Source organism: uncultured Sanguibacteroides sp., assembly GCF_900543425.1.
Classification (GTDB): Bacteria; Bacteroidota; Bacteroidia; order Bacteroidales; family Marinifilaceae; genus Gabonibacter.
In genome coordinates this window covers 1-57,671 of sequence record NZ_UQRQ01000017.1, presented here as the reverse complement: position 1 = coordinate 57,671, position 57,671 = coordinate 1, and the positions used below count along the sequence as shown (strand labels likewise).

Sequence of the window (57,671 nt, the reverse complement as noted above, 5' to 3'; positions counted from 1 at the left end):
GAGATCCCCGGGGTGCCGGCGTCGCTGATAAGGGCTATATCTTCTCCCCGTAGGATTCGTTCTGCTATTCTTTTTACTTGTTGGTGTTCATTGAATTTGTGGTGCGAGAGTAACGGTGTGTTGATATCATAGTGTTTTAGAAGTTTTGCAGAAGTCCGCGTATCTTCCGCCAGAATGACGGAAACCTCTTTTAAAAGTCTTAAAGCTCTTAGCGTGATATCTTCAAGATTACCCACGGGAGTCGGGATCAAGTAAAGTTTGGCCATATGAATATTTGTAAAATTAACTTCAATCGATTGGAAAACAAAAGTAAGGTATTTATTTGAAAAGCGATTGCATAGAGGCTAAAATGTATTGATTGGAAATCTCGAGCAGGAGGTTATTTAGATGGATTTTAAGGTCTGTATCCGTATAAAATGCTGGTATTTATAATTTTATGTTCTATTTTTCGTGAAAATTGGTTGGGGGTGGAAAAATATGCAAGGATTTTTTTGGTAGGAATGAAAATTGCCGTATATTTGCATCCGCTAAAGGCAAACGATGGTCCGTTCGTCTAGGGGCTAGGACGCAAGATTCTCATTCTTGTAACACGGGTTCGATTCCCGTACGGACTACTAGGGCAAAAAGCAAAATATTTAACGATGGTCCGTTCGTCTAGGGGTTAGGACGCAAGATTTTCATTCTTGTAACACGGGTTCGATTCCCGTACGGACTACATAGTTTTTAGGATTATTACGATGGTCCGTTCGTCTAGGGGCTAGGACGCAAGATTTTCATTCTTGTAACACGGGTTCGATTCCCGTACGGACTACGAAAGTTGAATTAAATTTATTTGAAGAGATGGCAAATCATCAATCATCAGAAAAAAGAATAAGGCAGACACAGAAAAGAAGATTGCACAATCGTTATTATGCAAAAACTGCGAGAAATGCTGTTAGAAAATTGCGTGCATTGAATGAAAAAGAAACTGCTCTGGATTTGTTTCCGAAGGTTGTAGCTATGTTGGATAAATTAGCGAAGAAAAATATTATCCACAAAAATAAAGCTGCAAACTTGAAATCCAAGTTGGCTTTGCACGTGAACAAACTATAATCTTTTCTTGTGTTTTAAGATATTGAGGTAACGGATTTCCCGTTACCTTCATTTCTTTATTTGTCTGATCTTGAGATTTTTGTCTCAGGATTTTTTTTATTTCTTAAAATGGATTAACTTACCATATCTAAAAATGATCGGATATGGCTGGTAAGTATATTCCAATATCTTCTTGGGCAGGAGATGATAAACCTCGGGAAAAACTTTTGTTTAAAGGGGTTTCGGCTCTTTCGACGAATGAACTGCTGGCGATTTTACTTCGTTCCGGCAGTGACGGGGAATCAGCTTTGGATTTGGCGCGTAGAATCCTTTCGGACCATAATAATGATTTAAATGCTATCGCCCGGCTTGGTATTCGTGATTTTATGAATGTTTATAAAGGGGTAGGAGTTGCTAAGGCGGCTTCCGTCATTGCTGCTTTTGAGCTTGGCCGCAGGAGAGGGCTTTCCGGAAAATCTGATACGATGACACTTGTTTCCAGCCGGGATATTTACGAGTTGCTCCAACCTCGTATAGGTGATTTGGATCATGAGGAGTTCTGGGTTATTTTCCTGAATACAGGTTGTAAAGTGAAATCCTGTGAACGATTGTTTTCCGGAGGGATGGAAGGAGCCCTTGTCGATATGCGAATACTTTTCCGGAAAGCCTTGGAGATAAAAGCTCGTTCTTTTGTTATTGCTCATAACCACCCGAGCGGGAATCTCGAACCGAGTAATCAGGATATCGAGTTAACCCGGAAGATTCGAAAAGCAGGAGATACGTTAGATATTATCCTATTGGATCATCTGGTCATTTGTAATCATGGTTTTTATAGTTTTGCGGATCACGGTATTTTGTAAATAAAAGGCTAAAAATGGAAGTTTTGGTAAGATTATTGTATAATTAAGGATGAAAAAGAGAGCGGTATTTATTTGTCTGTCAATGAGCAAATCTCTACCTTTGTGGCTGACATTTGTGCCATGTTGGCATTTTGCGGTATTGTCAATGTGGCATACCCTATTATTGGCAAAGATTTTGTTTACTATAAAAATTGCAGGAGTAGAACTTAAAAAATTATATAGATATGTCAGAAGAGAAGAAAAGAAAACAGGAAGAGGAGTTGACCGAAGCTCAGCATGTATCAGAATCAAAAAGTGAAGGACATGAAGAATCTTCAAAGAAGAAGGATAAATCTTGTAAGAAAGAGGAGAGTCAACTGGAGGAGATGGGACAGAAATTGATGGAGATGAATGATAAATATCTTCGCTTGTCTGCGGAGTTCGATAATTATCGTAAGAGAACTTTAAAGGAAAGAGTAGAATTAACGAAAACGGCTGGAGAGCAGGTTTTAACAGGGATATTGCCTGTGGTTGATAATTTCGAGAGGGCTTTGGCAAGTATGGAGAAGGCTAAAGATGTTGTTGCTTTAAAAGAGGGGGTTGATTTGATTTATGCTAATTTTAAAGACTTTCTGATGCGAAACGGCGTGAAGGTGATTGAGACGGAAAATGTAGATTTCAATACGGATTTGCATGAAGCTGTGACCACTATTCCCGCTCCGACGGAGGAACAAAAAGGCAAGGTTATCGATTGTATAGAAAAGGGATATACGTTGAACGATAAAGTGATTCGTTTTGCAAAGGTTGTTGTTGGAGAATAATTGATTTTAGATTGTAAATTGTAAATTTATAATGATTTACGGTGTGTGCTAAATCTAAAATTTAAATCTAAAATTTAAAATGGAAAAGAGAGATTATTATGAAGTGTTGGGGGTATCTAAAAATGCAGATGCTGCTGAGATAAAAAAGGCATATAGAAAATTAGCATTATTGTACCATCCGGATAAAAACCCCGGGGATAAAGAGGCCGAGGAGAAATTTAAGGAAGCTGCGGAGGCCTATGACGTGTTGAGCAACGAGGAGAAGAGACGTCGATACGATCAATTCGGTCATGCAGGAATGGGAGGTGGAGCAGGAGGTTTCGGGGGCGGAATGAGTATGGATGATATATTCTCTCATTTCGGAGATATTTTCGGCAGTTTCGGTGGCTTCGGAGGTTTCGGAGGCGGGGGAAGAAGTGCTCGTCGGGTAAATCGAGGAACCAATTTGCGGGTGCGGGTAAAGATGAACCTAAAAGAGATTGCTACCGGTATAGAGAAAAAGATTAAGGTAAAGAAGTATGTGACTTGTGAGCACTGTAAAGGGACCGGGGCGAAAAATGGCACCTCTTTTTCAACTTGTAGTACTTGCGGGGGAAGTGGACAGGTAACACGGGTACAGAATACTATTTTGGGAGCGATGCAGACAACTTCAACTTGTCCGACGTGTCAGGGAGAAGGAAAAATTATTAACGATAAATGTACTTATTGTAATGGCGAAGGAGTACAGATGTCGGAAGAAGTAATTGCAATCAACATTCCAGCGGGTGTGGCAGACGGTATGCAGTTGTCTTTGGGAGGTAGAGGAAATGCTGCCCGTAGAGGAGGTGTAAACGGAGATTTGATTGTGATGATAGAGGAGGAAGAGCATCCGGATTTATTACGTGACGGTAATGACTTGTTGTATAATGTGTTTGTCGGTTATCCGGAAGTTGTATTAGGAGAAACGGTGGAAATCCCGACGATTGATGGCAAGGTGAAGGTGAAAATAGAACCGGGAACCCAGCCAGGTAAAATTTTACGTTTACGGGGTAAAGGATTACCCGATGTTAACGGATATGGTAAAGGCGATCTGTTAGCTAAAGTAAATGTTTGGATCCCGAAAAATTTGTCGAAAGAAGATAAAAAATTGGTGGAGAAGATGAAAGAAGGAGAGAGTTTTCATCCGGGAGCCGGCGATAAGAAAAGCTTCTTTTCCAAAGTGAAAGATTTTTTTGAATAGCATATAGGAATATGATTACACTCACTCAATTGGAATATATTGTTGCCGTTGATGAATACAGGCATTTCGCTACGGCTGCAGATAAATGTTTCGTAACTCAGCCGACGTTGAGTATGCAAATAAAGAAGTTAGAGGAAGATTTGGGTGTAATTATATTTGACAGAAGTCGTCAACCGGTTGTCCCGACAGATATCGGAAAGAAATTGATAGATCAGGCGAGGGAAGTTTTGGTGGCAAATCAGCGAATCAGGGAGATTATCAATGAGGAGAAAGAGGAGGTTTCAGGTTCATTGAAAATAGGAATAATCCCAACCTTAGCTCCCTATTTGTTGCCTATTTTTATTGGTAATTATGTTCGTAAATATCCTGCGGTAAAGGTGGAGGTGGAAGAATTGGTTTCCGAAGAGATTATTTATCGATTGAAACGTGATACGTTGGATGCGGGAATTTTTGTAACTCCTTACGGGGATGAAAAAATCATTGAATGTCCCGTGTTTTATGAAGAGATGATGATTTATGCTCATCCTGAACATGAATTGTTAAAGAAAGAGGTCGTAGAGGTAAAGGATATAGCTACTCCTGAGATATGGATGTTGGGGAATGGTCATTGTTTTAGGGATCAAGTGATTAATTTATGTGAAATGAATGCTGTTCAGCATAAGGATTTGCCTTTTGAATTTGAAAGCAATTCGTTGGAAACTTTAATGAAGATTGTAGATCAGGAGGGAGGATTTACCTTAATTCCGGAATTGGCAACTCGTGATATGAGCGAGAAGAAAAGGAGACAGGTAAGATCTTTTTCTTCGCATCTTCCGTTAAGAGAAGTGAGTGTTATTTATTCAAGACATTACGCGAAACAAAAGTTGATCGATTTACTTTGTGAAAATATAAAACAGGCTGTTCCTGCGACTATGTTGAAAAAAGGTCGTGGAGAGGTTGTTGAATGGAGAAAAATAAATAGTTGAGAAAGGATGAGTATAATAGAGAAAAGTTTTGAAGATGCTCGGCAGGTATTAACTGATTTTATAGCAGATAAGAAAAATATATATCAGGTTGAAAAAGCTGGGGAGATTCTTGTTGAAGCCATACAAGAGGGGAAAAAAGCGATAAGTTGTGGAAATGGAGGCTCTCTCTGTGATGCGATGCATTTTGCTGAAGAATTAACCGGTCGTTTTCGCGAAAATCGAAGAGCATTGCCGGCAATAGCTATTGCAGATCCTTCTCATTTGACATGTGTTGCCAATGACTTCGGATTTGAATATGTTTTTTCTCGCTACGTGGAAGCTCATGGTGTGAAGGGAGATGTGTTGTTGGCGATAAGTACTTCAGGGAATTCGTTGAATATAATTAAAGCTATTGAAGCTGCCAGGGAGAAAGAGATGAAGGTTATCGGATTGACAGGAAAAGATGGGGGAAAAATGAGGGATATGTGCGATGTGAATATTTGTATCCCCTGGAATGGATATTCGGATCGAATACAGGAAATTCATATTAAAATTATTCATATTTTAATTGAGTTTATCGAGAGCAAACTTTTTTCATAAAAAGAATACACAAACAATAAAGGCTAAGGAGACTAATCTTAGCTTGTAAAAATTCAATTATAAAAGTTATGGGAAATAAAATTAATGATCCGATTGCCCGATTGATGGGTTTGAGGTATAAGTCACATCCGTGGCACGGTTTGGATATCGGAGAGGAATCTCCTGCGGTCGTAACGGCTTTTATCGAGATGGTTCCTACGGATACGGTAAAGTACGAGTTAGATAAAGTAAGCGGTTATATAAAGATAGACCGCCCTCAAAAATACTCTAATGTCGTTCCGGCTTTGTACGGTTTTTTACCTCAGACTTATTGTGGCGGTTTGGTAGCGGAATATTGTATGATGCAGTCACAGCGGACCGGGATTCATGGTGACTCGGACCCGTTGGATATTTGCGTGTTGACAGAGAAAACGATTTCGCATGGAGATATTATTGCCGATGTTCGTCCTTTAGGAGGATTTCGTATGTTAGATGGAAATGAAGCAGACGATAAAATTATAGCCGTGTTGAAGCATGATGCTACTTATAGCGTATATAATGATATCGCGGATTTGCCACATATTGTAGTTGATCGCTTGAGGCATTATTTTTTAACGTATAAGGATCTTCCGGGTGAAGAGAGGCATACAGAGATTATTGATGTCTATGGGAAGGAAGAAGCCTATGAAGTGATTCGCCGTAGTGTTGAAGACTATAAAAATCATTTTCAAGGTCTGGAAGATATCCTAAGTAGAGTGTAGTAATTGTAGATTGATAATTGTAAATTAAAGGATTAAGTGATTGGAGGATTCTGTGATTAAAAAAACATTTCCTAATCTGCAATTTGCAATGTAATGCTTTTAGTTTCCCCACCCTTCGCGGTCGAGGCTTCTGTACTGAATGGCTTCGGCAATGTGCTGGGGCGTGATAAGGTCACAGTGATCCAAATCGGCGATCGTGCGGGATAATTTAATAATACGATCATAAGCTCGGGCGGAAAGTCCGAATTTTTGCATAGCGGTTTTTAATAAGGCTATGCATTTTTCATTTAGCAAGCAATATTCTTTTAATAGTGGGGATGTCATTTGGGCGTTACAATATATACCGGGATATTTTTTGAAACGGAGGTTTTGAATCTTTCTGGCTTCAACGACTCGTTTTCGAATCAGGGTACTGGGTTCACTTTCTGTCCGGCTGGCAATTTTTTCCAATTCGACGGGTATTACTTCTATATGCATATCGATACGGTCGAGTAAAGGGCCGGATATTTTAGAAAGGTATTTCTGTACGCTTCCGGGAGGGCAGGTACAGTTTTTTGCCGGATGATTATAAAAGCCGCAAGGACAGGGATTCATAGAAGCAATCAACATAATGTTTGCAGGATACTCCACGCTGAATTTTGCCCGGCTAATAGATATCGTACGGTCTTCAAGCGGTTGACGTAAGACCTCTAATACGGCTCGTTTAAATTCTGGTAATTCATCTAAAAAAAGGACCCCGTTATGGGCAAGTGATATCTCTCCCGGCTGTGGCCAGCTTCCACCTCCTACCAGAGCGACATCGGATATGGTGTGATGGGGAGACCTGAAAGGACGATGAATAATAAGTGATGTGTTGTGTTGTATTTTCCCGGCGACGGAGTGTATTTTGGTTGTTTCGAGAGACTCTTCGGCTGTCATGGGAGGGAGAATGGATGATAATCTACGGGCTAACATTGTTTTTCCGGAACCGGGAGAACCGATCATGATCAGATTATGACCTCCGGCTGCGGCGATTTCTAAAGCTCTTTTTACATTTTCTTGTCCTTTTACATCTTTAAAATCCTGCATTTCATTATCGAAATAATTGCTCTCTTCCGCGAATTGATAAGAAAACGGCGGGTAATCTTTTTCTTTTTTCAGGAATGCAATTACCTCTTTCAGATGATGAAATCCGTACACATCAAGACCTTTTATTACGGCAGCTTCATTGGCGTTTTGGATGGGGAGTATGATCCCGTTGAAATTTTCTTGCTTTGCGTTAATTGCAATGGGAAGTACTCCTTTTACAGGTTGTAGGCTTCCGTCTAGGGAAAGTTCTCCCATGATGACATAGTTTTTTAATTCTTCATGTGGTATTTGTTCGTTTGCGGCTAAGATTCCCAAAGCTAAAGGAAGATCGTATAATGATCCTTCTTTTTTCACATCTGCCGGGGCAAGGTTAATGATTACTCTTTTGCCCGGAATTTTAAGCCCGATTTCTCTCAGGGCGGAATCAATACGCTGTTGACTTTCCTTAACAGCGTTATCGGGTAATCCCACGATGATGAATTTGGCCCCCCAAAGAATATTTACTTCAATTGTGATGGTGATGGCGTTAATTCCGTAGACGGCACCCCCAAAAGTCTTTACTAACATGAATGAAAATTTTGATTACAGATATACCGATCTGTAAGTTAAGACCTTTTTATATAAAAACAATACATTTTTTGAATAAAATGGAATATGAATTCAGTAATTGATGTTTAATTTTCAATTTACAATTAATAATTGTCAGCTGTCTTTAATTCAACTTTCTCCCCGTTGAAAACGGCATAGCTAAAATGAGAAATCCAATCTCCTGTATTGATATAATGACTATTTTCGTTCAATGGCAAGTCGATGGGAATATGACGATGTCCGAAAATGAAGTAGTCAAAATGCCGTTGCTGTAAAATTCGTTTACAATAAAGAACGATCTCTTCTTTGTCTTCTCCTAAATATTCCAGCGCTTCTATTTTACCGTTGTCTTTTAAACGGGAATGGGAAGACCAGGCATGAGCTAATTTGATACCCCAATCGGGATGTATAAGACGAAAACATTTTTGTAGGAAACGGTTATGGAAGGCTCTTTTAAGGAATAGATAACCTTTATCTTTAGGATTTAATCCGTCTCCATGCCCGATCATAAAACTTTTACCGTTGATTCGGGTTTCTTCTATGGCGGTGTGTAAGATTACGCCACACTCTTTGCTTAGATAATCAAAAGCCCATATGTCATGATTGCCGGTAAAAAAATGTACTTTTATACCGTTATCCGTGTAGCGGGCTAATTCTGCCAAAAAACGGACGTGTCCTTTAGGAACGGAGCGTTTGTATTCAAACCAGAAATCAAACATATCACCAAGCAGATAGAGTTCGGCACATTCCGGTCTGATCTCTTCCAGGAATGAAACAAGTTTTTTCTCTCTCTCCCTATTGTTGTCTAAGAGTTTAGCTCCCAGATGGGCGTCGGAAAGGAAATAAACCTTTTTATTCTGCATGGTGATTTGTTTGTTTATTTTTTCAATAGATCATTCAGTCGGTCTTCCAATCGGCTTCCCCATAAATTTTTTCCGACAATCTCCATATTTTGGTCAATGATATAATTGGCCGGTATTGTTTGGACATTCCATGTTGCGGCAATCCGGCTTTGCAATGCATATTCATCCCGTACGCATTTCCAGTCAATCTTGTTTTTCTTCACAATGTCTTCCCATAAAAATTTATTTTTATCCAGACAGACCTGGTAAATTTCCACCCCTCTATTTTTAAATTTCTGATATACCTTTTTAAGATCGTTGATATAAGTTTGACTCTGTTGTGCGGTTAATACTCCGAACTCAAGAACGACAAATTTGCTTTTAACGGGAAGTAAGGACAATGAATCTCCTTTAGCATCGGGCAATTTTATATCGGGTAATGATTTTTCCGAGCTATTGATCGCTTCGGCCAATTGTTGGTTACGTATGGTTTGTCCGATTTGTTTCAAATGATTCATGATCGCCTTGGTATATTGTGATTCCGGGTAAAGAGCACTTAAAGAAGAGGCGACAACCTTGAAATAATGTAGGTCGTTGATTTCGTCTAATACGAATAGATTGTTATTTATTTTTTGATAAAGGGCATAATAAGCAGCCAAAGAGGTCGCATGTTTAATGATAAAGTCTCGTGTGAAGTTAACTTGTTTGGTCAAGGCTTCGCTCCATGCTTTAGAGTACTCTTCCCGTTGACCATCGTAATTCTTGTCCTCGGGGAGGGCCCGGTATGCCTTTTGTAGCGAATCTGTCAACGTTATTGTCCGTTGAAGTTGAAAATTCAATAATTTGATCCATAACGAATTTTCTGAACCATCGACCCAATAATTGTTTTGAATGTCTTTTAAGGTTCCGCTAACTTCAATTTTTTCGTCCGGACTGGCAATAATTGTTACTTGTTCGTTATTTGGAAATTTCAACGCGTAAAATGAAGGATAAGTGGTGTTGAGTTTAAAATTAAAATGTCCTTGCTTATTCAATTTGGTTGAATCTATGATCTTTTTGCCGGCTACGTCAATCTGTTCCAGATATACTTTTGTCCCGTTAGTAGCCTCTTTAATAGCTCCTGTTATCTCCACGTTAGATTTTTTCCCGCAAGAAACGATAAGGAGAATAAACAATCCTGATAATAATAAGTTTCTCATAGTTGACTGGAATGATATGAATAATCCATTTGTACATGTTTGGCGTTCGAAAGTAATACTTTTTTCTGTTATTTAAATATAAATAAGTGGATATGATGGAAAAAAGAGTTAATAATTTTTTAACTGCTTTTTCTTGCATCTTATTTTTGGAGAAAAAGAATTATTTTTGCTTCGATGAAAAAATATAGGATAAACATACCGGCATTATTACTTTTGTTTACATTTCTCCTTGCTACGGTCGGGATAAATGTAATTAAAATACAATGTTTCGGTTGTCGGATGGCCTATGTAGAAGTACAAATATTTCCGAATGAAGACATTTCCTTATGTGAAAATGACTGTTGTTCTTCTTCTTGTAAGAATCCTCAAAAAAGTGCTTGTGAACAAGAAAATGCCGAACATGATTTTTATAAGCTATCCGGAGATTGGGCTGTCTCACATATGGAATTTCAATGCTTGGATGCACAGGATTGGAAAGACGAGGTGTGTTTTGTTCCTCCAATAACAGGTATTGTTTCCTGTTCTTCCGATATTGATCTTTCTTTCCTTAACGACTTCCGGCCTCCGGAGTTACTGTGTATTTTTCGCTGTTGATTTTAATCTGTTTCCCTACAAAGGAAAGATGAACGAGATTTATCCTTTGTTTTTGGTGTGTTTGTAATGAGGTGATATGCCTTTCAGGTGAGGTATATTTATTGGAAAATGCAAGTGAAAAATAATAGATGAAATATATATTGATTGTGTTATTGATGCTGGGAGCTTTTATGGCCCGGGCAGAGATAATTAAGGGCCGGGTTATGGAAGAGACGGCCGATGGTTTGAAACCTATACCGGGAGCTAATGTATATTGGTTGGGGACTTCAAAAGGTGTAATAACAGACGTAAAGGGTGAGTTTAAAATTAAATGGGATGTTAGTGGGAAATTGGTTGCCAGTTTTATCGGATTTCAATCCGATACGGTAGAAGTAAAATCTACGGATAAGTTTGTAGAGTTCGTGTTGATCGAGGGACAACAATTAGATGAAGTAAATGTCGTTTCCAGAAAGAGGTCTACCGTTATGAGTACGAATCGTCCCGTGATAGAACAGGTCATTACCGGTACTGAACTTTTAAAAGCTGCTTGCTGTAATTTAGGCGAAAGTTTTGAAACGAATGCTTCTGTGGATGTTTCGTATGCTGATGCTGTGACCGGGGCTAAGCAGATCCAATTATTAGGATTGACGGGAAAATACATTCAATTAATGACGGAAAACTTTCCTAATTTTCGGGGACTTTCTTCTTTGTATGGATTGGGTTATATACCGGGTCCTTGGATGGAGGCAATCTCTATTTCAAAGGGAACGGGATCGGTTGTGAACGGATATGAATCGATCGCCGGACAAATTAGTGTTGATTACAAAAAACCGCAAAATAGTGAAAAACTGTACTTGAATGCCTATTACAGTGATGATGGTATGTTCGAATTTAATTCTAATTTCGGAATTAAATTTAATGATCGCTGGAGTACGATGTTTTTGATACATGGCGACTGGTTGGATAAGGTACATGATGGAAATAAGGATGGTTTTTCGGATATGCCGGAAAAGACTCAGTACAATATCATGAATCGCTGGGCTTATAAGGATGATAAGTGGTTTTTTCAATTCGGGGGGAAATTTTTGGATGAGAAACGGAAAGGAGGAGAGAGTAATCACAACTCGGGCCATATGGGTTCGGACCCATTGTATCGAATCGGAATAGACACGAGACGCTATGAGGGTTTCTTGAAATGGGGTTACCTTATGCCGCAGTACGAATACACGAGTATGGCCCTTATGGTAAATTATACGGATCATGATCAGGATTCGTATTACGGACTCAAAAGATATGATGCCCGTCAGAGGAATCTTTACTTGAATTATATCTTTCAGTCTATATTCGGTTCCAATCCGGATCAGCAGTACTCGACAGGAGTGAACTTCAATTACGACGATTATGACGAAGATTTTCAGGATCGTTACTTTACGGGTGATATTGCTATGGTTACGAATCCGGCTAATTTTGAACGTCAAGAGAAAGTTGTGGGTGCTTTTTTTCAATATACCGGAATGTTTTTTGATAAAAAATTTACCCTTATGGCCGGCTTAAGGTACGATCATCATAATTTGTACGGGAATTTTATAACTCCCCGGCTTCATCTCATGTTTAGGCCGGACGAAATGACCCATTTGAAGCTTACAGCCGGAAGAGGATTACGTATGTCTAATATTTTGGCAGAGAATAGCTATCTATTGGCGTCTTCGGCGGGTATCTATGTTAATGGAAAAATATTGGCTGAAAACCCGGGTGAATTAGATCATTTAAAAATGGAAGATGCTTGGAATGCAGGTGTAAATCTGAACCGTAAATTCTATTTGTTTGATCGGATATTATCGATTTCTGCTGATTATTATCATACCAGGTTTACGGATCAAGTGGTAGTTGATAACGAAACGGCTTTTGATCGGGTAAATTTTTATAATTTAGAGGGAAAATCTTACTCCAATAGTTATCAAATCGAGATGCAATATGAGGTAATTCCTCGTTTGGACCTTTTAGCCGCTTATCGTTATAACGATGTTAAAACAACGTTTCATGGAGGAAAGACAGAAATGCTTCCTTTGGTCAGCCGTTATAAAGGGTTGTTGAATTTATCCTATCATACTAATATGAGAAAATGGCAGTTTGATTTTACGACTCAATTTAACGGGGGAGGAAGGATGCCTCGCCAGACAGGAATCCATGAGGAGTATCAAACGGGGAGTAGTTTTAGAGCTTTTCAGTTAATGAATGCACAGATAAGTAAGTTTTTCCGTCGCTGGAGTGTATACGGGGGATGTGAAAATATTGGCGATTTTAAACAAAAACACCCGGTGATAGCCTCGGACGATCCTTGGGGAAAATATTTCGATTCCTCGAAAATCTGGGGACCTGTTCATGGGCGTAAATTTTATATCGGAATACGCTTTGCCTTGGATAGGGAATCATAAACAATAATCCCGAATTTAAAAATAGAATACATATATTTGAAATGCTCCATATTAAACAATTAAAAAACATTTGATCATGAAAACAATAAAAATGATTTGTACGTTAGTGATGTTTCTAACCGTAGGGTTGACAGTAAATGCTCAGACCAAAAAAGATACGACTGTGATTTTTAAAACGGATATTCATTGTCCTAAATGTAAAGCAAAGGTAGAAAAGAATATTCCTTTTGAGAAAGGGGTAAAGGATCTTAAAGTTAATCTGAAAGATTCTACTATTTTATTGACATTCAGAATGGATAAGAATACCGTAAAAGAGTTAAGTGCAGCTCTTGCGAAGTGTGATGTAAAGATTCTGGGGATGTGCTCTAAGGACGGAAAACTATTAAAATGTAAGGATTGTAAGTTGAATAGTTGTAAAAAAGAAAAGCAAGATTGTACAGGAGACTGTGATAATTCGTGTGATCAAAAATGTGAAACGTCGGATTGTAAAGAAGGTAAGAATTGCTCTAAGGCGGGAACGAAGGAGGATTGTTGCAAGGATAAAAAGTGAAGAAAATACGGAGACGAGCTTGAATTTTCTCAAGCTCGTCTCCGTATTTTCAATTCTCTAAGATAAATTGGGTTATTCGATCTGCTTGTTTTGAAATGTCTTGCAGTAACTTTATCTGAACCTTTGCGCGTTGGAGATTTTGGTCCGCGTAAGATACGGGGTAATAAAGATCTCCTTGAAGATAGTCGGTTAAAAAGCGAGTAGCTTGTAGATAAGTCATTAGCTTACAAGAAAAACCGATTGTTTCTTTCTCTTTGCGGGTTAGTAGATGTTTGGTTTTTTCCATGAATCCGGTGCAGAAAGCTTTGAAATATTCCATGTTAAAATGGACTTGCTTCAGGTTTGTTGCTTCTTCTCCGGCCGTGTTGCAACAAGATCTTACGGCATCTCCGAAATCGTAATGTACGATACCTGGCATAACGGTATCCAGATCGATCATGCACAAGGGGTGATTATTCCCATCGAATAAAAGATTATTTACTTTGGTGTCGTTATGGGTAACTCGTAAAGGAAAATGATTATCGTCCTTCATTTTTTGAAATTCAAGCATCTCTGCGTCTAAGGAAAAGAGATATTCTACCAACTCCCGGCTCTTTTCTTTTTTCTCGTCTTCTGCTTTCGAAAGGGCATTCTGTAACTCTTTTTGCCTATAGACGACATTATGAAAACCGGGGATGGTTTCGATTAAAAGCGAGGCATCAAAATCGGATATGCGGTTTTCAAATTCTCCTAATCCTATGCCGAATTCATATGCCATAGAAATTGAGGTGATTACCTCATAGTTTTTTGATCCTTTGATGAATAGTGCAAGAGTCCAATAATTACCGTCGTAATCTTTATAATACGGTTTTCCTTTATTCGTGTAAAAGTAAGTGATGTACTTTCTGGTAATATCGTTAATCTTGTGTTTGATCAGGCGGTTGCGAATATGGCCGCAAACCAGCTCTTTATTACGGACCAGTTTCGGTATATCCGTGAAAATATTCCCGTTGATGCGTTGGAGAATATATTCTGCCTCCTCATCTACTTTCACCAGATAAGTATCGTTGATATGTCCTGAACCGTATGGGGTAGCGGAAATAAATCGTCCGCTACTCTTAAAGGCTTCGTATATCCGTTTAATTCTGTCCATTGTCCGTTAAATCCCCGTTTTTGATGTTGTTTATTTGTTTATGTCTGTATATACGCCTTCCGTTTCAAAACGGTTTAATGCTTGATTAACAAATTCGGTATCTTCTTTATAGGTTACGCCAAACCATTTGGCGTCTGTTTTTAGGATTTTCACTTTTATTTTTTTCTGGTTGAGAAGCGTATCTACCACTTTAGGGATATATATTTCTGCTTTTGGGTTTGTTCTGTTTTGATGATAAAATTCAATGAATTGTTTTTCAATTTCTTCAAATAACATAGGCGTGAATCCCCAGAAATTCATGGAAACAATATCATCGCCTTGCAATATCCTTTCTGTCGCAAGGTCTTTGATCCCGTTATTATCCCTGATGATTTTTGTACATTCTGTGATACTTGTCATAAAATAGTCTTTGTCGAAAGTACAAATTCCTCTTGAAACGGAACCGTTTTCGGATAAGGTGGAATCTAAGCGATATCCGGCAAGACTGAAACAGGTATCATCCGGATTGTAAGCGGTGAATTTATGCATTTTTTGAAAAGCATCCCGACCGTAAAAATCGTCTGCGTTAATGGCAATAAAAGGTTCTTGAATCGCCTCTTTGGCAGACCATATGGCATGGGCCGTTCCCCATGGTTTTTCACGTTCTACGGGAGGAAGGTTAGCGGGCAAACGATCCATTTCCTGAAAACAGTAATAGGTCTCCGCGTGATTTTCCGCGTATTTTCCTACCGCTTCCCTAAATTCTTTTTCAAAACTCTTTCGGATGATAAAAACGACTTTATCAAATCCTGCATGAAGGGCATCGTAAATGGAATAGTGGAGTAGTGTCTTGTGATGTGGTCCGAGTAATGCCAACTGTTTTAAACTTCCGAATCTGGATCCCATTCCGGCTGCCATGATAAGCAGGGTTGTTTTGTTTTTTCTTGTTTCCATATATTTTAATATATAAACTAAACTTCTATTCATACAAAACTAATAAAAACTTTACAATTGAATAATGAAACGTCGATTTTGTTTTATATTGAAAATATTCTATCTTGCTGCACATAAATCAGAGGTGTACATGTTTTGGGATGTCAATATCGAAAAACTTAAAAGGGATGATCATGCTTATTCTGAATATGTCTTCAAAGCGTATTCAAAAGGGTTGTATGTATTTGCTTATCACATGTTGGAAAATAAAGTGGTGGCAGAAAGTATCGTACAAGGTTTTTTTGTGAAATTATGGCTTAATAGGCATGATATCTGTCAGGGGGCTTCTTTTCGTTCCTATTGTTATACTTCATTTATCACGCGTCATTAAATGTATTACGAACCAAGAATCGGTATGCGGAATTGTCCGAAAATATAATTGGTTCTATTGATATTCAATTTGAAATGGAACGGGCAGATTTACGTTTTAAACTAAAACAAGCGATTGCAACTTTACCTGAAAGATGTAGAGAAATTTTTATCGAGATATGTGTTGAAGGAAATTCCTATGCAGATACTGCTGAGAAATACAATTTGTCTGTAAATGCCATAAAAGCACAAATTAGTAGAGCTTATAAGATATTGCGGGAAAAGCTTTCTCATGATGAACAATTAATATTGCTTTTATGGTGCATGCAGCAAAATAGCTTTCGATATAATTCAGGTTCCGAAAGGTAAATCTTTACTATTCGGATTAATATCGTTTATTACCTGATTTATTTCCTACGATGTATTTGTGGTCATGAATCAACATGTTATTTTCTTGCAAAAAAATGAAGGTCGGATAACACGTTTTCTGATCTTGTGTTTTACTGGTAAATTAAGGGAAATTATCCGGAGGAAAACGTTGCATTCGAGTTTATTGCAAGAGGTACTATGGAGACTTCCAATGGTAGGTTTTGAAGAGTGGTTCGATTAATCTGAGGATAATCGTCAACAATTTGAATTTGAAATAACTCGATTGTCAAGGGAGATTCATTCGGAGAAAGACTTGAATGTTAAATCCTTATGGAATGGCTCCTCCTGTGATTGTAGATTCTATATAGACTATAAGGAGTAGCTCCCAACTTTAATATACCCTCGAAAGTTAGGTAAAAAACTTTCGGGTTTTTGTTATGAAATGCTTTTGAGGATACGGTTTAATTCTTTGTCTGTTATTTTTTGTGTGAATAAAAGAGAGAATACGCTTATTCGGGGCATTTTACCCATTTTACGGCATCGACGGCAAGGATGTCAGCGGCCTCTTTCGCTTTGTCGTTTAAAATAACGGTTGTTTCTCCCGGGGTAAATCTGAATTTACCTAAAGAGTTCCATCCGATTTGGAATATCTCTTTGTCGATATCATCTTTCCCGTCTGCGTGAGATACGGTATAATACTGGAAACAAGGCTTAGGCTGTCCTGTTTCCATGTTATATTTGAGCATGACCGGGTAGAATACAAAAACCTCGTAAGTACCTGCTTGTGGGATATTGGCTTTCCATTCCACTTTTTCTTCACTGAAACCTACTAATTTGAAACGGGCTTGTTTTATAAATTGACCGTAATACTCGTTGGCATACCTTATTTCCCATTGTTTCCCGAATCCTTGTTCGTTTCGTTGATTGTTCTTTTCATTTTTAAAAAGCCGTTGAATTATTCCCTGGGATTTAGGGTTAATAATCCGGAAGCCGGGGTCTACGTCGTCGACGATAATCTCATCGGGAGACGGGGTAAAACGGGCAGGGTCTACGTCGAATATTCCTTCCTCTATTGTTTTTCCCTGTTTACGGGGAAGAGTGTATAACGAAATGTTTTGGCTGGTCGGGAGGTTAAGAGCCATTCCGGTTTGCAGTAAAAATTGAATAGGAGATGCCGTGGCCGGTAATCTGATTTCATTATAGCTTCCTGCTTTTATTAAGAAAATATAAGGCGTGCGTTTGGGATTATTACGTTTCCCATCGCTTCTGACATGGTATTCAGATAGATAGAGCGATATGGCACCATCTGCATCAGAATAGTTATGAACGGGCAAGCAGACCTGATAACGGGTAAACTCCTTATCCGGGATCTCATAGATCTCAGGAGCGCCGAAGTTGAAGCGGGCAAGTTGTTTGGCGTGATACCATTGTTCTATAATCGGGGATATACTGAAATTATACGTTCTCTCAAATTCTTTTTCAAATGCTTCAAGGTCCGTATGCCGGAAATAGTTGTTTTGGGAATACTTTCCTAAAAACCGTTCAAAATCATGTGAAGGAATTAAGGCATTGACAATGTCTTTAAAGGCATCGCTCTTTAGACGTATAATGGAATTTAAAGTGATTTCGTCTATGGCCGGATCATTTATTGCTTGTTGCAGGCTGTGATTGGCAAGATATTGTAGTGCACGGTAATCTTTATCATTTATATTCGACACGCTACCGGTAGTGCGTTTGTAGAGCATGTTTTTAAAAGTGGCATTAGCGATAGGATAGCGATCCGAGTGAATATCGATGGAGAAATTAAGATACATGGGGAAGATGCACCAGGGATTGATTTTTTCGACATGATTGTCTTTACGGAACAGATAAGAGAAAAGCCAGTTTCCCTGTAATACGGAGGATTCATTCCAGCCAAAGGCAAAACATGCGGTTTGAAATAATAAATTTTCAACTTGTTCGTCGATATTCCCTTCGAATGCGGTCATTAATGATTCTATATTTTTGTATTTGTGTCTTTCGCAGGTGAAATTAAAAGAGGGAAACGATATCCCTTTTTCCGGAATAAAAATTGTTCCCGGTTGTATGAATTCACTGTTTTCTTTCCATAACCTCGAGTGAGATCTGAATGTTACGGGAACCTCTATTACATTTAATTGGGTAAAAGGAAATTTTTGTCCCACGATATAACTCGAGATCATGTTTAGTTGGTTTTGAATAGCTTCGGCCATTTTTTGCTCCGGTAAATTTAACCGGAGGGAAGGGAATACATTATCTCTAAAATAGTATAGTGAGACTTGTAACGTTGAATCGACCCGAATGTTTTTTTGTTCATATTTTCCGATACACAAGCTGAGGGAGGGTAGAGGCTGGGAATTTTTAAATGTTGTAGTATCTTCATGGATCGTTCGGATCCCTTCTGAAATGGCTAATTGATTTGCCGACGTGATAACGTGTAACGTATAGTTCGTGAAATTTTTAGGAACATTGAATAGGGAACCCGGGTTAACAGTAGGGGTAGTTATCGGATACCAGAGGACTTCCGGAGTAAGTAAGGTAAAATCTTTTCCCGTGAAAGCGTACTTGTTTCCGTAATTGAACAGATTATTGGAATTATGGGGAGAGTAATATTCATCGGGACCTAACTCCGGATAACAAATATCTTCATCGATTTTTCCCATGTATGTAATTTGAAATATTTTTGAGGTCTGGGGAGATAACGATTGTGTGACCCGGATCACCTGGTGATCTCGTTCGAACGGAACGGGAGAGCCTGCTTCATCGGTTAAGCGGGTTACTTCAAGCCCGGGATTCAAATAAAAAATAAGAGGGGAAATAGACTCTGCATGGTCATTGAATACCGTGATGCTGGAATGGACCGATAGGATATTGTTTTCCTGTAAAAAGGTAATTTCTTGAGCAGATAAGGATACCTTAGGGGTTGAAGCATATTTTTTATAGACTTCCGTGTAAGTTTGTCTGATACTGTTTTTTTTCGAATAAATCGTATGATAGCCTGTAAGACAAATAATAGCCAATAGAATAAAAGTGATTGCTGTTATTTTGTATCGGATAAGGTTACCGTTGGGTAAACGCTTGTACAATGATATGGCGAAAATAATGAATCCGCTACCGAGCAGAAAAATACCTGCTCTTTGGATAAGGTAGAGGGGTAAACCGGCATGTCCCGTAATGTCGGAAAACGCATTGGGAAGGGAATTGCCCATAAAATCGAAAATCCCGTATAAAAACCGGGCAGAGTAAAAAGAGCCGAAGATGTAGAAACCGAGAAGTACACATAACGCCAGGGCGTATTGATTTAAACTGTAGTTGACGATGACACAAATTCCTAAAATAAAGACAAGGAACGGAAGAAGTAAGGTTACGAAATAAAATAGATAGATGAAAGGATTAAATGGAGACTCACTTAAAAACAGATTGATAAAAGCCACCAGTAAGAGCGTGATGAGATCGAGTGAAACAATCGTTTTGAATAGGCCTAATAATTTTCCGACAATGTATTCTCCGTTACTGATAGGGCGAACGAGGAATACGTCGTGAGTATCTATCATCCGTTTTTTATTCGTAAAAGATTCCATGCTGGAAATAACGATAATACCTTGTGCAAGATTAAGCAAGTAACAGCAAAGAAATGGAAAAGAGCAGGACAATACGATCATATTCCATTGGAAGTTGTAAGTCAAAGAACTTTGCGAGATCACTTGTATTGCCAAAATAGCAACTACGGCTAAAGAAGAGAACATTTTGAATACCCAACTTCTTCTTAGTATTTTGGCTTCATAGACAGCGACAGAAAAAATTTGACGTAAACACATACCCCGATTGTTTTTAATACATCTCGAAAAGTAGATAATAATTTTTATATTTCAGCTCTTTTTGATTGAAAAAAATTATTTTATTATTCATTTTCAGGAGAATCCGTATTGTCGAGTGTCAATCGTATTTGGGATTCATCGGTAGGAAATGCTTCGACGGAACGTAGTTGTCGCTGTATGGCACGGGTACGTTTTCCCATGACCTCCTCCAGTTGATTATTGGCTGTTTGAATACTTTTTTGCGCTTTTTCAAGCATGCCTCCGAATTTATCGAATTCGTTTTTGACACTTCCGAGGATACGCCAGACTTCACTGCTTCTTTTTTGGATGGCTAACGTGCGGAATCCCATTTGAAGGCTATTGAGGATGGCTGCAAAGGTCGTTGGACCTGTGACGATTACCTGATAGTTTCGTTGGAGTTGCTCCAGTAAAGAGGCACGACGGACGACCTCGCTGTATATGCTTTCAAAAGGTAGAAACATAATGCCGAAATCCGTTGTGTACGGAGGATCAAGATATTTATCATGAATATCTTTAGCCATATTCTTGATGGTTTGTTCTATGTTCTTGGATGCCGTATCGATTCGTTGCGGGTCTGCCGATTCGTAAGCATCCAACAACTGTTCATAAGCATCTTTGGGAAACTTGGCATCGATGGGTAAAAAAATACATTCTTTGGATTCTTCTTTACCCGGAAGTTTTATGGCAAATTCGACAATGGCGTCCGAGTTCCTTTTGGTTTTTACATTGGCCGTGTATTGTTCCGGAGCCAAGAGTTGTTCCAATAGCATTTCCAATTGGATCTCGCCGATAGACCCTCTCATTTTTACATTGCTCAATACGCGTTTTAATCCGCCTACGTCATGAGCTAATGTTTGCATTTCTCCTAATCCTTTTTGTACATGTTCCAGTTGTTTGCTGACTAACTCGAAAGATTGACCTAATCTTTCATGTAATGTTTTTTGTAGTTTCTCGTCTACAGTCTGTCGCATATCCTCGAGTTTCTTTTCTGTGGATTGTACCAGATTTTGTTGACGAGTGGTTAACTCTTCCATTTTTTCTTTCAGCAAATGTTGGAAGAGTTCCATATGGTCGGAGAAATTTTTTTGAAACGAATGGATAACCTGAGTATTTTGGTCGGAAAGATTTTTTAGAATATCCCGATGCTCTGTTCTGAAATCCATGAGATTCCGGGAGAGCTCCTCCCTGTTCTGTCCGGATCTGGCAATTTCGCTTTCTCTGGAATAACGAATCTCGTCCTGAATATTCTTTTCCAATCGGAAGAGCTGTTGTTGAAGTTGCTCTAATTGTTTTTTTGTCCCTCTATCTTTATAACGAAAAATAAGGATGAGGTTGAGAGCTAATATGATAATAGAGAGGGTTAAAATAAGAATTTCCATATTTTTGATAATTGTTTGTCAAAAATATGGAAATAAAAAGGGATGATAAAAATTTCCGGGAGTTATTTTAAAATAGCGGCCGGAAATCTCAGAGGTCTGCAAGTTCCCGCTCTACGTCTTTGGATTTGTGGGGGACAAAAATGAGAGCTTGTGTATCGTATCCTCTTTTTTGTGCCCGTTTTAATAAATCGTTTAATTTTTTCTTGGGGAGTTTTGGTGATCGGCTTACGATCCACAAATGATCGATCTCGGAGCTCCCTATCAGAGCGGCACTATAATCTTTTTCTACTTCCAGGATATAATAGTTTGTACTGAAGATTAGAAAAAAAGTAACTTTTAAAATTCCCGGTTTATCTTTATCCGGGATATGTACCTTCCCTACGATTTCTCGCTTCTCTCCGTTCAGACTATCCCGGTATCCGCATCCGATAACCTCGATGTCTCCATTGGATTTAATAATGTATTCCGTCGTAACCCCTACCATGCCCCGCTCGAACGGATGGTCGAAACGGGCGATCTCATACCACAGTCCGGCATATTTATCTATGTCCAGACTGTCCACTGCAGTGTTGTCCACTTTCCCCTCGGTTTGCCCGATGACTTCTGTGATGCTGATTCCCGCAAGCAGCATCAGAAATAATAATGACTTCATGACGTAAGTATTGAAAATTAGATGTTTACTCTAATTTCTACGAACGTCAGAGGCAAAATGTTATCATTTTTTATTGGCTAATTGACCGCAAGCGGCGTCAATATCTTTTCCTTTGCTATGCCGTAGATTGACGACGATATTTTTACTTTCGAGAAAGCGAATAAAGGAGTCTCTGTTCTCTGCCGGACTATGTTGGTATTTTGCTCCTTCGACTTGATTGTATTCGATAATATTGATTTTAATCGGGAATTGTCGGCAGAAAGAGGCGAGTGCTTTTGCTGCTTCCAGGCTATCGTTGACCCCTTTCAAAAGAAGATATTCAAATGTCGGACGGGTTCCGGTTTTTTCCACGAAATATTTAATGGCCTCGGCCAGTTGCGGAAGAGGATATGCTTTATTGATCGGCATGATTTGATTTCTGGTCGAATTAATGGCAGAGTGTAAAGAGATGGCCAGGTTAAAACGAACCTGATCGTCTGCCAGTCTTTTTATTCCTTCCGGGATACCGGCAGTCGAAAGGGTGATTCGATAGGGAGACATGGCTAACCCCTCTTCGGCTGTTATTTTTTGGATGGCTTCCATTACATTGTCATAGTTTAGGAGGGGTTCTCCCATACCCATAAATACGATGTTGGAGAAGATCAATCCCCGTTCTTCTGCCATCCTTTTTACGGCTACTACCTGGTCAAAAATTTCTTCCGGTTGTAGGTCCCGGATAAAACCTAATCCTCCCGTGGCACAAAAACTACATTTTAATTTGCATCCTGCCTGAGACGAAATACAGGCTGTGGCTTTATCCCGTGAGGGAATAAGTACAGATTCGATCAGTTGGCCGTCATCCAGCGTGAAACCTAATTTAGTCGTTCCATCGTTACTTTTTTGGATGTGGGTTAATGCTGCGGTTTTGATAACAAAATATTTGTCCAATAATTCCCTTGTATTTTTGGACAAGTTGGTCATATCCTCGAATCGGGTTACGCCTCGTTGCCAGAGCCATTGCCAGATTTGTTTCGTGCGAAACGCTTTTTCTCCTTGTTGTTCGAGAAAATCGGAGATCTCTTTTCCGCTACATTTCCTGATATTTCGTTTTTCTGCCATAATCGTTTTTCTGTGATGACAAAGATAGAAAGAAAACGATTTCTTTTGGAATCGCATCTTATTTTTCTGTTTGTCGGCTGTTTTTAATAAAAGGATTGCTTGCTTCTACTCGTTCGATTTTTAACAACAAGTTAAATAAAAGTGAATATGCTGGCTCTAATTGATTTTATTGTATATTTGCCGACGTTTGCTTAAAAGTATGGTAAATAGGATTTGTGTACGTGTAAATTGAAAATTGAATTATATAAAATGAATGTTTAAATGAAGCAGATGAGAAAAATTTTTATTATTGTTTTTGCTTTGCTTTCAGCGTCTATAGCTCGGGCGGATGAAGGTATGTGGTTGTTATCCTTGTTAAACAAGAATATCGACACAATGCAAGCCATGGGTTGTAAACTATCGGCTGAAGATATTTATTCAATAAATCAAGCGTGTTTAAAAGATGCAGTCGTGGGATTAGGACGGGAAGGTCGTCCTTTCAGTCATTTCTGTTCCGGTGAGATTATCTCTCCGAAAGGTTTGGTAATGACCAATCACCATTGTGGTTTCGGGGCGATACAGTCTCATTCTACGATAGAACATGATTATCTTTCCAATGGTTTCTGGGCATATAGTTTAAAAGAAGAATTAGCTAATCCGGGAATAACCGCTTCTATTCTTCAATGGATGGAAGACGTGACGGATCAGGTAAATGCCGTGTTGAATGATGATATGACGGAATCGGAGAGAGCTGTCGCAATTGATAGCGTATCTAAATTGATCGTGGAGAAAGTAACCAAGGGTACGAATTTGAGTGCTCAGGTACAGGATATGTTTGAAGGCAACCAATTCTTTTTGTTGGTATATAAGATTTATAGAGATGTTCGTTTGGTAGGAGCTCCTCCCCAAAGTATGGGTAAATTCGGCGGAGATACCGATAACTGGATGTGGCCTCGCCATACGGCGGATTTCTCCTTATTCCGTATTTATACGGGTCCTGACGGAGAGCCTGCTTCTTTCTCTGAAAAGAATATTCCGTTAAAACCCAAACATCATTTCCCGGTTTCGGCTAAAGGGATTCAAGATGGAGATTTTGCTATGACGATGGGATTTCCAGGATCTACGGATCGTTTCTTAACCTCATTCGGGTTGAAAGAGACGATGGATGTAACCAATGATATCCGCTATAAGGTACGTACGGAAAAACTTCGGGTGATGAAAGAAGGAATGGATGCTTCTCCTAAAACCCGTATTCAATATGCTTCTAAGTATGCCAGTTGTGCTAATTATTGGAAATATTCTCATGAGCAGAATATAGCATTGAAGAAGTTGAACACGATGGCCAATAAGCTTGAAATTGAAAATGAATTTACTGCTTGGGTCAATGCGGATGCTGCACGTAAAGCTAAATATGGAAATGCCTTGAGTCTGATCAAAAAGGGGTACGAAGATATGGCTGATTATTCCGTAGCTCTTGCTTATTTACAAGAAGCTTTGGGAGGACCGGAACTTCATATGTTTGCTTTCCGTACGAGCAATTTGCTCGAGAAGTTGTCCAAAAAAGATACTCTTTCCAATGATAAAAAAGAGAAGATAAAGGAAGCTTTGAAGAAATATGCTAAGGACTTTTACAAAGATTTTAATGCAGAGATAGATAAAAATTTAGTAGCTACTTTGTTTAAGATGTATAGTGAATCGGTGGGAGAAGAGATGTATCCGGAGATTATTCAATTTGTGAATAAGAAATATAAAGGTGACTATGAAAAATTCGCTCAGGATATGTTCAATAAATCGATCTACGCGAGTGAAGAGACCTTTACTGCGTTTTTAGAAAAGCCGGATATGAAGAAATTGGAGAAAGATCTGGCCCTTAAAGCTGGAAAATCGTTCTTTGAATTCTATATCGGCATGAGTGCCCGGACAAGTGAAATGAATCAAAATATAGCTAAGGGTAATCGCTTGTTTGTAAATGGGTTGATGAAAATGAACCCGGATAAGGTATGGGCTCCGAATGCCAATTCCACGATCCGATTGTCTTATGGTAAGGTCGGGAGTTATAAACCGAGAGATGCTGTGTTCTATGATTATTACACGACTTTGACGGGAGTAATGGAGAAGGAAGGACCTAAAGGCGGAGAATTTGAAGTACCGCAGCAATTGAAAGATTTGTATGCCGCTAAAAATTTCACTCCTTACGGAACAGATAATGTTGTAGCCTGCTTTATTACAAACAATGATATTACCGGAGGAAACTCCGGGTCTCCGGTGATCAATGCTAACGGAGAGTTAATCGGCGCTGCATTTGACGGGAATTCCGAAGCGATGTCCGGAGATATCGATTTTGAAGAGAATTTGCAACGTTGTATCAACGTGGATACTCGTTATGTCCTGTTCATCATCGATAAGATGGCCAAGGCTAAGAACCTGATCGACGAAATGACGATCGTATATTGATAGAGAAGTTTTTATATTTGTAAAGAGTCGGCTGTAAACCTGCCGACTCTTTATTTATGTTATATATCTTTATCAGGAGAGTCATGTGGTTTTGCCGGAAGATTATGCTTTTTTCGACCGAGGCGTTCTTGTAAGGATTGCATCATGTAATAAAAGTTAGGCATAAACAGAGTACCGACCAAAGAGCTCATCAGCATACCGGCGAAGACGGCAATACCGAGGGAGATACGACTGGCCGCACCGGCTCCGCTGGAAACGACCAAAGGAAAAGTACCGAGGATAAAAGCGAAAGAGGTCATTAAAATCGGGCGTAGCCGGACTCTTCCTCCTTCCAAGGCAGCTTCATAGATAGACTTTCCTTCGTTATGATAATCCCGGGCAAATTCGACAATCAAGATGGCATTTTTGGCCGTGAGTGCAATTAACAGGATAATACCGATTTGCGTGTATACACTAATAGGTAAATTCATAACCATAACGCCGATCACGACACCTAAAAGAGCAATGGGTAATCCCATAATTACGGCAAACGGAGTGGTCCAGCTCTCGTATTGAGCGGCTAAGATCAGGAACACGACGATAATGGCCAAGGCGAAAATAAGAGAGGTGGTGGATCCGGCACTCTCTTCCTGATAAGCCAAGGCTGTCCATTCGTGACCAAAGGAGGTTCCTAATTTTTCCTGCATGAGTTGGGTCATGATGTTTAATGCCTGACCGGAACTGTAGCCGGGTGCGGCTTCTCCGGAAATCATGGCTGCCACGTAAGTATTGTATTTGGGTAGTAATTCGGCTCCAAGTTGTTGTTTTATAGTTGTAAATGCCGAAAGGGGGACCATATTGCCATCGGCATTCTGTACGTTCAAATAAAGGACATCTTGGATTAACCGGCGACTGTCGGGAGCACCTTCCAGTTTAACCTGATAAGTGCGTCCGTATTTAACGAAATTATTCACGTAAACAGAACCTAAATAACTGGATAGGGCATTGAATATGTTTCCGATGGGGATTTGCATAAGTTCGGCTTTATCCCGGTCGATATTTAAAAAATATTGGGGCACATTGGCACTGAACGTGGATCGCAGGGAGGATAATCCCGGATGGGCGTTCCCTGCCTGGACCAATGCGTCTGTTACCTGTTGCAGCATTTGAGGTCCGTAACTGTTGATGTCTTCTATCATGACCTGAAAACCGCTACTCTCTCCTAAACCGGGGATAGGTGGAGGTGAAATAGCATAAGCCTCTGCCTCTTTGATTTGTAAATAGGCCATTTCGTTGAAGCGATTAACAATAGATTCGACGCTAAGGGCTTTACTTTTGCGTTCGTCCCAATTTTTTAGCATTACGAAAATAGAGGCGGCATTAGAGCTTTCGGCATTGTCCATGATGGAAAAACCGTTGATGGTAATATACGTTTCTATTCCATCCAATTCATCTAATATCTTGCTGGCTTTTTCGACGGCTTTAGCCGTTTGGAAGTAGGAGGCTCCGTCCATCAGTTGCATGGAGATGATAAAATACCCTTGATCTTCATTGGGAATAAAGGTCCGGGGTTCTCTTGAAAATTGGATAAAGGCAATGGCGGATAGAAGAAGAAAAACGATAAAGGTCAATACGGATTTTCGCATAAAACCTTTTACTACCCACAAATAACCGTTTGTGGTTTTTTCGAAGAGACGGTTGAAACCTTTAAATAAAAAGAATTTAGACGGTTGTTTGGGCTTAAGGAAAAGGGCACATAGGGCCGGACTTAAAGTTAAAGCGTTGAATCCGCTGATTACCGTGGCTACGGCTATTGTCAGGGCAAATTGTTTATAGAGCGATCCGGTGATTCCTCCAATGAATGCCGTCGGAATGAATACGGCCAACAGGACTAATACGATACCAACGATGGCTCCGGATACTTCTTTCATTGCCTGTTTTACGGCTTCTTTCATGTTATTATATTTCCCGGTTTCAATTAACCGGTAACTGTTTTCTACAATCACAATGGCATCATCCACGACCAAACCGATAGCTAAAACAAGGCCGAAGAGGGTCAGGGTGTTGATGGAAAAACCCAATAGCCCCATGAAGGTAAAGGTACCGATCAGGGACACCGGAATCGTGATAAGGGGGATCAACATGGCCCTCCAGTTTTGTAGGAATAACAAAATGACGATAAGTACCAATACAAAGGCAGAACCCAAGGTTTTGTATATCTCTTTGATGGATGCCTTAATAAATTCTGTCGTATCCAGGGTAATATTGTAATGAACACCTTCTGGGAAATAGGATCCCAGTTTTTCCATCTGGGCTTTTACCCGTTTCGCTACATCGAGAGCATTTGCCCCCGGGAGTTGGTAGATGGCTATAGCGGCTACGTTTTGTCCCTTTAAGGTAGCTTCCACGTTGTAACTTTCATTACCTAATTCTATGGTAGCGACATCTTTTATTCGTAAATATTTTCCTCCGGGTAAAGCTTTTATAATGATATTTCCGAATTCCTCTTCGTTCAATAATAAGCCTTGGGTTTCAAGGGTATATTTGAATGCTACTTTTTGATTTAGCGGTAGAGAACCGACCGATCCCGCCGCTACTTGTATGTTCTGGCTTTTAATAGCGGCAATAACTTCTTCCGGCGAAACTCCCCGGATCGTGAGCAGGTCGGGATTCAGCCAAATACGCATGCTGTAATTTCCGGCTCCGAATAGTCCTACATTTCCGACTCCCTTGACGCGCCCCAATTCGTTTACCAAATTCAGTTCCGCGTAATTGGAGAGGTAGAGTGCGTTGTAATTCGGATTATCGGAGGTAATGGAAAGAAACATGACCACGTTGGTCGATTCTTTTGTCGTGGTAACTCCGATTTGGGTCACTTCTTGCGGTAAGGTACTAAGAGCCATGTTTACTCTGTTTTGTACCAGTACGGTTGCCATATCAAGATCTGTTCCTACTTCGAATGTAATAGTTAACTTGTATACCCCTGCGCTGGAAGAGGTAGATGACATATAAAGCATTCCCTCGACCCCGTTGATTTGTTGTTCGATGGGAGTGGCTACCATTTGAGAGATGGTTGTTGCATTTGCTCCCGGGTAGCTCGCCTCTACCACTACGGTTGGAGGAGTAATGGTGGGGTATTGTTCCACGGGCAAACCGCGGAGGGTAACCAATCCGGCCACGACGATCAATACGGATAATACCGTGGCAAAGATAGGTCTATTAATGAAAAATGTAGACATCATAGGATTTGAAGATTTAAATTAAAATTGATCATTGATGGTGCCCGTTATTTAGGAACGGAGAGTACGGGAGTTACTTTCATTCCGGGACGAACGTTCACGAGTGCTTCTACTACATATCGTTCTCCCATTTCAACTCCTTGTGTGATTTCCCGCATTCCGTCCGGAGTGAGTACCCCTACGTCCACATGCCTGAATTCTACCGTATTATCAGGATTGACAATGTAAACAAATCTTCCGCTCAGGTTTGTCCCGATGGAACCTTCCGGAATAAGAATAGCTTTGGTAACCGTTTTATAAGGGATGATCACTTTCACATATTGTCCGCTAAGTAGCTCGCCGTTAGGATTTAAAATACTGGCTCTAAGGGTAAGACTTCCTGTTGTCAAATCTATATTGGGAGCGGTATAGTCTAATGCTCCCACCCATGTTTTTTCCGGGGTGTTTACATCTTGAATCGTAATCTGTTGCGATGTCCGGTTCGGGGTCGGTTGTGACATTTTCACGTAATCCTGGTAAGCCATATTGAAATATAGAAACATCTTGCTGTCCTTATATATAGTGGCCAACGTGGTCGTTTCCGTGCCAACAAGGTTGGCTTGGTCTATAAGATTCCGGGATATTCTGCCGGAGAAAGGTGCTTTGATGTAACAATAATTCAGATTAATATGGGCTAAATCCAGTTGGCTGTGGGCTTCTTCGTAGGAGGCCATGGCTTCCCCGTAATTGGATTCGGCTTGTAGGTAGTCTATTTCACTGACGGCATTTGTTTTTACAGCATCTTTCATCTTTAGGTAAGAAGCTTTACTATAGGCCAATTGGGATTTGGTGCTTTCCAGAGTAGCTTCTGCCTGACGGACTTTATCTTTATAAGGTTGGGGTTCAATGACAAAAAGAAGTTGTCCTTCATGAACGCGTTGACCTGGTTTGAAATGGATCTCTTCCAGAAATCCAGGGACCCGGGCTATTAAGTCCACCGTTTGTTCTGCCTCCAGATAGCCTGGGTACTCGAACGTGTATACGACCGTCCGTTGCGTGGGATTACTTACTTCGATAGAGGGGGCAGGAGGTGTTTCTTGTGGTTTGGGCTTTCCGCAACCTCCCGTAATAGCACTAATCGTTATAAATGATATTCCGAGGAAATGAGTCAGTCGTTTCATTTTATTTTATTTTTATGGATTATTCTTTATTTTTCAAGATGGTCTCCGATCGGCCATCCGCCTCCTAATGCCTGATATAACTGGATGAGGTTCCGGAGTGACATGCTTTGAGCTTGGATCAGAGAATTTTCGTAGTTTAGCAGACTTACTTGAGAACTGAGAACATTTTGGTAATTTGTCAATCCGCTTTTGTATAGATTGATGGCCAATTCCAACGTAAGTTTAGATTGTTGAAAGGCCTCTTTCATGGCTGAGATTTGTTGTAATGATTTGTTATAGGTGACCATGGCATTGTCCACTTCTTGAATGGCGGTCAATAGGGTTTGATTATAATTATTAATCTCTTCTTCCAGTTGTAATTGTGCTGTTTTTTCTGCTTCAACGAGATTGCGACCGCTGAAAATGGTCCACTTCATCGTGGGAGCAATTTGCCATATCATGTTGTCCCGGTCTGTGAAGTTTTCAAACTGTTCCGAGGAATAACCGAAAAATCCGGTAAGTAGGAATTTGGGCCACCAATCGGCACGACTGGCCCCAACGGCGGCAGCCAAACCGTCAATGGTTCGTTCTGCAGACCGGACGTCCGGACGTTGGCGAATAAGATTTGCCGGAATACCAAGAGCTGCTTTTCTCGGATTGACGGGGATGGGTTTGGCTTTTAATAATTCCTCCCGTAGAAGGCTCGAGTGTTCCCCGATTAAAACACTAATTAAATTTATTTCTTCATTAATGGAAGATTCTATTCCGGGAATACTGGCTTTCGTTTGTAGATACAAGCTTTTGGATTGTGCCACATCTAATTGCGATACTAATCCCACATCAAATTTAGAGATAGTCAATTCCATAACTTTTTTTTGGGACTCTAAATTTTCTCGTGTTACCTGAAGCTGTTTTTGTGCCGTGCGTAAATTGATATAAGCTGCCGATAATTGAGCGGCCATGGAAACCATAACTCCCCGGTAGTCTTCCTGAGCTGCCAGATAGAACTCTTTTTGCGAAGAACTCTCTTTACGAATCCTTCCGAATATGTCCAATTCCCAATTTAAATTAAGTGTCGCTGTTCCATTCCGTTCGATGATGTTTTTTTTGTCTGCACTCAGACTGCTTTTTTCAGGAGCATAATTTACGGTGAGGTCGATAGAAGGGTAGTAAGGACTACGATCTACTCTCAATTTCGATTTTGCCATTTCGATTTTACGAATAGCAATCCGTACATCGTAGTTTTTGTTTACTGCTTTAATAATTAACGAGTCGAGAATAGGATCTTTGAATAATTTCCACCACTCGTCTTGCGAGGGAAGGGGTTGTTGCAAATTAGAATTTTCATTTCCCTGCTTCGACCGGATCATTTTGTTTTGGCCAAAGGTTGGAAGGAAAATCATAAAGGTAATAATCAGAAGAAAAACTCCTGGTTTCATCGGTATTGCTGCTTGTCTCATAAACGTATTGTTGGTCGTTTAATACAATTTAAAGAAAGTCGCCCGGGTGAAAGACGACTTCCTCTTTTGCAGCTATACGATTTTTTAATAGAAAAGTTAGAACCCGAATATCATTTTATCGACAACGATAATGACTTTAGCCGACGGGTATCCCAGTATTTTACTCTCGCTTTCGGTTATGGGACGGATTTGAATAATATCTGCCGGATTGATATCCAAATTTCCGGTTAATTGGTTGTTAATGATTAGAATCGGTTCATTCAATTTGTCCAGATTAAAGGTGTAATCCTGATTTTCGTAATTGAATTTTAAAATACCGTTGGCATAACTGATGAATTTTCCGGCTTTTTGTTTGGAATTGATCACGACATAAGACGTTCTGGGGTCTTCGGGAGAACGAACCATATTTACAGTGGCAATTTCATCCGGGATACGATTACCTATGCTGTCGGCGGTGAATTCTTTTCCGTCGATTAAATAAATGATCTTCGAATTTTGAGAATTAACTTTAATCTTGGTTTTTCCGTTTTCTTGAATGACCTCTAATCCGTTAGACATAAATTCTTCGAAGCCATCGCCTGAAGTCATTCCTTGTCGGTGATCAAATGAATTTCCCATGTTTTGCATCATTTCTTGCATTCGTGTAAACATTTCGTCCATACGACCCAATTGTTCCTGATGATTTCTTAAAAATCCGTTTAGCATTGTAGAATCGCCGGGGAAAGTGTCGTCTTGTAAAAATCTTTTCAAAAGTTCTTGATGCCTGCTCAGTAGATTTTCTTCTTCCTGTTCGGGAGAATTGACGTAGGTAAGAGCGTCTATCCCTTTTACCTGGAGGGCGTTTGCCAGCAAATGAATTTTATTCAATTCAATATCCCCCTTCAGTTCTATAATTATAGCTTTATTTCTCTCTTCTTTCCATAGAACCAAAGAGGTGATTATATCGTCGTTTTGCGTGACAAAAAGACGTTCGTTCCCTGTGGCTCCTCGATAACTTTGTACCTGATTGTATTTCGACTCGTTTTCCAGTATGGAATTTAAACGATAGTATATATTCTCGAAGACATTGGTTTTTGTTTGTTGACGATCTATCTGAAGAACATTGATTTCTTCAACTTTTTTAAGTACTTCTTCCGTGGCAAGCGAAAGGTCGTTCTTTTTATATAATCCGTAAAGTGACGGATTCAGCATGGTCACGGTTACTCCTTCTTTGTTACGGAAGGCTTTCATCTCTTTTCCAATTTGTGCTTGGAGTGGGAAAATCAGGATGATATTCATCATAATACCCATGAATAGATTTAGAATCTTCATAACTTAAGTTTTAAATTTATGTTGTGACTGATTTTTGTATAAATTCTCTGGTAAAATTAATGAATAATTGAGATGATGGTTTGTGCTTAACGTTATTTACAAAAGTGATGCTATCGGGTTAGAATTTTTATACCTTTGAGGCGTGGTGAAACATCAAAGAGATCACGGGGAAAAAATTATTTGAAAGAAGAAAAATATTAAATTTGAAGTAGGAATCGGAGATACATAAGTTAAAATCATAAGGATATGTCTGTATTTGTATATAATATCGGTATTGTATTTTATCTTTTTGCAATTCGTATAGCGGCTTGTTTTAATGAAAAAGCTTCTTTATGGATAAAAGGGAGAAAAGGTCTTAGGAGCAAGTTGAAGAATATAGATCGGGGAGAAGGTAAATTGGTCTGGTTCCATGCTGCTTCGTTGGGAGAATTCGAGCAAGGACGTCCTGTCATGGAGATGCTACGTGTTAAGGAACCGACGACCAAAATAGTATTGACTTTTTTTTCACCTTCCGGTTATGAAATCCGTAAAAATTATGCAGGAGCGGATTATATATTCTATTTACCTATAGATACCCCTTCGAATGTTCGGCATTTTCTGGATTCTATACGTCCTGATGCTGTCGTTTTTGTAAAATACGAGTATTGGTATAATTATCTGTACCAATTGAATAAACGTCGGGTTCCCATTTATTTGATTTCAGCGATTTTCCGGAAAGAGCAACCTTTCTTTAAATGGTGGGGCGGTTTACACCGGAGAATGTTGAGCTTTTTCACAAAACTTTTTGTGCAGGATGAAGAGTCTGTCCGGCTCTTGTCGTCTATTGGAATTACAAATGTCCAGAAAACAGGTGATACGCGGTTTGACCGGGTAAAGCAAATTGCGGATATTGCCAAACAAATTGACCGGGTAGAGGTTTTTTGTTCGGATAAACGTGCTGTCGTTTGTGGAAGTACCTGGCCCGGAGACGAAGAAATTATTCTCGATTATATCAATAGGCAAGATAATACTTATAAATGGGTCATCGTACCGCATGAAATTGGAGAGAACCACCTGAAGCAAATTATGGACGGTTGTAAGAAAAAGATAGCTCGTTTTACCGATGAGCAAGCGGATCTTTCCGCTTGTCAGGTACTTCTGGTTGATTGCATAGGACTACTCTCTTCTATCTATCGTTATGGGTCGATCTCGTATATCGGGGGAGGGTTCGGTAAAGGGATTCATAATACCTTGGAAGCTGCCATTTATGGTGTTCCGGTTATTTTTGGTCCTAAATTTCATAAATTTAAAGAAGCCGTAGATTTATTAGAATGCGGAGGGGCATTTACAATAAAGAATGCGGATGAATTTACTGCTCTTATGGATTCTTTAATAAAAAATCCGGCTATCACGGAGACAGCCGGAACGAATGCTTTAAAATTTGTTCGTAGCCGATTGGGAGCTACCGATCAGATTATTCATCAATTAATAAATTAATTCCTCCGATTCTTCTTCTTCAATTCCTTTGATCCAGCTATTTAGCTTTTTTAGTATAGCTGACTTTGTCAGGTTTTCGAAACTCTGAATCCGACATCTGTGATCCATGTCTGCTTTCACGTATTTCGAACATTTCTCATTCTTCTTTAAATCTACCGCTGTCCCACTCCAAGGATCAAGTCCGCCGTATATGAACAACATGTTTTGGGCACTCGTCTGAAGCCATTTGTTGATCGCTTGTAATTGCTTGGCGTTGAATGAAACTTTTTCCTGTCCTGCGGGTAACGCGAAATGGAAATCAATGATATTATCAGGTTCTTCTTTAAAGTATTTCTTGAACGGTTTGATATTGTAGGCATACATGCCGGTTTCCGTCAGGGCTGCATAGTAGAAAGGTTGGAGCTTCTCGATGGATTTATCATTGAAAAAATCGGGAGAAGATACGGTTACCAGATAATTAAAAATCTCATTTATATCTTTGGAGTCTTCTGTCGGCATATCGTTTATGTCTGCTCCCCATTGCCAGAATGAAAATGGAAATTCCAGAATAACCAATTTTGTAGCTCTCTCTATTCCGCCTACTTTGTGGAAAGTGTAATTATGACTTTGAGCCAATTCTTGCATCTTGGGAACAAGTGTATTTAAATTTTCAAAACATCGCTTTTGGAAATCGAAGATTTGCCATTTGATATCCTTGCCTCCTCCTTCGAATAGTTTTCGATGTTCGGGAGTTCCTCCTAAATTATTCAGGTATTTTTCCAATCTGGGATCTATGGCTTCCAAGTTCATGGGGGCCACGTAAGGAACACTTATTTCTACGTCTTCAGGATAAAAATAACGATGATATATAGTTGTTTGTCCGCCTTTACTGATTCCCGTGGATATCCATTTGGTCCCCGGGTATATTTTCCGAATGGCCTGTATGATGTTATGCTGATCGGCTGCCGCCTGTTTAATCGTGAGGTCATGCCAGGGTATTCCGGATGAGGGCACACTTTGATTAAAGAATCGATGTTCTATCGTGATCTGGTTTGTGTTGAAGAATTCGGAGAGTTCGCTTTCTTTTGTCGTATGGATCCCGTAACCTTCCAAAACGGCAACCATGGGGGCATTGAAATCACGGTGGCCCAACAAAACCCGTTGTTTAAAACTTCCTTTGCTCGGATTCGAATGGTCAATAGGTTGTTCGAACCAAAACTCGTAATATTCCGTGTATGGAGGAACGTCTATTTTTTTAATGTCAGAGATTTCTTTAATTTCTTGCAGTTTTTTTAATAGAGAAGTGTCAGCTAATGAAGTAACTGACATAAATACCATTGTAATAAGAAATAGAAATAGATGTTTCATGACCCATTGTTTTATTTAGACGGCAATTTATAAAATATTTTTATTTTTTCTTCGAGTTATGATAGCTTTTCGTGTAAAATCGATATACTTGCATAATAATTTAAAAATGGATTTATGAAAAAGATTATGATCATGGTTGTTTTAACCCTTTTTGTATGGGTTGGAACAAAAGCACAAACGACAGCACCGGCTACCCAGCCTTCAAAAGAGTATGTTGAGACATTGAAAAAAATGATGCAAGTTTCAGGAGCAGACCTTTCTTTTAAAATGATGGTTCCCCAGATGTTTGCAGCAATTAAACAACAGCTTCCTAATATCCCGGCTGATGCTCTTGAGACTATTCAAAAAGAGGTAGAAAAGACGGCATTGGATGATTTGATAACGATGATGGCCCCTGTTTATGAAAAACAATTAACCAAGGCAGATCTGGAAGAGATCATTAAGTTTTACGAGACTCCGATTGGAAAAAAATTAGCTGCTGCCCAACCGATGATTATGCAAGGCAGTATGCAGATTGGACAACAATGGGGTCAACAAGTTGTCATGAAAGTTCAGAAAATGTTACAGGACAAAGGTTATTTGCCCATGCAATAATACCTGTTTAACAAGATACAAAAATGGGATCATTCTTCGTTGGATGATCCTTTTTTTATTGCAGGTTTCGAGTTTACCTGATAATATAATTTTCCGTTTGCAATTCCATACCAACAGTTCATAATCTCCAAGTATGCTTTGCCACATATGCTGGAAAATTGATTTTCAGAGATTCTTTATAAGTAGAATAGTATATTTCACTACTGCTTTAAACTTGATTTTATATCTTTTTTAAGAAGTTCTTTTACGATAGATAATTTTGATCTGACCAGCAATTTGTTTTCTTCCGGATGAAAAAGAATAAATAAGTTGTGTTGTCCTTGTTAAAGTGATCCATGAAATAGAGGTAATTTTTTCCTTCAAAAAAACAGGAGTCCCCGACGGACAATTTGAATAATTATGTATCTATTAGCTACAAATGAGTTGTATTTAAATATTATTCTTTATAAGCCAGAATGTAAGCCAGAAAAATTATAATCCTTTGAAAAAAGGGTGTTCCTGTAATTGTCTTGCGTTGTCTTCTTGAGTGATTCGGATATAACGTAAAAATACTTTTTCAGAAGAGTGTCCCGTGATTTTCATGATGGCAAGTGTCGGGACATGCGCCAGATAAGCATTCGTGGCGAACGAACGACGGGCCGTGTGAGCAGTTACCAATTGCCATTTTTCCACAATCTTTTGTATTTTCTGATTTTTTCTCGTCTCTTCAATAATGATTGCCGATTTTATACCCGCCCCTTTAGCTATTCTTTTGATATATTCGTTAAACAAACTATTAGAAGGTACGGGGGGAAAGCCGAAATCATATTTTCGAATAATTCTTTTTACAATCGGATGTAATGGGATTTCAATGATTTCGTTTGTCTTTTGTGTTTGAAGTCGGATGGTATTATTCTTTGTTATATTTTCTTTCTTTAGCCTGGAAAAATCGGAGAATCGTAATCCCGTGTAAGCAGCTAAAATAAACATGTCTTTTACTTTTTCCAAATTGACGGGACAATCATATTGATCGATTTGTTTCAATTCCTGAGTTGATAAATAGATTGTTTCTTTTTCTTCTACAGGTTTTTTGAACGGTTTTTTTCTATAATCATCACTTACGGTAAAGCCTTTTTCATAAGCACTACGCATCCACGTTTTTATATGTTTAATAATTTTTCCGATCGTATTTAATTTGTAGTTGTGAACCATTAAATATTTTGTAAAATCATTATAAAAACTGAGATCTATCTGATCTAAACGAAGTCTTTTCCGCTTATGATCAAAATATTGCTTCAAAATTTTGACACTACACCAATGACTTGTCAGGGTAGAGGGACGATAATCCGAAACATCTTCCAAATAATACTGGACAAATTTTAAAAAATCGTAAGACGAAGAAAGATCTGTTTTTTGGTCTAATTTGAAACGAATTTGATATCTTACATGCGAAACTGTAGGAGCTTGTTTTTTCCTTTGACATTCTTGTAGAATATCAATAAGTGTATTTCGAGTTCGCTCTATTTCTGAATTTATATTTAGCAGATGTTTTTTTAATATCGGATTACCTTTTAAATCTGAATTTACTCTGCTGTCTATAATGGCACAACCGTTTTGATTATCCCAGTATAAAGGATTAATTTTTAATTGACGCGGTAAATAATAAGTAAATCTACCATCTGACAACATCATACGGATTTGTATCAAACTCCAGTTTGTATTTGGCCTGAATAAACTAAATCTGATTCGGCCAATGATTCTATCTATATTTGTGTTCATAAATTATGTTTTTCTAAACAGATCATAAATATGCCAATTGATACGCCAATTTGATAAAGATCAATTCTTCTATTATCATTATTTATTCATTGTCGATATGAGGGAAAAAATCCCCAGGGGCACATTCTAAATATTGTGCGATTTGATAAAGTTGCGTTACACTATATTTTGCCGGATAATGTACACTCTCAACTTGCCCAATAAAACCTAAGGATACACCTATGCCATAAGCTAACTCCGCTTGGGAAACTTTCAATTCCAAGCGGCGTTTTTTGATTTTTTCAATGACCTGTAGATCTATCTTAGATTTCATACCAACAACTTACCTATGCGAAGTAACTGAAAAATAATATTTTTGTACTTAGCAGTACTAAGCAGAATGTTATGTACCACTAAGTCAATAAGTAGTAATGTCTGTAATATTAACGAGTAACGACTCTTTTTGTTACCCAAAAAATATTTTTTTGATATAATGTCACCCGTTTGTTAATTTTTTTTGTCATATACAATACGGATATGTATATTTGTTATAAAATACATCTAATGTATGACGGAATTAACACATTATACTTCAATTTTCTCAACGGATGAAAAATGCAAAGAGATGTTTTGCAAATTTTATCCGGGCCTATGCCTTTTTGCGCATCGAATCGTAAAAAATTTTGATGAAGCAGAAGATATTGTCCAAAATACATTTATTGTTCTGTGGAATAAAAGTGTAGAACTAACAAAAAAGACATCCCTGAAATCTTATTTATATAGCTCCGTATATAATGCTTGTATAAATCACATGAAGAAGCAAGCTTATGTCGGTGAAAAGATGAAAGAATTTCAGCAAGAAGAATATGATGACAAGAATTACTTATTACAACGTATCGAGAACGAGGTAATGGAAGAAATTTTCAACACGATTGAGCGCCTTCCTGAAGAGTGTAAGAAAGTATTCAAATTAAGTTATATTGAAGGATTTGAAGTTAATCGGGTAGCCGAAATTTTGGATATTTCAGAGAATACGGTGAAGACTCAACGATTACGAGCACGCAAATTTTTGAAAGAAAGTTTGAAAGATCTTTTTCCGTTATTGTTACTTTTTATCCCAAATCTATAAAATACACAGACATGTACTGATGTGGCAGGGTATTGATAATCAGGATATCATTCTTTAAAAATATTTTTTATTTAAAAAACAGACAAGTATTGTCACCCCCCGAACGTTATTTTTTGTCTTATATGTGAAATGTAATCCAAAGTAAGAAATGGAAAAAGAAGCAACCATAGAAATCATATCAGAATTAATCATAAAAATGATTAAGGGAACTATTGATAAGGATGAAAAAGTTGTTTTAGACAAATGGATTGCACAATCTTCTGAAAACAGAGCATTATACGATCATCTATTAGATGGACAGTATGTTTTGAAACAATATCAGGTTTATCAACAGATCGAACCGGAAAAGATCTGGAGTAAAATTATAAAACGAGAAAGGAAGCAACATTACTGGATTCGACTTATCGGATATGCTGCTTCTGTTTTATTATTAATAGGAGGGGCTTTTCTTTATTGGCCTAAACAAGATCAGAAGAACAAAAAAACGGAGTCCGTTACGACTACACTAAACAATATTTTACCAGGCACGGGAAAAGCGACCTTAATTCTCTCTGACAAACGAGAAATTCAATTAGGACAAGAACATCAAGTTCAAATGATGGATAGTACAGGTATGCGGTTCAAAAATGATTCTTCTACTTTATATTATTCGACAGAAACATTGTTGACGGATACAAGTGCAGAAAATGACATCCATACCTTAGTCGTCGGACGTGGTGGAGAGTTTTGTGTACAACTACCGGACGGAACTGTGGTTTATTTAAATTCAGATTCTAAGTTAAGATATCCGTTGGCTTTTAATTCTGAAGAACGCAAAGTTTATTTAGAAGGAGAAGCTTATTTTGAGGTAAAGCCTGATAAAAATAGAACATTTATTGTTGAAAGCAAAGGCTTTTCGATTAAAGTCTTGGGAACTTGTTTCAATGTTTCGAATTACAAAGAAGATGATATATCGCGGATTGTTTTGTTAAGCGGAAGCGTAGAAGTTGCTAAAGCAGACAAGAATTATAAACTTACACCAAACCACGCGTTAGAGATTACCGGAAATAAAATTGAAATAAAGAAAACCAATGCAATAAATTCAATTTCGTGGAAAAATGATAAATTTTATTTTTCAAACGAACGTTTAGAAGTGGTCATGAGAACATTGGCTCGTTGGTATGATGTGAATCTTTTTTATACGAATCAATCTATTAAGGACTATCATTTTTCGGGATTTATTCCAAAATACGAGAAGATATCGAAAGCGTTTGAAATTTTGGAGTTAACAGCTAAGGATGTAAAATTTGATGTGAAAGACAAGACCGTTACGGTCATGAAATGTGAATAATTAACAATATCTGTTTTGAAATAAAATTATTTATCTTAATAATAAGATGAAATAGGGAGTTGTATGCATTAATTACAAGTATGTAAAATCTAATTAAAAAATTATGAGGTACGAATTAATTTTGATCATCTTGTTTTTCGTGGTGGCTGGAGTCATGGAGACGCAAGCTGCAGCAAGAAAGAAGAAGAAAAACAACAAGGAGACAGAAGTCAGTTATAACGGGGATGTTGTCGTGGGGCAAAAACCTAAAGAACCATTAATTCAGTTTACGAAAATAGACTCCACGATACAATTACGTCAAATCTTTAATTATTCCATTACTCGTAAACAGAATGAGAATATTGCAAAAGCAATCGAGAAAGCTAATATAGGAGCTATTATTGGTGTTTATAAAATAGAAGCTTATAATCCCGATAGTACGGCTGTTGTTATTGAGATGACTAAATTGTCCGTCGGGGACAATAAATTTTTGATTAACGAGCCATTGGTTATTATGAAATCGGCTGAAAGTACCTCATCGGAAGATTTTGTATGATGTCAATGGACCCGATAGAAATGCGTGAATAATTATTTATAATTTAACTACTACAAAAATGAGAAAAAACGATCATTCATTCTTTAGGAACAAGTGTAGAAAGTTGTTTTATAAAGGGAGTATAGTTCTCTTTATCCAGCTTTTTACGGTCTTGTCTATTTTCGGAGAAAATCTGTATGGTCAACAAAACAAGATCGTTACAGTACATCTTAAAGATGTAACTTTACTCTCCGCGTTGGAGTATTTAACGAACGTGATAGGGTGTGAAATCCTTTACAATCACGAGCAGGTGAAATCTACGACCAAGTTTGACCTGAACATGAAAGAAAAGACTATCCGGGAGGTATTGGACAAATGTTTGGAAAATACGAATCTGACCTATAAGGTAGTCGATGATATTTTTGTTCTGACGACTCGTTCGGCGGATGAAAAGAAGGAGAAAACGGTTACAGGGGAGGTTATGGATGAGGCAAAGCAGCCGCTTCCCGGTGTTACTATTAGAATTAAAGGGACAACCATAGGGGTTAGCTCCGATCCTCAAGGAAAGTTTAAGTTATCTGTGCCGGATACAACAAAATTAACGTTGATTTTCTCTTTTATCGGTATGGAGACCCAAGAGATTGTTATCAAAGACTCTCTTCATATCAAGGTAATCATGAAAGAGATGACCGAAGCGTTGAAAGATGTTGTGGTTACGGGATATGCCAACATTAAGAAATCCAGTTTTACCGGAAATGCTATTCGGATCGGTAAAGAGGATCTGCTGAAGGTTTCTTCCCGGAATGTAATTAACGTATTACAGGTGTTCGATCCCTCTTTTCGGATCATGAGAAACAACGATATGGGATCAGATCCGAATACCATGCCGGAATTTTATATTCGCGGTCGTTCCGGAATCGGTGTAAAGCAATTGGATAAATCTTCTATTTCTCAGACTGCTCTGAAAAATAATCCGAATACACCTATTTTTATCATGGACGGCTATGAAACGACGGTGGAAAAAGTGTATGATTTTGATCCCAACCGGATAGAAAGTATAACGATATTAAAGGATGCTGCCGCCACGGCTATTTACGGTTCGCGTGCCGCAAACGGAGTGGTCGTTATCGAGACCAAAGCTCCGACTCCCGGTAAATTGAGGGCCTCCTATAATTTTACCGGCGGTTTGACTGTACCCGATCTTTCGGATTATAACTTAATGAATGCCCGGGAAAAACTGGATGCGGAAATTGCTGCCGATTTTTATGAAAATGATGATGATTTACAATATCAGCAATTGCAACAAGAGCTGATCGCTAAACGGAATAATGTTTTAAAAGGAGTGGATAGTGACTGGATCTCCCAGCCTCTACGAAATGAATTCAATCATAAACACAGTTTATATATCGAGGGAGGAGTGAATGATATTCGTTTCGGTGTCGATTTGAGATACGATGTTCAGAATGGTGTGATGAAAGGTTCGGGACGTAAAGTTGTCGGAACAGGTATTTTGATTGACTATCGGAGCAAACATCTTCAAATTAAGAATAAAGTCAGCTATGATGTGAAAAAATCAACTAATTCTCCTTATGGCAGCTTCAGCGAATATACGACGAGATTACCCTATGTGCCTTTTGTGGATGAAAACGGGGATTATTTGAAGACTCTACCCTGGCATTTGGGTTCTAATACAAAGAATCCTTTTTATGAAGCTAAGATTTTAAATAATTATGACAAAGGAGGATATAGCGATTTGACCAATAATTTTCAGGTCAATTGGTACGCTTTTACCGGGATGCAGGTACAGGGGCAGTTTTCAATTACAAAGAAGGACGAGTGGACGAAAGTTTTTACGGATCCTTTGTCTGATAAATTTAAAAGCGTGTATGACTCAAAGGCCTTGCGCGGTGATTTGACGAAGACAAAGATGGAGTCGATAAGTTGGGATTTGAAAGTTATGGCTAATTACGTGCAGTCATTCGCTAAGCATAATATAAACTTTTCTATCGGTATTAATGCTCGGGAAGAGCGTTATGACCAAACCTCTACTTATTATAGGGGATTCCCGTCCGGAACGTTAAGTTCACCGAGTTACGCGGAAGAGACTCAGGAACCGACTTATGCCGATAATCATACCCGGTTGTTCGGTGGCTTGATGGCATTGAATTATTCGTATGATGATATTTATTTGTTCGATGCTTCTTTCCGTTTGGATGGTTCTTCCGAATTCGGATCAAAGAAAAGAACAGCCCCATTTTATTCCTGCGGAGTCGGTTTAAATATACATAATTATCCTTTCTTGAAAGGAAATCCGACACTGAGTTTGCTGAAAATTACCGGGACCTTCGGACAAACCGGAAAAGTTGATTTTGAACCTTATGCGGCAAAACATACTTATGAGATTACCAAAAAATATTATGGAACCGGAAATGCATTACAACTCTATTATATGGGTAATGATAATTTGACCTGGGAGATAACGGATAATTATGATGTGAGATTGGAATTGGGCTTTTTACAGGATGCGATTGAATTTAAGATCGGTTGGTATAATAAGATAACCAAAGACTTGATTTCCGATGTAACCTTACCGGCTTCAACAGGTTTTACAAGTTATAAGGATAATATCGGAGAAGTTCAAAATAAGGGAATTGAGTTGGATATTCGGGCTAATGTTTTGAGAAATCGAGATTGGAATGTGATCGTATTCGGAAATTTGGCCCATAATAAAAATAAAATCCGGAAAATCTCGGAATCGCTCAAAGAATACAATGACCGGGTGAATGCAGAGTTTGCGGATTATGATTCAAATTGGAAAGATTCCAAATACAGTAAGCCTTTGATGAAATATATTGAAGGTGGATCGTTAACTTCGATCTGGGGGATGAAGTCGTTGGGAATTAATCCGAGTGACGGTAAAGAAATCTATGTTTATCGAGATGGAACAATCGGTTACGATTGGATCGCTTCCGAACAAATGATTCTGGGTGATACGGAGCCTGATGTGACAGGTGCTTTCGGTGTAAATCTGCAATATAAAGGATTTTCATTGTTTGCCACCTTTACTTATGATTTCGGGGGATACGAATACAACCAGACGTTGGTGGATAAGGTGGAAAATGTGGATTTAAGATACGCGAATGCGGATAAACGCGTTCTTACTCAACGTTGGCAAAATCCGGGAGACCGTACGAAGTTGAAATCTATTAAAGAGAGAGAGTACACGACTCGTCCTACTTCTCGGTTTGTGCAAAAGAACAATCGGGTAGACTTCAAAGCTTTGACATTAAGCTATGATTTTAACACGGATTTGATCAATCGTATGGGATTGAGTATGTTGAGATTGCAATTCCAAATGAATGATGTGGCTCATTTCTCAAGTGTAAAACAAGAAAGAGGGTTGTCTTATCCTTTTGCCAGAAGTTTTGATTTTACATTAAACGTAAGTTTTTAAAATAGTTGGTTATGAAAATAGATAGAAATATATTTATAATAATCCTGCTGCTTATATCACTTTCTTCATGTGATAAATGGTTGGATGTTTCGCCTAAGAATCAGGTGACTGATGAGGAGCTTTTTAAAAATGGCGAGGGTTTTAGGAACGCCTTGAACGGAGTTTATGAAATGCTTTCCTCGCAAGAGTTATACGGACGGGAATTGTCCTGGGGGTTCTTGAGTGTCTTGGCTCAGACCTATGATGATAATGATATCGAACAGGCTTATTCCGGGCTGGTGAAATACCAATACGGATTAGAAGGGAATAAAGAAATTATTTCCACCATCTGGTCGAAGTCCTACAAAGCGATAGCCAATTGTAATAAACTGATCAGTGAAATAGAAGGCAAAAAAGGTTCTTTCTTTGAATTGGGCGAGGCTGAAAAGAATTTGATCATGGGAGAAGCTTATGCTTTGCGGGCCTTTATTCACTTTGATCTGTTACGTTTGTTTGCTCCGGCGCCAGTAACAGGTGATGGAGGTAATTATATCCCTTATTTTAGTGTTTACCCTTCTAAATTTGAAGGTAAAAAGACCGTTTCCCAGATTATGGAATTGGTAATACAGGATTTTTTAACGGCTAAAGATCTGGTAGCTAGTTATGATACGGTTTATAATAAGTGGTATATGGCAAGTCCGGAAGCCCGTTTGCAGGTTTCTGAGGCTGCTGATGGTGGTCGTTTCTTTACTTTGAGAGGCGGACGGATGAATTACATGGCGATTCAGGGACTCTTGGCACGGGCTTATATGTACGCGGGAGATTTGACAAATGCCGAGAAGTATTGTCGTGGAATCCTAACACGCTATGTATTGGACGAGGGAGGAGAAGATATGATCAATTTCACGGAAAAGAATTTTGTTTCTACTGTAGATAAAAAGTTCTACGTGAAGTATTGGAACGATATTATTTTCGCTTTGTATGACGATCATTTATTGGAAAAAATTGCGGATTTTAAAGTCTCAACGAAGGCCAGTATGTATGTAAAAGATTGGGATGCCATGTTTACGGGCCGGAATGACGGGTTAGATTATCGTGCCTATCAAAAACAATCGATTCCGGGATCGAGTAATGTGGTAACTAAAAAATGGCTGGATTTGGATACCGATGAACAGTTGGTTCATGCTCAGGAACCTTTGATTCCTATATTACGTTTGAGTGAAATTTATTATATTCTGAGTGAATGTCTTGTGGCTAAAGAGACTACAAAGGCAGAAGGAGTGGCTTATATGAATAAAGTTAGGGCAAAACGAGGAGCATTACGGGAAATTTCTGTCGATAATTATATGGATGAATTGATTTGGGAAGGAAAAAAAGAGTATTTGGCAGAAGGACAAGCCTTTTTCTTGTTTAAGCGTTTAAATCGACCGATCGTTAGCGGAACACAGGTTATTCAAATGGATAAATCCAAATTTGTGTTGCCTATCCCTGAAAATGAAAATATTTACTAATAAAATGAAATCGTTATGGGAAGATTATGTTCTCTTTTGATAGGAATATCTTTACTAATGTCTTGTAGTAAAGAGGAGATTCCAATGTATGGTTCTGAGCATTATGTGCAATTTACAAATATATGGACCGATTCCCTTGAATACTCTTTTTTCTTCTATTCTTGGGCGAGTGATTTGCAGATACCGTTGGTCGTGAAGTTGGTAGGTGATCCTCTGAAAGAAAAAACGAAGTTCGTGATAAAGGTAGTGGAGGACGAGACAACGGCTAAACCGAGCCAATACGGACTTCCGGAAGAAGTGTTTTTTAAACCCAACCAGACGGAAGATACGCTATATCTGACATTGAAAAAAGTAGATTTAACACGAAAAGTCAGACTCGTCATTGAGATAGCCGGAGGTGATTTAATGCCGGGGCAGACGATTTATACACGAAAAATTATCTGGTTTAGTGATGAAGTAACTCGTCCCACGTGGTGGCCGGAAGGTGGTCAGGTAGAAAAAATATTTTTAGGTCCCTATACAGAGACAAAGTTCAGAAAGTTTATGGAAGTGACAAAGGTCGGAGATTTGACGGATTATGATTACGATGAGAGACGGGCATTAGCCCTCGAATTTAAAAATGAATTGATTCGATTGTCGGAAATTGGAGAGCCGTGCTATGATGAGGATAACTCATTGATGTTATTGAGTGTGCCGGTATTAGGGAATTAAGAATCATTAAATATAGAATGACAATGAAGACAAGGTATATATTGATTTTGATAGCGGGACTCTTAGGCTTTTGGTCCTGTATCGATGATGAAGGGAATTACAAGTATATTGAATTGCCGGGATTGACTATTAACAAGGGAACTATGGCTACTTTGCAAACTATTGTCGGGGAGCCTGTTACGTACGACCCTAAAGTCGAATATGAAGTTCCTGCCGATTCGATCTATTTTACGTATATATGGTACGATGGGAAAGACTCTGTTTCCAATAAGAAAATATTGGAATTTACTCCTTTACAAATTCGCGATTATCGTTTTAGATTGGAGGCAACGGATACCCGTACGGGGGTTCAATACGTCGGAACTCTATTACTGAGCGGTGTTTCTCCTTATCAGGATTGTTTCGTAATCCTATATAAGGAAGGGGATATTTCCAGGCTCGGTTTTGTAAAAGTACAGGGATTCACGGCCCAAGGTGATCCGAAAGATTTTACGGACTATAAAGTCTATTACCACGTGTATAAGGATGTGAACGAAATTGATTTGGGAACTGATCCGCAGAAGGTGATTCAACATATTGCCGGAATGAATAAAAGCGAGTTCTTAGTGATACAAAAAGGCGGGGAAGGATGTATAGAGGTGGATGGAACAACCATAGAAAAGGTACTTACAACAAAACAAGAGTTCGTGAATGAAAATCCTCCTGCTAACCTTGAACCTATAGATGTTTGTTATCATCCTTCGATTAATGTTCTGTTGAATGCGGATGGTAAACTGTATAACCGGGAGATGTTGTCTAATGAAGGTTTTCATTCCAATGCTTACGTGAATGTTCCTATGTATATCGATGTGGATAACGGAGTAAAAGGGGGTAAGATCGAACGGTTGATTCAGCCGATTTACACGAATACGAATAACTTTTTATTGCATGATGAAACCAATCGTCGTTTGATCTATTCGGCTTGTTTCGGTTCTAATTTAGCCGCTATGGTGGTTTTATTCTGTGAAGATGGCTGGCCGGCAGAGAATTATACTCCTCTGGATAATTTGGGAGATATGGAGTTGACTTATGTCGCTGCTTATGGCGATTACGAATGGGATGGCGGAAGTAGTAAATACGTGATGATATTGAAAGACCCTTCCGGGAAATATAAGATCCAACAATTTGGCGTCCCTGCAAGATCGAATGGAGGCGTGACCATTGAAGACGAATATTTGCAAAAGGATTTTTCGGGTGGAGAATACATTACGTCAAAAAGTAAATTCTTCTTGTACAAGACGGGAGAGTATCTGTTCTTTAGCGGAGGAGCAAATAATGATCTCTTGTGTTGTTATCGTATGGTGGACGGAGTGACATTTGTGCATGATAATTATAATGGAAAATCCATAACGGCTCTTTGTCCGAATGAAGGGTATACCTATTCTATGTGGTCCGGTTATCCCGGTTTAGGTGTTGGACTTTCAAATGGAGAGTTTTATTTTTATCATATGACCGATGCGGCGTTATACTATAATAGACCGGAAGTTTTGTACCATTGCTCGGGGTTTGGGGATGGAATTGTTGATGTGATCTACAAACATACCTCGGAATTTTCGTTCTGGCAGTAGTGTTTGTAATAACGTGCAAAGTGTGCAAAGAGCCGTCGTCCCGACGGCTCTTTTTTGTAATTTGCGGAATGCGGGATACCGGGAAGGAAAGGTATAAATCATAAAAAAAGTTAAATTGCAAATAATAGTAAACAAAAACATATACAAGTGAAATAAATGTCTTAATTTTAAAAACAAATTTGTTAGTAGACCATGTCGTGTATTAACTTTTAAACCTAAGATCATGAAAATTAAAATTGAGCATTTGGATAAAGTTTATCCCGGAGGAAAAAAGGCACTGAATGACCTTAATCTGGAGATTGAGTCGGGGATGTTTGGATTGTTAGGACCGAATGGGGCAGGAAAGACTACTTTGATGAGAATTATGACGCTCTTGCAAGAGCCGACGTCTGGAACTATATTCTTTGATGATTACGATATTGCAAAAGATCGAAAAGCTATCCGTTCTTTATTAGGGTATTTGCCACAAGATTTCCGTTTCTTTGAAAAGTTGAAGACTTGGGAATTTTTGGATTACGGTGCAGGCCTCGCCGGAATTGAAAAGAAACAAAGGAAAGAGCTTGTAGATGAAATGTTGCGTAAGGTAGGGTTATTCGAAGTGCGCGATCGTTGGGCAAATCGCTTATCCGGTGGTATGAAACGAAGATTAGGAATCGCACAGGCCATTATCGGTAACCCGAAAGTAATCATTGTCGATGAGCCGACAACCGGTTTGGACCCGGAGGAACGTATCCGTTTCCGGAATATTTTGTCCGATATTAGTGATAAAGATGCGATTATTTTGTTATCGACTCATATCGTGGGTGATATCTCCAGTACTTGTAAAAATTTGGCCTTGCTGAACAGGGGTGAATTGAAATTTAAAGGTTCTCCTGATGAAATGATTTCCCAAGCCAGGGGAAAAGTATGGGAATTGTTTGTTACAGAAACGGAATACGAGGAAGTAAAAGAGAAGTATCCGGTTGTATCCACGATCCCGACAGAAGGCGGTATGGAAATTCAGGTTGTGGCAGAGAAGATCGATGAAGGATTCTCTTGTAAAGCTATTGAGCCGAATTTGGAGCACGCTTACGTCTATTATATGGATTTTGTATTGAAAGACAAAATGGATATGCAGGCGGAGAAAGAACTTGCCGGAGAGTTATTCAAATAAATATAGAACGATATTTTGCTTACCATTCTTTCTGTTTATCTTTGCTCGTCAAATAAACAGAGGGAATGGTAATTTATTTTCAGCAGTATAGAAAACATTACGTAGACACGATACGCTTAGGTATTCCTATCGTTTTGGGACAATTAGGAATCGTGTTGGTGGGATTAGCCGATAATATTATGGTCGGACGTTATGGAACAGCCGATCTGGCGGCAGCTTCGTTTGTCAATAGTGTTTTCAATATTCCGATTTTGTTCGGTTTGGGTTTTTCTTACGGATTAACTCCTTTGGTCGGGCAATATTATGGTCGGGGTGATAAATTTCGGGTAGGAGGATTGTTGAGAAATAGTTTGCTGGTTAATCTATGCATCGGGGTTTTGTTGTCTGTGATCATGTGGATCCTTTATCTCTATGTGGATAGAATGGGGCAACCCGAGGAACTGTTACCGATTATTCGTCCTTATTTTCTCCTGCAACTGGCTTCCTTGGTTTTTGTAATGATGTTCAACAGTTTTAAACAATTTGCCGATGGAATAACGGATACGATTACTCCTATGTGCATCATGCTATCGGCAAACCTGCTTAATATTATCGGAAATTATATTCTCATATACGGGAAATTTGGAGCTCCGACCTTAGGATTGGCGGGTGCCGGGATTTCGACGCTGGTTTCTCGCGTGCTTATGTTTGTTGCTTTTATCATGCTGTTTTATCGTAGAAGCGGTTATCGTCGTTACTTGGTAGGGTATAAACGTACGAACTATAATAGGAGTGATGTAGGAATATTGAATAAAATGGGAATGATGGTAGGCCTGCAGATGGGGATGGAAACGGCTTTGTTTAGCGTGAGTGGGGTTATGATCGGTTGGCTGGGGACAGTAGCATTAGCTGCACATCAGGTCGTGGTTGCTGTCTCTACCTTAGGTTTTATGGTTTATTATGGTGTCGGGGCTGCTATCTCCGTGAGAGTAAGTAATTTTTACGGAAGAGGAGATGTTATTAACGTGAAACAGGCGACGATGGCAGGATTTCATTTGATTTTTGTTTTGGCTACCGTGATGGCGTGCTTTTTCTTCTTTAGTAGAGGATATATCGGATACATCTTTACCACCTCTCCCGAAGTCATACATTTAGTTGCCGTATTGATGATCATCATGGTGTTCTATCAGTTCGGGGATTGCTTGCAAATCACGTATGCTAATTCTTTACGAGGAATTGCGGATGTCACCTCTATGGCTGTTATTTCATTTATCGGCTATTTTGTGATTGCACTGCCGGTCTCTTATATTTTAGGTTTTGTGTTAAATTGGGGTATCGAGGGAATATGGATCGGATATCCTGTGGGATTGACTCTTACGGGAGTGATGTTATGTTCCCGTTATTATTATGTTTTACGGAATCGCTAAACGGGTTCAGTAATACTCCTTTTGGATGTCTTTAGGCAATTTTTAATTTCCTGATATGCTTTTTCTTTATCCGTGAAGTGTACGGTATGTATTCCTACCTCTTGAGCTGTCCGGATATTGGCGGCTAAATCGTCAATAAATAAGGATTCTTCTGCTTTTAAATGATAACGATTCAGGAGCAGTTCATATATCTCTCGATCCGGTTTGACCATCTTTTCGATAGCAGAAATAATCTTCCCTTCGAAATAATTGAAAACTTTTCTTGAACTCAGGTATTCATAAAAATCTTCGGACATATTAGAGAGACAAAATAATTTATAGTCTCGTTGGGATAGTTCTTGAATCAGTTTTTCCGTTTCCGGGATATTGGTTAACGAAACTTTTACGAATTCTATAAACTCGTTGCAATCTTCCACGGGGCAACCTGTTAATGGTGCGATCTTTTCTATAACTTGTTCTCTGGTCATGATTCCCTTATCGTATGCCGACCAATAATTTGAAAAAAAGCCGTTCGTGTGAATGTACCGAATGAGATTCGGATTACCGGGAAAGGTTTGAAGGATGTGTTCCGGATTCCATTCTACGACAACCCCGCCTAAATCAAAAATAATATTTTTTATCATATGGTTCTTGTTTAAAAATCAATAATAATTCCAATGGATGGAAGTAATGTGCCTGTATCGTTTTTAATGTATCTCATAATATAATGGTCCGGATTGTTTTTATCTACGATGTAGCTACCGTCCGGGTTCTCTGCCGGAACGAGTAAATCCGGGCTTTTGGTTTTATGATTGTATATATTTTGGATATCCGCGTATAGGATCAATGACCAGCGATGGAAATAAAAACTTCTGTCTACTCTTACGTCCAATTGGTGGAAGGCGGAGGCCCGTTCGCTATTGAAACGGGAATAATCGTAATAGGGTTGATGTTTGGCATCCCATGCGGCGATTAGAGAACTGGTCTTTTCGTCATAAGGGGTAGAAGGAGCCCCGTTTGTGTAACGCCATTTCATTCCGATATCCCAATTACCGAATTTCCGTGTCGCCGTTAATGCAAGGATGTGTCGATTGTCCCAACTACTCGGGATATAAACGGATGTCGGTCGTAAATCTTTATCCATTTTCTTGAATTCCGAGTAATAATAAGTATAGGCAATAGAAGCCGTGAGCCCGAATAGTTTCTGGGTTCGTAACATAAACTCGATCCCGTATGCTCGTCCTTCTCCTAAAGATTTTACCGGTTCGTCTCCTACGGCAACATAATCCGTACCTTTATTGGCTAAAACAATACTGTCTAATAAAGAGACCGGATAATGATTGTATTCTTTATAGAAACCTTCGAGGGTTATTCGGGTAAGGTCTCCTACACGAAATTCGATCCCGGCGACGTAGTGGTCGGTTGAAATATATTTTAAATGATTGTCTTTGTTCACGAGGTGGCCTTCTTCGTTCGCGTATCCCATAGTGGTGTAGGAGGGCAGCTGATAATAACGTCCCACGTTGAAATTAATGAACCAGAAGGGTGTTAATCCATAGGATAGAGAGAAACGGGGGGAAAATTGTTTAAGAGGATTCTGCATGTCGGAAGAGTAATTGTTTCCATCTACACGGAGTCCTAAAGAAAGAGTTAGTTTTTCGTCCCCGAATATTTTACTTGCCTGTCCGAAAAAAGACCATTTGAAAAAGTGAAAATCGTGATTATAGTGAATGGGAGTGATATCCCCCTGCGTGAATAGTGTTTTGACTGTTTTATTTTTATAACTGGCCTGTTCCAGACCTGCTCCTATATTTAATCGGATATTGGTTTTCAATAAACGTTGGTGTTCAAAACGGAACTTGTTTTCTGTTTCGCCGGAACTGTAATCTGTCGATTTCGGGAGACTTTTATTGTTGTCTTTGTATTTTTCGATCTCATTTTGCAACGTGCTTCTACTCAGAACGAAAAGGTTATTCCAATGTTTTCCGTAATGCCTGTAGGTGATGCCTATGGTATAGCTCCATTGCCTGCTTTCCGGTAAATAGCGGAGTAAATATTTTTGATCATCGTCAGGGTCTTTCATTCCTTTATTCAAATGATTTATATCGTAGGCTCCCAGACCGATGACGGTCAACTTGTCTTTATCATTGATTTTTGTTTCGGTTTTAAATTGAAAATCGTTATACACGGGTAGAAACGGTAACCCGATCATGTCAAATAGCATTTTAAGATAACTTCGGCGGGCAGAGGCTATGAATGTCGTTTTGGGTGTGAGAGGACCGTCTACCGAGAGGCCGAAATCGGTTGCTCCCAATGTGCCCCTGAATTTTAATTTATCCGGATTTCCTGCAATCTGTTTGAATTCCAATAAGGAACTCATCAGGTTGCCCCTCGATGCAGGGAAAGCTCCGGCATAAAAATCGACTTCTCTGACGAAGTCCACGTTAATAATACTTACTACTCCTCCGGAAGAACCTTGTGTGGCAAAATGATTTAAATTAGGTATTTCTACGTTGTCTAAGTAAAAACGATTCTCACTGGGGCCTCCTCCCCGGACAATGAAATCATTTCGGAATGCGGGAGAAGAGAGAACTCCCGGCATGGATTGTAATACTTTGGAAATATCCCGGTTTCCTCCCGGATTTTTCTCTATTTCTGCAATTCCGATCCGTTGTAGAGATATAGGACTACTACTGGTTTTACGAAAGGGGTCGGCTTTTATGGTCACTTGCTCCAAGGCAACGGCACTCTCTTCCAGTTCAATATTGATAGTCTTTTCCGAAGCCGTATTGACCATGAACTCTTCCGAAACGATCGTTTTGTATCCTATGCTGCTTACTTCGAGCCGATTGAACCCGAGGGGGACTTTCTCTATCCGGAAATAGCCGTTCGTGTCGGTAGCGACTCCGATAGTCGTTTTCCAGATAATGACATTGGCAAAAGGGATGGGTTCGTTATTTTTGCGGTCGACGACTCGTCCTTTGACTACTCCTTTTTCCTGAGCAAAGGAAGGAAAGATGAAAAGAGTAAAAAACAAAAATAGAAGTACAGATCGAACGTTCATAAAAATTTATTTGAGTTCAGATTTTACAAATATAGGGAAAAATATCCCATTTAATTCCATTTGTGGATTTTAATCGTTTTATGGAATGAATGATCTGTCACTCTCTTCTGAAATCTGTCATTTTCTTGTAAAGAATATATGTAAAAAAGAGTCATTTTATTTGGATATTCCGAGAAAAGCACTACTTTTGCACCCGAGTTCTTGCCCAGGTGGCGGAATTGGTAGACGCGCTGGACTCAAAATCCAGTGTCCCTTAAAGACGTGCGGGTTCGATTCCCGCCCTGGGTACACAAAAATCGAAAGATAACCCTCTTGGTCAGATGATCGAGAGGGTTTTTCTTTTGATAGTGTGATTCTAGTTCTTGATCCCCGATAAATATTTTGTCCTATTATATCCATCAAATGTATTGTTCATGTCAACCAAAACGTCACCCAAATTTCTCTATTATTAAATTGATAATTAGTTTGTTGTATTGAATCTTCGCGTAGTTCCTGTTTACTTTTTAAGGAAATCCTTTTATTTGATAAAGTTTCATGGTATTATAAATTTAATAGGTTATGTATTAGACATTCGTTTATATCTCTACTTCTAATATGCTAGTTGGTGACTTTTCCCCTGTATTGGTATATAATACTAATATGAAGTAAATAGTACACCACTGTAAAATCCAATAATAATAAGCACTTAAATTAGATACATCCTATTTGAACAAGCTACCAGAATAACAATAAACCAGTACATCATCATAAATGTAAATATTTGATATTCTGTAATATTTACTTTCTTATATCCTTTACAAGCAGTACCTTTGCTATATGTGAATGATTGATCTGATGTTCTTTTCTCAACTAGATACTCTTTTGTTTGTTAGAAAAATGTATTCCTATGAAATTACGTAAGAAAGGAAAAAACACCGATTCAGAATGGTTTGGTATTGAACACTACCATGTTTTCCATGAAATGGATTTATTTAAGTGTATAAACATGGAAAGATTGCAAATGTTATATCCTGATATATTTGGGAATCCCAAACCAAAGCTTGTTAAAAAGAAGCATAATTAAATGATTGAAGCCAGTACCTATGATATGTTTTAGGTGCTGGCTTTTTTAATTAGGTTAATATACCTAATTTTTTAGGAACACTATTTCTTTTTATTTTCTTTTTTTATTGCAGCTAGAATTCTTTCCACGCATTTTTTGGATAATGCTTTATTAGATTGATTATAAACAGCTCTAAAAGCACTATTAATTTCAGAATAAATGACAGCTTCTGTTTTCTCAAAAAGGCTTTCTACCATGTACACGCAAACACTTAATTGTAAATTTTTGTTCCATACCTGCGTTGATTTTCCTGATTGAGCCATAGCATAATTGCCTGCGGCATACATTTCCACGACGTTTTTTTCTGTTACAGTTTGGGTAATATCACCGATTGCTATTACCATTATTGTTTTAATATTGTTCTCTTCTACAATTTCTTGTAATTTTTCATCCGAAATCTCTTCTCCAGGTAAAATGAAATCATACAAAGACACTGCTTTTATCTTGTATTTCTTGAAAGTTTTCAACATTGCAGAACTCATTTTAGGATCTGCCCCTTGAAAAAACACACAAACGTTGTCCTTAATTTTACCTTTGATATTTCCATACATATAAACATTAGTAGCAATTTTTCTTTGAGCGAAGGTTTTGTTACAAAAGAAACTGCTTCCCAATAAAATAACGATAATCCATAATAAATTTTTCATGATAATTTGGTTTTAAAATTAGACAAATTCTATTTCACTTTTATAAACACTACGTATTCAGATAGCTTTTTTATTTTATCCACGAATGATAACTTTGAAATTGCATTATTGCTAGGCAAATAGACCGTGAATGGAAGTGCGTCCACTAAACTTTTTAAATAAGATGTTTTTATAGCATATCCCACATTATTTGCTTCTGGAACTCCTGCATTTGTAATTCCGACTAAATTTCCTTGTTTGTCAAATAAAGGTCCACCGCTGTTGCCAGGCTGAATTGGAGCAGATATTTGATAGGTTACAACATCTCCTTGATAACCCGTCTTAGAGCTAATAATGCCATCCGTAACTTTAACTTCTTCCCCTAATTGATTAGACATGGGATACCCCATTGCAAAAACACTTGTACCCACATCACAGGTTGAAAGATTTATAGCGTAAGATATAGTATGGAAATTTTGGAAATTGGGATCTTCTATCTTTATTAATGCAATATCATTTATTTTGTCTGATGATATTAATTTGGCATTGTAACTTTTTATGTCACCTCCCATTTTCAATTGTACATTGATAACAGACATATCCTTTACCACGTGATAATTAGTTACAATTATCCCATTATCCGTGAGCACGAATCCACTACCGCTTGCAAGGTATTCATTTGAATTATTTGAGGGGTGTTCCGTGTAAATATTTTCCTCGTAAGAAACAATTACTTTCAAAAATATGGAATTTTCACTTTCATGTTCATAAGGGTACAAACGAATAATAAGGTTATTTGTCATCCATATCGCCTCGTTTGCCTCCGTTACTTGATATGGTTGCCCGTATAATGTAATAAGTTTAGCATAGCATTCTTTGAATTTTTGGGAGGCAATATTGCATTTCCTATTATATTCTTGTCGTAATTCATCTTGATTTTTAGATACAAATCCTAATATGCCTGCTCGAACTTCTTGAATATTTGCAGCTCTAGTATAATTTATAATTTGCTGATAATAAGATGATATAGAATATATCTTTTCTTGCAAAAAATTTATCTCTGTTTTTTGAAGAGGAGAGAATACACCTTTTTGTACATGAATAATTTCAGCTTGTTTATTTGGGGAATAGAGATCTCTAAAATATTGCTGACACACACTTAACGCTCGTATCCAAGAATCTTTTATTCTGAAGTTTAGAATTTTACTATTGGAATTAGGTATTGGTTGACCTTCATATTGTTTTGCCAAACAATTTTTAGTAATATATCCAATCTGTCCTCCTACTTGCACTAAATAGTAATTATTTTCAATATCAACATCTAAAACATAAACAACCTCTCCCTTTTTACAGTTCCTAATTACATCAATGCTTTTTGGATCTGAACGAAGATTTGCAAGAATTTCATTTTGAATAACGGTTTCATAAATATAGTTCTTTTGAGCTTTTAGGGAATGACAGACCAATATGATTCCAATCATTACCATGATTTTTACAGTATATCTCATAGTTTTATGTGTTTATTGTGTTGCACAATCATCTTTTTAACACGTGCTTCCTAACCACCCAAGAAGTAATTAAATATAAAAAGAAAGCGTGGTGATTAACAGTCTATTCAGTAAGAGGTACGACCAAGTAACCCATGCAGAAATAAACAGCAACCCCACGCTAAACCATGTATATAGTAGATATATATACGGCAAGCATCGACGTTCGTATTGTTTATCCCTCTGCATAAAAATTGGTCGTTTCCTTACCGAGGATAAAGCTAAACGCTTCCATTAATTCAATATGTCTGCCATCCAGTAAACCGAATGACAACACAAATGTAAACAAATTTCAGCATTCAACAAACGCTATTTAGGGTTGCTGTGTCACAAAATTAGATTAATCGTTTTAATTTAAAGAATTAATTCCTAACGGTTTTACTCTATAAACCATTTATACGTGGAATCACCATGTAACGCTCTATCTATTCCCTCTGTTAAGTATGTGACATTTAGCGATCTATCCAAGAAGTTATCTATGTAACTACTTTTATTCGCACCTGTCAACATGTTGTAGAATTTCCATAGATTTATTTCATTCTCTCCATGCTCCCTCTTGAAATTGTCATCATTGTAATACGCTTTAG

General features: G+C 38.5%; 46 protein-coding genes and 4 tRNA genes (1 of these 50 running past the window's edge). 28 read left to right on the top strand and 22 right to left on the bottom strand.

The annotated features are described in order from the left end of the window. Positions 1-266 carry the 5' end (the start) of a 16S rRNA (cytidine(1402)-2'-O)-methyltransferase gene (gene rsmI / locus QZR76_RS10160; RefSeq protein ID WP_294142704.1) on the bottom strand. It extends 442 nt beyond the left edge of the window, so only the first 266 of its 708 coding nucleotides appear in the window; it begins with the start codon at positions 264-266; its stop codon lies off the left edge, out of view. A gap of 276 nt (positions 267-542) precedes the next feature. Between rsmI and QZR76_RS10155 the strand changes: the two genes are divergently transcribed. From QZR76_RS10155 to QZR76_RS10110, 10 genes are all read left to right on the top strand, one after another. Next, positions 543-614, top strand: a tRNA-Glu gene (locus QZR76_RS10155). Positions 615-643: 29 nt separating this feature from the next. Continuing rightward, a tRNA-Glu gene (locus QZR76_RS10150) sits at positions 644-715 on the top strand. A gap of 24 nt (positions 716-739) precedes the next feature. Next, positions 740-811 (top strand) — tRNA-Glu (locus QZR76_RS10145). A 29-nt stretch (positions 812-840) separates the two neighbouring features. Next, positions 841-1,092: a 30S ribosomal protein S20 gene (rpsT, locus tag QZR76_RS10140; RefSeq protein ID WP_041503454.1), complete on the top strand. Its 252-nt coding sequence runs from the start codon at positions 841-843 to the stop codon at positions 1,090-1,092. Between the two features lie 143 nt (positions 1,093-1,235). Then, positions 1,236-1,931 (top strand): DNA repair protein RadC, encoded by a 696-nt coding sequence (gene radC / locus QZR76_RS10135; protein ID WP_294142703.1) that lies wholly within the window; start codon positions 1,236-1,238, stop codon positions 1,929-1,931. Between the two features lie 218 nt (positions 1,932-2,149). Beyond that, entirely contained in the window at positions 2,150-2,731 is a 582-nt protein-coding gene (locus tag QZR76_RS10130) for a nucleotide exchange factor GrpE (RefSeq protein ID WP_294142726.1), read from the top strand. Positions 2,732-2,810: 79 nt separating this feature from the next. Next, positions 2,811-3,950, top strand: a complete 1,140-nt coding sequence (dnaJ, locus tag QZR76_RS10125; RefSeq protein WP_294142702.1) for a molecular chaperone DnaJ — start codon at positions 2,811-2,813, stop codon at positions 3,948-3,950. 11 nt (positions 3,951-3,961) lie between these two features. Beyond that, entirely contained in the window at positions 3,962-4,915 is a 954-nt protein-coding gene (locus tag QZR76_RS10120) for a LysR substrate-binding domain-containing protein (RefSeq protein WP_294142701.1), read from the top strand. 6 nt (positions 4,916-4,921) lie between these two features. Continuing rightward, the gene (gene lpcA / locus QZR76_RS10115) at positions 4,922-5,494 is read left to right on the top strand and encodes a D-sedoheptulose 7-phosphate isomerase (RefSeq protein WP_294142700.1); all 573 of its coding nucleotides are present in this window, start codon (positions 4,922-4,924) and stop codon (positions 5,492-5,494) included. Positions 5,495-5,562: 68 nt separating this feature from the next. After that, on the top strand, positions 5,563-6,234 hold the full coding sequence (locus QZR76_RS10110) for an inorganic pyrophosphatase (RefSeq protein ID WP_041503043.1): 672 nt from the start codon (positions 5,563-5,565) through the stop codon (positions 6,232-6,234). A gap of 99 nt (positions 6,235-6,333) precedes the next feature. On the opposite strand, the gene QZR76_RS10105 is transcribed toward QZR76_RS10110, so the two are convergent. The 3 genes from QZR76_RS10105 to QZR76_RS10095 all read right to left on the bottom strand — a co-directional run bounded on the left by QZR76_RS10105 (position 6,334) and on the right by QZR76_RS10095 (position 9,931). After that, positions 6,334-7,869 (bottom strand): YifB family Mg chelatase-like AAA ATPase, encoded by a 1,536-nt coding sequence (locus tag QZR76_RS10105; RefSeq protein WP_294142699.1) that lies wholly within the window; start codon positions 7,867-7,869, stop codon positions 6,334-6,336. A gap of 125 nt (positions 7,870-7,994) precedes the next feature. Next, positions 7,995-8,753 carry a UDP-2,3-diacylglucosamine diphosphatase gene (locus QZR76_RS10100; RefSeq protein ID WP_294142698.1) on the bottom strand — a complete coding sequence of 253 codons (759 nt, stop codon included), beginning with the start codon at positions 8,751-8,753 and terminating at the stop codon, positions 7,995-7,997. Between the two features lie 14 nt (positions 8,754-8,767). Then, a complete protein-coding gene (locus tag QZR76_RS10095) occupies positions 8,768-9,931 on the bottom strand; it encodes a thioredoxin-like domain-containing protein (RefSeq protein WP_294142697.1) in 1,164 nt (387 codons plus the stop codon). Positions 9,932-10,105: 174 nt separating this feature from the next. Here QZR76_RS10095 and QZR76_RS10090 point away from each other — a divergent pair, with 174 nt between their 5' ends. The 3 genes from QZR76_RS10090 (at position 10,106) to QZR76_RS10080 (ending at position 13,489) form a co-directional block, all read left to right on the top strand. Continuing rightward, positions 10,106-10,525, top strand: a complete 420-nt coding sequence (locus QZR76_RS10090) for a hypothetical protein (protein ID WP_294142696.1) — start codon at positions 10,106-10,108, stop codon at positions 10,523-10,525. A 128-nt stretch (positions 10,526-10,653) separates the two neighbouring features. Further along, a complete protein-coding gene (locus tag QZR76_RS10085) occupies positions 10,654-12,939 on the top strand; it encodes a TonB-dependent receptor (RefSeq protein WP_294142695.1) in 2,286 nt (761 codons plus the stop codon). Positions 12,940-13,015: 76 nt separating this feature from the next. Then, positions 13,016-13,489, top strand: coding sequence for a heavy-metal-associated domain-containing protein (locus QZR76_RS10080; RefSeq protein ID WP_294142694.1), 474 nt, complete (start codon positions 13,016-13,018; stop codon positions 13,487-13,489). A gap of 49 nt (positions 13,490-13,538) precedes the next feature. On the opposite strand, the gene QZR76_RS10075 is transcribed toward QZR76_RS10080, so the two are convergent. Together QZR76_RS10075 and QZR76_RS10070 are read right to left on the bottom strand one after the other, a co-directional pair. Then, entirely contained in the window at positions 13,539-14,621 is a 1,083-nt protein-coding gene (locus tag QZR76_RS10075) for an aminoglycoside phosphotransferase family protein (RefSeq protein ID WP_294142693.1), read from the bottom strand. Between the two features lie 30 nt (positions 14,622-14,651). Continuing rightward, positions 14,652-15,554 (bottom strand): sugar phosphate nucleotidyltransferase, encoded by a 903-nt coding sequence (locus tag QZR76_RS10070; protein ID WP_294142692.1) that lies wholly within the window; start codon positions 15,552-15,554, stop codon positions 14,652-14,654. A 130-nt stretch (positions 15,555-15,684) separates the two neighbouring features. On the opposite strand from QZR76_RS10070, the gene QZR76_RS10065 reads away from it, so the two are divergent. Next, positions 15,685-15,924 carry a sigma factor gene (locus QZR76_RS10065; RefSeq protein WP_294142691.1) on the top strand — a complete coding sequence of 80 codons (240 nt, stop codon included), beginning with the start codon at positions 15,685-15,687 and terminating at the stop codon, positions 15,922-15,924. Further along, positions 15,894-16,271, top strand: a complete 378-nt coding sequence (locus QZR76_RS10060; protein WP_308573013.1) for a sigma-70 family RNA polymerase sigma factor — start codon at positions 15,894-15,896, stop codon at positions 16,269-16,271. Before QZR76_RS10065 ends, QZR76_RS10060 begins: the two co-directional genes overlap by 31 nt. 509 nt (positions 16,272-16,780) lie before the next feature. On the opposite strand, the gene QZR76_RS10055 is transcribed toward QZR76_RS10060, so the two are convergent. The 4 genes from QZR76_RS10055 to rlmN form a co-directional block, all read right to left on the bottom strand. Beyond that, positions 16,781-20,107 carry a hypothetical protein gene (locus QZR76_RS10055; RefSeq protein WP_294142689.1) on the bottom strand — a complete coding sequence of 1,109 codons (3,327 nt, stop codon included), beginning with the start codon at positions 20,105-20,107 and terminating at the stop codon, positions 16,781-16,783. A gap of 83 nt (positions 20,108-20,190) precedes the next feature. Further along, positions 20,191-21,507 carry a DNA recombination protein RmuC gene (gene rmuC / locus QZR76_RS10050; protein WP_294142688.1) on the bottom strand — a complete coding sequence of 439 codons (1,317 nt, stop codon included), beginning with the start codon at positions 21,505-21,507 and terminating at the stop codon, positions 20,191-20,193. Between the two features lie 88 nt (positions 21,508-21,595). After that, positions 21,596-22,159, bottom strand: coding sequence for a lipocalin family protein (locus QZR76_RS10045; protein WP_294142687.1), 564 nt, complete (start codon positions 22,157-22,159; stop codon positions 21,596-21,598). Between the two features lie 63 nt (positions 22,160-22,222). Continuing rightward, positions 22,223-23,257 (bottom strand): 23S rRNA (adenine(2503)-C(2))-methyltransferase RlmN, encoded by a 1,035-nt coding sequence (rlmN, locus tag QZR76_RS10040; protein WP_294142686.1) that lies wholly within the window; start codon positions 23,255-23,257, stop codon positions 22,223-22,225. A 270-nt stretch (positions 23,258-23,527) separates the two neighbouring features. Between rlmN and QZR76_RS10035 the strand changes: the two genes are divergently transcribed. Next, positions 23,528-25,690, top strand: a complete 2,163-nt coding sequence (locus QZR76_RS10035) for a S46 family peptidase (protein WP_294142685.1) — start codon at positions 23,528-23,530, stop codon at positions 25,688-25,690. 59 nt (positions 25,691-25,749) lie between these two features. Here the strand turns inward: QZR76_RS10035 and QZR76_RS10030 are convergent, their stop codons facing one another. From QZR76_RS10030 to QZR76_RS10015, 4 genes are all read right to left on the bottom strand, one after another. Then, positions 25,750-28,911, bottom strand: a complete 3,162-nt coding sequence (locus QZR76_RS10030) for a multidrug efflux RND transporter permease subunit (protein WP_294142684.1) — start codon at positions 28,909-28,911, stop codon at positions 25,750-25,752. Between the two features lie 44 nt (positions 28,912-28,955). Continuing rightward, the gene (locus QZR76_RS10025; RefSeq protein WP_294142683.1) at positions 28,956-30,068 is read right to left on the bottom strand and encodes an efflux RND transporter periplasmic adaptor subunit; all 1,113 of its coding nucleotides are present in this window, start codon (positions 30,066-30,068) and stop codon (positions 28,956-28,958) included. 26 nt (positions 30,069-30,094) lie between these two features. Further along, a complete protein-coding gene (locus QZR76_RS10020; protein ID WP_294142682.1) occupies positions 30,095-31,507 on the bottom strand; it encodes an efflux transporter outer membrane subunit in 1,413 nt (470 codons plus the stop codon). A gap of 96 nt (positions 31,508-31,603) precedes the next feature. After that, positions 31,604-32,818, bottom strand: a complete 1,215-nt coding sequence (locus tag QZR76_RS10015) for a DUF4252 domain-containing protein (protein ID WP_294142681.1) — start codon at positions 32,816-32,818, stop codon at positions 31,604-31,606. Between the two features lie 246 nt (positions 32,819-33,064). On the opposite strand from QZR76_RS10015, the gene QZR76_RS10010 reads away from it, so the two are divergent. Then, positions 33,065-34,294: a glycosyltransferase N-terminal domain-containing protein gene (locus tag QZR76_RS10010; RefSeq protein ID WP_294142680.1), complete on the top strand. Its 1,230-nt coding sequence runs from the start codon at positions 33,065-33,067 to the stop codon at positions 34,292-34,294. Here the strand turns inward: QZR76_RS10010 and QZR76_RS10005 are convergent. Then, positions 34,283-35,641 carry a S28 family serine protease gene (locus QZR76_RS10005; RefSeq protein ID WP_294142679.1) on the bottom strand — a complete coding sequence of 453 codons (1,359 nt, stop codon included), beginning with the start codon at positions 35,639-35,641 and terminating at the stop codon, positions 34,283-34,285. The two genes, QZR76_RS10010 and QZR76_RS10005, sit on opposite strands and share 12 nt — an antisense overlap. 114 nt (positions 35,642-35,755) lie before the next feature. On the opposite strand from QZR76_RS10005, the gene QZR76_RS10000 reads away from it, so the two are divergent. After that, entirely contained in the window at positions 35,756-36,235 is a 480-nt protein-coding gene (locus QZR76_RS10000; protein WP_294142678.1) for a DUF2059 domain-containing protein, read from the top strand. Positions 36,236-36,706: 471 nt separating this feature from the next. On the opposite strand, the gene QZR76_RS09995 is transcribed toward QZR76_RS10000, so the two are convergent. Both QZR76_RS09995 and QZR76_RS09990 read right to left on the bottom strand, forming a co-directional pair. Further along, positions 36,707-37,903, bottom strand: coding sequence for a site-specific integrase (locus QZR76_RS09995; protein WP_294142725.1), 1,197 nt, complete (start codon positions 37,901-37,903; stop codon positions 36,707-36,709). 172 nt (positions 37,904-38,075) lie between these two features. Then, positions 38,076-38,306, bottom strand: a complete 231-nt coding sequence (locus tag QZR76_RS09990) for a helix-turn-helix transcriptional regulator (RefSeq protein ID WP_294142677.1) — start codon at positions 38,304-38,306, stop codon at positions 38,076-38,078. Positions 38,307-38,540: 234 nt separating this feature from the next. Between QZR76_RS09990 and QZR76_RS09985 the strand changes: the two genes are divergently transcribed. From QZR76_RS09985 to QZR76_RS09945, 9 genes are all read left to right on the top strand, one after another. After that, entirely contained in the window at positions 38,541-39,101 is a 561-nt protein-coding gene (locus QZR76_RS09985; protein ID WP_308573006.1) for an RNA polymerase sigma-70 factor, read from the top strand. A gap of 148 nt (positions 39,102-39,249) precedes the next feature. Next, the gene (locus tag QZR76_RS09980) at positions 39,250-40,431 is read left to right on the top strand and encodes a FecR family protein (RefSeq protein ID WP_294142676.1); all 1,182 of its coding nucleotides are present in this window, start codon (positions 39,250-39,252) and stop codon (positions 40,429-40,431) included. 103 nt (positions 40,432-40,534) lie between these two features. Then, entirely contained in the window at positions 40,535-40,966 is a 432-nt protein-coding gene (locus tag QZR76_RS09975; protein ID WP_294142675.1) for a DUF5117 domain-containing protein, read from the top strand. Between the two features lie 58 nt (positions 40,967-41,024). Continuing rightward, positions 41,025-44,399 carry a SusC/RagA family TonB-linked outer membrane protein gene (locus tag QZR76_RS09970; protein WP_294142674.1) on the top strand — a complete coding sequence of 1,125 codons (3,375 nt, stop codon included), beginning with the start codon at positions 41,025-41,027 and terminating at the stop codon, positions 44,397-44,399. Positions 44,400-44,410: 11 nt separating this feature from the next. Next, the gene (locus QZR76_RS09965; RefSeq protein ID WP_294142673.1) at positions 44,411-45,889 is read left to right on the top strand and encodes a RagB/SusD family nutrient uptake outer membrane protein; all 1,479 of its coding nucleotides are present in this window, start codon (positions 44,411-44,413) and stop codon (positions 45,887-45,889) included. A 15-nt stretch (positions 45,890-45,904) separates the two neighbouring features. Continuing rightward, complete coding sequence (locus QZR76_RS09960; protein WP_294142672.1) at positions 45,905-46,600, top strand: DUF4843 domain-containing protein; 696 nt, start codon at positions 45,905-45,907, stop codon at positions 46,598-46,600. 23 nt (positions 46,601-46,623) lie between these two features. Continuing rightward, on the top strand, positions 46,624-48,207 hold the full coding sequence (locus QZR76_RS09955; RefSeq protein ID WP_294142671.1) for a PKD-like family lipoprotein: 1,584 nt from the start codon (positions 46,624-46,626) through the stop codon (positions 48,205-48,207). A 223-nt stretch (positions 48,208-48,430) separates the two neighbouring features. Beyond that, entirely contained in the window at positions 48,431-49,360 is a 930-nt protein-coding gene (locus QZR76_RS09950) for an ABC transporter ATP-binding protein (RefSeq protein ID WP_294142670.1), read from the top strand. A 65-nt stretch (positions 49,361-49,425) separates the two neighbouring features. Beyond that, the gene (locus QZR76_RS09945; RefSeq protein ID WP_294142669.1) at positions 49,426-50,766 is read left to right on the top strand and encodes an MATE family efflux transporter; all 1,341 of its coding nucleotides are present in this window, start codon (positions 49,426-49,428) and stop codon (positions 50,764-50,766) included. Here QZR76_RS09945 and QZR76_RS09940 read toward each other — a convergent pair. Further along, complete coding sequence (locus tag QZR76_RS09940) at positions 50,763-51,389, bottom strand: HAD family phosphatase (RefSeq protein ID WP_294142668.1); 627 nt, start codon at positions 51,387-51,389, stop codon at positions 50,763-50,765. The genes QZR76_RS09945 and QZR76_RS09940 overlap by 4 nt on opposite strands. 11 nt (positions 51,390-51,400) lie before the next feature. Next, positions 51,401-53,809, bottom strand: a complete 2,409-nt coding sequence (locus tag QZR76_RS09935) for a TonB-dependent receptor (protein WP_294142667.1) — start codon at positions 53,807-53,809, stop codon at positions 51,401-51,403. A gap of 203 nt (positions 53,810-54,012) precedes the next feature. Between QZR76_RS09935 and QZR76_RS09930 the strand changes: the two genes are divergently transcribed. Beyond that, a tRNA-Leu gene (locus QZR76_RS09930) sits at positions 54,013-54,097 on the top strand. An 855-nt stretch (positions 54,098-54,952) separates the two neighbouring features. On the opposite strand, the gene QZR76_RS09925 is transcribed toward QZR76_RS09930, so the two are convergent. The 3 genes from QZR76_RS09925 to QZR76_RS09915 form a co-directional block, all read right to left on the bottom strand. Continuing rightward, entirely contained in the window at positions 54,953-55,558 is a 606-nt protein-coding gene (locus QZR76_RS09925) for a hypothetical protein (protein ID WP_294142666.1), read from the bottom strand. A gap of 29 nt (positions 55,559-55,587) precedes the next feature. Continuing rightward, positions 55,588-57,045 carry a trypsin-like peptidase domain-containing protein gene (locus tag QZR76_RS09920; protein ID WP_294142665.1) on the bottom strand — a complete coding sequence of 486 codons (1,458 nt, stop codon included), beginning with the start codon at positions 57,043-57,045 and terminating at the stop codon, positions 55,588-55,590. A 417-nt stretch (positions 57,046-57,462) separates the two neighbouring features. Beyond that, on the bottom strand, positions 57,463-57,671 hold a 209-nt coding region (locus tag QZR76_RS09915), incomplete at its 5' end, for a DUF3871 family protein (RefSeq protein WP_294142664.1).

Coding starts and splice junctions, on each gene's coding strand:
- dnaJ (WP_294142702.1), top strand. CDS start 2,811: ATGGAAAAGAGAGATTATTATGAAGTGTTGGGGGTATCTAAAAATGCA.
- QZR76_RS09950 (WP_294142670.1), top strand. CDS start 48,431: ATGAAAATTAAAATTGAGCATTTGGATAAAGTTTATCCCGGAGGAAAA.
- QZR76_RS09995 (WP_294142725.1), bottom strand. CDS start 37,903: ATGTTGTCAGATGGTAGATTTACTTATTATTTACCGCGTCAATTAAAA.
- rpsT (WP_041503454.1), top strand. CDS start 841: ATGGCAAATCATCAATCATCAGAAAAAAGAATAAGGCAGACACAGAAA.
- QZR76_RS09975 (WP_294142675.1), top strand. CDS start 40,535: ATGAGGTACGAATTAATTTTGATCATCTTGTTTTTCGTGGTGGCTGGA.
- QZR76_RS10120 (WP_294142701.1), top strand. CDS start 3,962: ATGATTACACTCACTCAATTGGAATATATTGTTGCCGTTGATGAATAC.
- QZR76_RS10095 (WP_294142697.1), bottom strand. CDS start 9,931: ATGAGAAACTTATTATTATCAGGATTGTTTATTCTCCTTATCGTTTCT.
- QZR76_RS10020 (WP_294142682.1), bottom strand. CDS start 31,507: ATGAGACAAGCAGCAATACCGATGAAACCAGGAGTTTTTCTTCTGATT.
- QZR76_RS09985 (WP_308573006.1), top strand. CDS start 38,541: ATGACGGAATTAACACATTATACTTCAATTTTCTCAACGGATGAAAAA.
- QZR76_RS10000 (WP_294142678.1), top strand. CDS start 35,756: ATGAAAAAGATTATGATCATGGTTGTTTTAACCCTTTTTGTATGGGTT.
- QZR76_RS10005 (WP_294142679.1), bottom strand. CDS start 35,641: ATGAAACATCTATTTCTATTTCTTATTACAATGGTATTTATGTCAGTT.
- QZR76_RS10030 (WP_294142684.1), bottom strand. CDS start 28,911: ATGATGTCTACATTTTTCATTAATAGACCTATCTTTGCCACGGTATTA.
- QZR76_RS09960 (WP_294142672.1), top strand. CDS start 45,905: ATGGGAAGATTATGTTCTCTTTTGATAGGAATATCTTTACTAATGTCT.
- QZR76_RS09955 (WP_294142671.1), top strand. CDS start 46,624: ATGAAGACAAGGTATATATTGATTTTGATAGCGGGACTCTTAGGCTTT.
- QZR76_RS09920 (WP_294142665.1), bottom strand. CDS start 57,045: ATGAGATATACTGTAAAAATCATGGTAATGATTGGAATCATATTGGTC.
- QZR76_RS10025 (WP_294142683.1), bottom strand. CDS start 30,068: ATGAAACGACTGACTCATTTCCTCGGAATATCATTTATAACGATTAGT.
- QZR76_RS10015 (WP_294142681.1), bottom strand. CDS start 32,818: ATGAAGATTCTAAATCTATTCATGGGTATTATGATGAATATCATCCTG.
- QZR76_RS09945 (WP_294142669.1), top strand. CDS start 49,426: ATGGTAATTTATTTTCAGCAGTATAGAAAACATTACGTAGACACGATA.
- QZR76_RS09970 (WP_294142674.1), top strand. CDS start 41,025: ATGAGAAAAAACGATCATTCATTCTTTAGGAACAAGTGTAGAAAGTTG.
- QZR76_RS10070 (WP_294142692.1), bottom strand. CDS start 15,554: ATGGAAACAAGAAAAAACAAAACAACCCTGCTTATCATGGCAGCCGGA.
- radC (WP_294142703.1), top strand. CDS start 1,236: ATGGCTGGTAAGTATATTCCAATATCTTCTTGGGCAGGAGATGATAAA.
- lpcA (WP_294142700.1), top strand. CDS start 4,922: ATGAGTATAATAGAGAAAAGTTTTGAAGATGCTCGGCAGGTATTAACT.
- rmuC (WP_294142688.1), bottom strand. CDS start 21,507: ATGGAAATTCTTATTTTAACCCTCTCTATTATCATATTAGCTCTCAAC.
- QZR76_RS09990 (WP_294142677.1), bottom strand. CDS start 38,306: ATGAAATCTAAGATAGATCTACAGGTCATTGAAAAAATCAAAAAACGC.
- QZR76_RS09935 (WP_294142667.1), bottom strand. CDS start 53,809: ATGAACGTTCGATCTGTACTTCTATTTTTGTTTTTTACTCTTTTCATC.
- QZR76_RS10105 (WP_294142699.1), bottom strand. CDS start 7,869: ATGTTAGTAAAGACTTTTGGGGGTGCCGTCTACGGAATTAACGCCATC.
- QZR76_RS10055 (WP_294142689.1), bottom strand. CDS start 20,107: ATGTGTTTACGTCAAATTTTTTCTGTCGCTGTCTATGAAGCCAAAATA.
- QZR76_RS09940 (WP_294142668.1), bottom strand. CDS start 51,389: ATGATAAAAAATATTATTTTTGATTTAGGCGGGGTTGTCGTAGAATGG.
- QZR76_RS10010 (WP_294142680.1), top strand. CDS start 33,065: ATGTCTGTATTTGTATATAATATCGGTATTGTATTTTATCTTTTTGCA.
- QZR76_RS10075 (WP_294142693.1), bottom strand. CDS start 14,621: ATGGACAGAATTAAACGGATATACGAAGCCTTTAAGAGTAGCGGACGA.
- QZR76_RS10110 (WP_041503043.1), top strand. CDS start 5,563: ATGGGAAATAAAATTAATGATCCGATTGCCCGATTGATGGGTTTGAGG.
- QZR76_RS10080 (WP_294142694.1), top strand. CDS start 13,016: ATGAAAACAATAAAAATGATTTGTACGTTAGTGATGTTTCTAACCGTA.
- QZR76_RS09965 (WP_294142673.1), top strand. CDS start 44,411: ATGAAAATAGATAGAAATATATTTATAATAATCCTGCTGCTTATATCA.
- QZR76_RS10065 (WP_294142691.1), top strand. CDS start 15,685: ATGTTTTGGGATGTCAATATCGAAAAACTTAAAAGGGATGATCATGCT.
- QZR76_RS09925 (WP_294142666.1), bottom strand. CDS start 55,558: ATGAAAAATTTATTATGGATTATCGTTATTTTATTGGGAAGCAGTTTC.
- QZR76_RS10045 (WP_294142687.1), bottom strand. CDS start 22,159: ATGAAGTCATTATTATTTCTGATGCTGCTTGCGGGAATCAGCATCACA.
- QZR76_RS10100 (WP_294142698.1), bottom strand. CDS start 8,753: ATGCAGAATAAAAAGGTTTATTTCCTTTCCGACGCCCATCTGGGAGCT.
- QZR76_RS10085 (WP_294142695.1), top strand. CDS start 10,654: ATGAAATATATATTGATTGTGTTATTGATGCTGGGAGCTTTTATGGCC.
- QZR76_RS10035 (WP_294142685.1), top strand. CDS start 23,528: ATGAGAAAAATTTTTATTATTGTTTTTGCTTTGCTTTCAGCGTCTATA.
- QZR76_RS10090 (WP_294142696.1), top strand. CDS start 10,106: ATGAAAAAATATAGGATAAACATACCGGCATTATTACTTTTGTTTACA.
- QZR76_RS09980 (WP_294142676.1), top strand. CDS start 39,250: ATGGAAAAAGAAGCAACCATAGAAATCATATCAGAATTAATCATAAAA.
- rlmN (WP_294142686.1), bottom strand. CDS start 23,257: ATGGCAGAAAAACGAAATATCAGGAAATGTAGCGGAAAAGAGATCTCC.